This window comes from Exiguobacterium sp. s143, from assembly GCF_018618895.1.
GTDB lineage: Bacteria > Bacillota > Bacilli > Exiguobacteriales > Exiguobacteriaceae > Exiguobacterium_A > Exiguobacterium_A abrahamii.
Genome location: NZ_JACSMX010000001.1, coordinates 1,251,974 through 1,309,644 on the forward strand (window position 1 = coordinate 1,251,974; position 57,671 = coordinate 1,309,644).

Annotated in this window: 53 protein-coding genes (1 of these 53 cut by a window edge); 19 read left to right on the forward strand and 34 right to left on the reverse strand. The window is 47.8% G+C overall.

The genetic code is table 11. The features are described 5' to 3' along the window. Both secA2 and KNQ03_RS06680 read left to right on the forward strand, forming a co-directional pair. Positions 1-1,087: the end of an accessory Sec system translocase SecA2 gene (secA2, locus tag KNQ03_RS06675; protein WP_133207723.1), read on the forward strand. It extends 1,277 nt beyond the left edge of the window; only the last 1,087 of its 2,364 coding nucleotides appear in the window; its start codon lies off the left edge, out of view; the stop codon is at positions 1,085-1,087. Continuing rightward, a complete protein-coding gene (locus tag KNQ03_RS06680; protein WP_214723956.1) occupies positions 1,071-1,832 on the forward strand; it encodes an SLAP domain-containing protein in 762 nt (253 codons plus the stop codon). The genes secA2 and KNQ03_RS06680 overlap by 17 nt, the downstream gene beginning before the upstream one ends. A 38-nt stretch (positions 1,833-1,870) precedes the next feature. On the opposite strand, the gene KNQ03_RS06685 is transcribed toward KNQ03_RS06680, so the two are convergent. Both KNQ03_RS06685 and KNQ03_RS06690 read right to left on the reverse strand, forming a co-directional pair. Continuing rightward, a complete protein-coding gene (locus KNQ03_RS06685) occupies positions 1,871-2,203 on the reverse strand; it encodes an Asp23/Gls24 family envelope stress response protein (protein WP_029342549.1) in 333 nt (110 codons plus the stop codon). Between the two features lie 57 nt (positions 2,204-2,260). Continuing rightward, positions 2,261-3,322 carry an acyltransferase family protein gene (locus KNQ03_RS06690; protein ID WP_064299377.1) on the reverse strand — a complete coding sequence of 354 codons (1,062 nt, stop codon included), beginning with the start codon at positions 3,320-3,322 and terminating at the stop codon, positions 2,261-2,263. A 42-nt stretch (positions 3,323-3,364) separates the two neighbouring features. Here KNQ03_RS06690 and KNQ03_RS06695 point away from each other — a divergent pair, with 42 nt between their 5' ends. Beyond that, positions 3,365-4,105, forward strand: coding sequence for an SGNH/GDSL hydrolase family protein (locus KNQ03_RS06695; RefSeq protein WP_050678748.1), 741 nt, complete (start codon positions 3,365-3,367; stop codon positions 4,103-4,105). Between the two features lie 333 nt (positions 4,106-4,438). Then, on the forward strand, positions 4,439-4,906 hold the full coding sequence (locus tag KNQ03_RS06700; RefSeq protein ID WP_214723958.1) for a hypothetical protein: 468 nt from the start codon (positions 4,439-4,441) through the stop codon (positions 4,904-4,906). 60 nt (positions 4,907-4,966) lie between these two features. On the opposite strand, the gene KNQ03_RS06705 is transcribed toward KNQ03_RS06700, so the two are convergent. Together KNQ03_RS06705 and KNQ03_RS06710 are read right to left on the reverse strand one after the other, a co-directional pair. After that, positions 4,967-5,563: an alpha/beta hydrolase gene (locus KNQ03_RS06705; protein WP_214723960.1), complete on the reverse strand. Its 597-nt coding sequence runs from the start codon at positions 5,561-5,563 to the stop codon at positions 4,967-4,969. Beyond that, positions 5,560-6,498 carry a VOC family protein gene (locus KNQ03_RS06710; protein WP_133207727.1) on the reverse strand — a complete coding sequence of 313 codons (939 nt, stop codon included), beginning with the start codon at positions 6,496-6,498 and terminating at the stop codon, positions 5,560-5,562. Before KNQ03_RS06710 ends, KNQ03_RS06705 begins: the two co-directional genes overlap by 4 nt. Positions 6,499-6,675: 177 nt before the next feature. Between KNQ03_RS06710 and KNQ03_RS06715 the strand changes: the two genes are divergently transcribed. The 3 genes from KNQ03_RS06715 to KNQ03_RS06725 all read left to right on the forward strand — a co-directional run bounded on the left by KNQ03_RS06715 (position 6,676) and on the right by KNQ03_RS06725 (position 9,253). Continuing rightward, a complete protein-coding gene (locus KNQ03_RS06715) occupies positions 6,676-7,569 on the forward strand; it encodes an ABC transporter ATP-binding protein (RefSeq protein WP_214723962.1) in 894 nt (297 codons plus the stop codon). Beyond that, positions 7,559-8,758: an ABC transporter permease gene (locus KNQ03_RS06720; RefSeq protein WP_214723964.1), complete on the forward strand. Its 1,200-nt coding sequence runs from the start codon at positions 7,559-7,561 to the stop codon at positions 8,756-8,758. The genes KNQ03_RS06715 and KNQ03_RS06720 overlap by 11 nt, the downstream gene beginning before the upstream one ends. A 66-nt stretch (positions 8,759-8,824) precedes the next feature. Further along, positions 8,825-9,253: a hypothetical protein gene (locus tag KNQ03_RS06725; RefSeq protein WP_029342557.1), complete on the forward strand. Its 429-nt coding sequence runs from the start codon at positions 8,825-8,827 to the stop codon at positions 9,251-9,253. Positions 9,254-9,301: 48 nt separating this feature from the next. On the opposite strand, the gene KNQ03_RS06730 is transcribed toward KNQ03_RS06725, so the two are convergent. From KNQ03_RS06730 to KNQ03_RS06765, 8 genes are all read right to left on the reverse strand, one after another. Then, complete coding sequence (locus tag KNQ03_RS06730) at positions 9,302-9,931, reverse strand: helix-turn-helix domain-containing protein (protein WP_029342558.1); 630 nt, start codon at positions 9,929-9,931, stop codon at positions 9,302-9,304. Between the two features lie 30 nt (positions 9,932-9,961). After that, positions 9,962-11,893, reverse strand: coding sequence for an ABC transporter permease (locus KNQ03_RS06735; RefSeq protein WP_214723966.1), 1,932 nt, complete (start codon positions 11,891-11,893; stop codon positions 9,962-9,964). Then, complete coding sequence (locus KNQ03_RS06740; protein ID WP_064299373.1) at positions 11,859-12,623, reverse strand: ABC transporter ATP-binding protein; 765 nt, start codon at positions 12,621-12,623, stop codon at positions 11,859-11,861. The genes KNQ03_RS06735 and KNQ03_RS06740 overlap by 35 nt, the downstream gene beginning before the upstream one ends. After that, positions 12,616-13,608: a sensor histidine kinase gene (locus KNQ03_RS06745; RefSeq protein ID WP_214723968.1), complete on the reverse strand. Its 993-nt coding sequence runs from the start codon at positions 13,606-13,608 to the stop codon at positions 12,616-12,618. Before KNQ03_RS06745 ends, KNQ03_RS06740 begins: the two co-directional genes overlap by 8 nt. Beyond that, positions 13,605-14,291: a response regulator transcription factor gene (locus KNQ03_RS06750; RefSeq protein WP_047393119.1), complete on the reverse strand. Its 687-nt coding sequence runs from the start codon at positions 14,289-14,291 to the stop codon at positions 13,605-13,607. Before KNQ03_RS06750 ends, KNQ03_RS06745 begins: the two co-directional genes overlap by 4 nt. 97 nt (positions 14,292-14,388) lie before the next feature. Then, on the reverse strand, positions 14,389-16,305 hold the full coding sequence (locus tag KNQ03_RS06755; protein ID WP_214723970.1) for an ABC transporter permease: 1,917 nt from the start codon (positions 16,303-16,305) through the stop codon (positions 14,389-14,391). Then, on the reverse strand, positions 16,292-17,053 hold the full coding sequence (locus KNQ03_RS06760) for an ABC transporter ATP-binding protein (RefSeq protein ID WP_214723972.1): 762 nt from the start codon (positions 17,051-17,053) through the stop codon (positions 16,292-16,294). The genes KNQ03_RS06755 and KNQ03_RS06760 overlap by 14 nt, the downstream gene beginning before the upstream one ends. Positions 17,054-17,210: 157 nt before the next feature. Further along, positions 17,211-17,714, reverse strand: a complete 504-nt coding sequence (locus tag KNQ03_RS06765) for a PTS sugar transporter subunit IIA (RefSeq protein WP_035396161.1) — start codon at positions 17,712-17,714, stop codon at positions 17,211-17,213. Between the two features lie 175 nt (positions 17,715-17,889). On the opposite strand from KNQ03_RS06765, the gene KNQ03_RS06770 reads away from it, so the two are divergent. After that, positions 17,890-19,596, forward strand: a complete 1,707-nt coding sequence (locus tag KNQ03_RS06770) for a M3 family oligoendopeptidase (protein ID WP_214723974.1) — start codon at positions 17,890-17,892, stop codon at positions 19,594-19,596. Positions 19,597-19,892: 296 nt separating this feature from the next. Here KNQ03_RS06770 and KNQ03_RS06775 read toward each other — a convergent pair whose 3' ends face one another. After that, entirely contained in the window at positions 19,893-22,679 is a 2,787-nt protein-coding gene (locus KNQ03_RS06775) for a putative bifunctional diguanylate cyclase/phosphodiesterase (RefSeq protein WP_214723976.1), read from the reverse strand. Positions 22,680-22,817: 138 nt separating this feature from the next. Next, positions 22,818-23,240 carry a CBS domain-containing protein gene (locus KNQ03_RS06780; RefSeq protein ID WP_029342568.1) on the reverse strand — a complete coding sequence of 141 codons (423 nt, stop codon included), beginning with the start codon at positions 23,238-23,240 and terminating at the stop codon, positions 22,818-22,820. A 466-nt stretch (positions 23,241-23,706) separates the two neighbouring features. Between KNQ03_RS06780 and KNQ03_RS06785 the strand changes: the two genes are divergently transcribed. Beyond that, entirely contained in the window at positions 23,707-24,864 is a 1,158-nt protein-coding gene (locus tag KNQ03_RS06785) for a helix-turn-helix domain-containing protein (RefSeq protein ID WP_214723978.1), read from the forward strand. Between the two features lie 101 nt (positions 24,865-24,965). Next, positions 24,966-27,095 (forward strand): bifunctional glycosyltransferase/CDP-glycerol:glycerophosphate glycerophosphotransferase, encoded by a 2,130-nt coding sequence (locus tag KNQ03_RS06790; protein WP_214723980.1) that lies wholly within the window; start codon positions 24,966-24,968, stop codon positions 27,093-27,095. Between the two features lie 57 nt (positions 27,096-27,152). Here KNQ03_RS06790 and KNQ03_RS06795 read toward each other — a convergent pair whose 3' ends face one another. From KNQ03_RS06795 to KNQ03_RS06840, 10 genes are all read right to left on the reverse strand, one after another. Then, positions 27,153-28,076, reverse strand: coding sequence for a hypothetical protein (locus KNQ03_RS06795; RefSeq protein ID WP_214723982.1), 924 nt, complete (start codon positions 28,074-28,076; stop codon positions 27,153-27,155). Between the two features lie 346 nt (positions 28,077-28,422). Then, positions 28,423-29,781 (reverse strand): 23S rRNA (uracil(1939)-C(5))-methyltransferase RlmD, encoded by a 1,359-nt coding sequence (gene rlmD / locus KNQ03_RS06800; protein WP_035396153.1) that lies wholly within the window; start codon positions 29,779-29,781, stop codon positions 28,423-28,425. A 25-nt stretch (positions 29,782-29,806) separates the two neighbouring features. Further along, complete coding sequence (locus KNQ03_RS06805; RefSeq protein ID WP_029342573.1) at positions 29,807-30,769, reverse strand: diacylglycerol kinase; 963 nt, start codon at positions 30,767-30,769, stop codon at positions 29,807-29,809. A gap of 147 nt (positions 30,770-30,916) precedes the next feature. Continuing rightward, positions 30,917-32,350, reverse strand: a complete 1,434-nt coding sequence (gene gatB / locus KNQ03_RS06810; protein ID WP_035396151.1) for an Asp-tRNA(Asn)/Glu-tRNA(Gln) amidotransferase subunit GatB — start codon at positions 32,348-32,350, stop codon at positions 30,917-30,919. A gap of 14 nt (positions 32,351-32,364) precedes the next feature. After that, positions 32,365-33,807, reverse strand: a complete 1,443-nt coding sequence (gene gatA, locus KNQ03_RS06815) for an Asp-tRNA(Asn)/Glu-tRNA(Gln) amidotransferase subunit GatA (RefSeq protein WP_058264632.1) — start codon at positions 33,805-33,807, stop codon at positions 32,365-32,367. 15 nt (positions 33,808-33,822) lie between these two features. Further along, a complete protein-coding gene (gene gatC / locus KNQ03_RS06820; protein WP_023469336.1) occupies positions 33,823-34,113 on the reverse strand; it encodes an Asp-tRNA(Asn)/Glu-tRNA(Gln) amidotransferase subunit GatC in 291 nt (96 codons plus the stop codon). Between the two features lie 199 nt (positions 34,114-34,312). After that, complete coding sequence (locus KNQ03_RS06825) at positions 34,313-35,530, reverse strand: Nramp family divalent metal transporter (RefSeq protein WP_214723984.1); 1,218 nt, start codon at positions 35,528-35,530, stop codon at positions 34,313-34,315. A 137-nt stretch (positions 35,531-35,667) separates the two neighbouring features. Further along, positions 35,668-37,179 carry a sodium/proline symporter PutP gene (gene putP, locus KNQ03_RS06830; protein ID WP_305827686.1) on the reverse strand — a complete coding sequence of 504 codons (1,512 nt, stop codon included), beginning with the start codon at positions 37,177-37,179 and terminating at the stop codon, positions 35,668-35,670. 79 nt (positions 37,180-37,258) lie between these two features. Beyond that, positions 37,259-38,803, reverse strand: a complete 1,545-nt coding sequence (gene pruA, locus KNQ03_RS06835) for an L-glutamate gamma-semialdehyde dehydrogenase (RefSeq protein WP_214723986.1) — start codon at positions 38,801-38,803, stop codon at positions 37,259-37,261. A gap of 130 nt (positions 38,804-38,933) precedes the next feature. Beyond that, a complete protein-coding gene (locus KNQ03_RS06840; RefSeq protein WP_053454262.1) occupies positions 38,934-39,221 on the reverse strand; it encodes a HesB/YadR/YfhF family protein in 288 nt (95 codons plus the stop codon). Positions 39,222-39,343: 122 nt separating this feature from the next. Here KNQ03_RS06840 and KNQ03_RS06845 point away from each other — a divergent pair, with 122 nt between their 5' ends. The 4 genes from KNQ03_RS06845 to KNQ03_RS06860 all read left to right on the forward strand — a co-directional run bounded on the left by KNQ03_RS06845 (position 39,344) and on the right by KNQ03_RS06860 (position 43,546). Continuing rightward, positions 39,344-40,183: a hypothetical protein gene (locus tag KNQ03_RS06845; RefSeq protein WP_214723988.1), complete on the forward strand. Its 840-nt coding sequence runs from the start codon at positions 39,344-39,346 to the stop codon at positions 40,181-40,183. 13 nt (positions 40,184-40,196) lie between these two features. Continuing rightward, positions 40,197-40,646 (forward strand): thioredoxin-dependent thiol peroxidase, encoded by a 450-nt coding sequence (bcp, locus tag KNQ03_RS06850; RefSeq protein ID WP_149427820.1) that lies wholly within the window; start codon positions 40,197-40,199, stop codon positions 40,644-40,646. A 330-nt stretch (positions 40,647-40,976) separates the two neighbouring features. Further along, the gene (locus KNQ03_RS06855; protein WP_149427821.1) at positions 40,977-42,626 is read left to right on the forward strand and encodes a peptide ABC transporter substrate-binding protein; all 1,650 of its coding nucleotides are present in this window, start codon (positions 40,977-40,979) and stop codon (positions 42,624-42,626) included. Between the two features lie 269 nt (positions 42,627-42,895). Continuing rightward, entirely contained in the window at positions 42,896-43,546 is a 651-nt protein-coding gene (locus KNQ03_RS06860) for a homing endonuclease associated repeat-containing protein (protein ID WP_047393045.1), read from the forward strand. Between the two features lie 96 nt (positions 43,547-43,642). Here the strand turns inward: KNQ03_RS06860 and KNQ03_RS17265 are convergent, their stop codons facing one another. After that, a complete protein-coding gene (locus KNQ03_RS17265; protein WP_214723990.1) occupies positions 43,643-45,340 on the reverse strand; it encodes a GGDEF domain-containing protein in 1,698 nt (565 codons plus the stop codon). A 133-nt stretch (positions 45,341-45,473) separates the two neighbouring features. On the opposite strand from KNQ03_RS17265, the gene KNQ03_RS06870 reads away from it, so the two are divergent. Next, positions 45,474-46,082 (forward strand): YktB family protein, encoded by a 609-nt coding sequence (locus KNQ03_RS06870; RefSeq protein ID WP_214723992.1) that lies wholly within the window; start codon positions 45,474-45,476, stop codon positions 46,080-46,082. Positions 46,083-46,114: 32 nt separating this feature from the next. Here KNQ03_RS06870 and KNQ03_RS06875 read toward each other — a convergent pair whose 3' ends face one another. The 6 genes from KNQ03_RS06875 to KNQ03_RS06900 all read right to left on the reverse strand — a co-directional run bounded on the left by KNQ03_RS06875 (position 46,115) and on the right by KNQ03_RS06900 (position 51,123). Next, the gene (locus KNQ03_RS06875; RefSeq protein ID WP_058703798.1) at positions 46,115-46,624 is read right to left on the reverse strand and encodes a hypothetical protein; all 510 of its coding nucleotides are present in this window, start codon (positions 46,622-46,624) and stop codon (positions 46,115-46,117) included. A gap of 162 nt (positions 46,625-46,786) precedes the next feature. Continuing rightward, positions 46,787-47,860, reverse strand: coding sequence for an ABC transporter substrate-binding protein (locus tag KNQ03_RS06880; RefSeq protein WP_195864464.1), 1,074 nt, complete (start codon positions 47,858-47,860; stop codon positions 46,787-46,789). Positions 47,861-47,863: 3 nt separating this feature from the next. Beyond that, positions 47,864-48,664, reverse strand: a complete 801-nt coding sequence (locus KNQ03_RS06885; RefSeq protein WP_029342587.1) for an ABC transporter permease — start codon at positions 48,662-48,664, stop codon at positions 47,864-47,866. Continuing rightward, the gene (locus KNQ03_RS06890) at positions 48,664-49,473 is read right to left on the reverse strand and encodes an ABC transporter permease (protein WP_029342588.1); all 810 of its coding nucleotides are present in this window, start codon (positions 49,471-49,473) and stop codon (positions 48,664-48,666) included. Before KNQ03_RS06890 ends, KNQ03_RS06885 begins: the two co-directional genes overlap by 1 nt. Then, positions 49,470-50,564 carry an ABC transporter ATP-binding protein gene (locus tag KNQ03_RS06895; protein ID WP_023469351.1) on the reverse strand — a complete coding sequence of 365 codons (1,095 nt, stop codon included), beginning with the start codon at positions 50,562-50,564 and terminating at the stop codon, positions 49,470-49,472. The genes KNQ03_RS06890 and KNQ03_RS06895 overlap by 4 nt, the downstream gene beginning before the upstream one ends. A 13-nt stretch (positions 50,565-50,577) precedes the next feature. Next, on the reverse strand, positions 50,578-51,123 hold the full coding sequence (locus KNQ03_RS06900; RefSeq protein ID WP_064299356.1) for a helix-turn-helix domain-containing protein: 546 nt from the start codon (positions 51,121-51,123) through the stop codon (positions 50,578-50,580). A 187-nt stretch (positions 51,124-51,310) separates the two neighbouring features. On the opposite strand from KNQ03_RS06900, the gene KNQ03_RS06905 reads away from it, so the two are divergent. The 3 genes from KNQ03_RS06905 to KNQ03_RS06915 are packed head-to-tail and all read left to right on the forward strand — an operon-like array spanning position 51,311 to position 53,346. Beyond that, positions 51,311-52,156: a DegV family protein gene (locus KNQ03_RS06905; protein WP_023469353.1), complete on the forward strand. Its 846-nt coding sequence runs from the start codon at positions 51,311-51,313 to the stop codon at positions 52,154-52,156. A gap of 59 nt (positions 52,157-52,215) precedes the next feature. Further along, a complete protein-coding gene (locus KNQ03_RS06910) occupies positions 52,216-52,947 on the forward strand; it encodes a TspO/MBR family protein (protein WP_214723994.1) in 732 nt (243 codons plus the stop codon). A gap of 51 nt (positions 52,948-52,998) precedes the next feature. Then, entirely contained in the window at positions 52,999-53,346 is a 348-nt protein-coding gene (locus KNQ03_RS06915) for an iron-sulfur cluster biosynthesis family protein (RefSeq protein WP_214723996.1), read from the forward strand. Positions 53,347-53,578: 232 nt separating this feature from the next. On the opposite strand, the gene KNQ03_RS06920 is transcribed toward KNQ03_RS06915, so the two are convergent. From KNQ03_RS06920 to KNQ03_RS06930, 3 genes are all read right to left on the reverse strand, one after another. Continuing rightward, on the reverse strand, positions 53,579-55,621 hold the full coding sequence (locus KNQ03_RS06920) for a bifunctional diguanylate cyclase/phosphodiesterase (RefSeq protein WP_214723998.1): 2,043 nt from the start codon (positions 55,619-55,621) through the stop codon (positions 53,579-53,581). Positions 55,622-55,805: 184 nt separating this feature from the next. Beyond that, positions 55,806-56,543 carry an anti-sigma factor gene (locus KNQ03_RS06925; protein ID WP_149427824.1) on the reverse strand — a complete coding sequence of 246 codons (738 nt, stop codon included), beginning with the start codon at positions 56,541-56,543 and terminating at the stop codon, positions 55,806-55,808. Further along, positions 56,524-57,087, reverse strand: a complete 564-nt coding sequence (locus tag KNQ03_RS06930) for an RNA polymerase sigma factor (RefSeq protein ID WP_214724000.1) — start codon at positions 57,085-57,087, stop codon at positions 56,524-56,526. The genes KNQ03_RS06925 and KNQ03_RS06930 overlap by 20 nt, the downstream gene beginning before the upstream one ends. Positions 57,088-57,312: 225 nt before the next feature. Between KNQ03_RS06930 and KNQ03_RS06935 the strand changes: the two genes are divergently transcribed. Next, entirely contained in the window at positions 57,313-57,576 is a 264-nt protein-coding gene (locus KNQ03_RS06935; RefSeq protein ID WP_023469359.1) for a metal-sensitive transcriptional regulator, read from the forward strand. Positions 57,577-57,671 lie beyond the last annotated feature (95 nt).

Below are 57,671 nucleotides of genomic sequence, written 5' to 3' on the forward strand. Positions count from 1 at the left end.
CGTCACGGGACGACCGGTTCTGATCGGTACTTCATCGATTGAACAGTCCTTGCGCGTCGCGAAGACACTCGATGCACACGGACTTACCTACGAGATCCTGAATGCAAAAACCGTCGATCAGGAAGTCCGGATCATCGCTTCAGCCGGACAAGCCGGTCGAATCACGATCGCCACGAACATGGCTGGTCGCGGAACGGATATCTTACTTGATGAAACGGCACAACAACAAGGCGGTTTGTTCGTCATCGGAACGGAACGCCATGAATCGATCCGGATCGATAACCAACTCCGTGGTCGGGCAGGTCGCCAAGGCGATCCCGGATTGACGCAATTTTATCTCTCACTCGAAGATGAACTGCCTCGTCGTTTCGCGCGCGACCGTCTCGCACGCGTGCAACAAAAAGTACGGGATGCTTCCGGTCCATTGGCTTCACGTGACGTTCGGGATCTATTGCAGTTCGCTCAGTCGACGTGTGAATCCGTCAATCGGAGTGTTCGAGATGAACTCGTCCAGCTCGAAGAAGTCATCAGCGAACAACGGCAAGCAATCTATCATCTCCGCAACAGAATCGTTGATGCGACGTCACTCGAAAACATCGTCCAACCGTTTGCCGGACGTGTCTTGCCGTCGATCATCGACCAAACGCTTTCTGACGATCTCGTCCCGGAAGAATGGCCGCTGGCTCTCGTCACGACGGAACTCGAGCAACTGTTGCATCAACCGGTCACGTTGGAACGACTGGAAACAATCGACGAGATGAAACGCCAACTTGAGCCGCTGATTGCTGACACTGAAGCCTTACTCGTTGCCCATGTTGCGGCTGAAAAAGAGACCGTCAAACGCTTCATCCTCCTTGCACTGGATGAGCAATGGACGCGCCACTTAACAGCCATGAACAGCTTAAAAGAAGGAATCCACCTCCGGAGTTACGGACAAGAGCAACCAGTCCGCATCTTTGAGCGGGAAGGCATGGATTACTTCGAATATGCCATTGCGAGTTTCGAAAAGCAGGTCCTTTCTGGCATCTGCCGCGCCGAACAGACATACGATAGCGAAGGAGAACTGCATCATGCACACGTCGAATGAAGTGTTCCGTCCCCCGCTCTATTTCACGGAGGACATGCCGATCGTCAAGGAAGATGAATACGTCTTTCGTCACGTCGCGAAACAACTACCTGAGTTACAGATCAATCAGATGGCGATCCATCTGTTTCAAGTCTTATCGCGTCGTCCGCTTCATGTCATCGCCTTGTTCCAAAATACGTTGTCTCGGTCGTTCCATCTGAATGATCTCGTCGTCCTTGCGCTCTCCGGTGACGAACTCGTCGCTCGGAAAGTCCTCAGTATCGAAGAAGTTCCTGTCATACTTCCGATGGCGACGTTGCCGCTCTGGTTGACGTTTGAAGAAGACGAATGTTTCGTCGACCTCGAGCAGTTGACGGAGCCATTGCAGCTCGTCTTCTCAAATGAGACGCTGACCGAGCTGTTCATCGACGATGACTTCACGGAATCGGAACGACGCATCATCCGTCAAGTCGCTTATTCGCACCCGGCACCCCTAGCAGATGGCTGGTCTCTCTTACCGGTCTCGATCATGCGCGAGCCGGATACTGTGACCGCGACCGTCCTCGTCCGTAATGCCAGCGATCAGACACTGATGCTCGAGGCGCTGGCGTTCGAATTGATGAATGACGAGACGCCACTCGCAGACGTCATCCATCCTGGATTGTCTTTACCCGCTCATAGCCAACATGCGATTCGTCTCCGTTTCGCCTGCACCGCAACAGATGTTCCTGCATTCGGTCTCCGTTATCTTCCTCCCTCTTCCTAAAAAAACGTCTCGGCACACAAGATGCCGAGACGTTTTACTTATCCTTTTAAGAGTCCGATGACGCGGACGTTGATCGCTTTTGGTTGGAACGCAAGCATGTTTTCCATGTCTTGCGCAATCCGTTCTTGGACTTTTCCAGCTGTCTTGATGATCGACATGCCGTATTTGATATGCACGGACAGACTGACCGTGATGTCGCCACCGACATCTTCGACTTTTACGAGTTTGACCATCTGTTTTTCCTGCAGTTTCGAATCATCTGCTGTAAAGGCGATGCCTTCCGTTTCTTGAACAGCTACCCCTGCGATGACCTCGATGACTTGTTGCGAGACGTTCACGACACCGTCCGCATTATTTAAATTATATGACATACCTTCCACGCCCTTCGTCTAGTAATCCATCTATCTTAAAGTGTAATGCATTCCGCCTTATTTTGAAAGGTCTTCCCGTTTCTCGACGATCGGGCGAATGTCAATCTCAATCAAAGGACGGAGGACACGGACGACGAGTGGGTGTATGATGATACCAACGATCAACAAGGCGACGCCAATCATGATCAGTAAAGCGAGCCACGGTTGCGGTACGAATGCATCCGTCACATATTGACGCCACGCCATGACGAAGAAGACATGGAGTAGATAGACGTAGAGGCTGAGTTCCCCAGCTCGTGTGATGAGCGGAAGACGACGCATCGGGATCAACATCATGAAACCGAGCGAGGCCGCGATCGACAAGACATAGATGACGCTATGCTTGAGTACACCAATCCACGTGTCACTGTCATACTGTTCAGCGTACGGGAAACGATGCTTGAAGGCATTCGCGAAATCGACGATCTCTTGCGGTGTGTCACGCCACGCCTCGAACAATAAGAAGCCCATGACGGCTGCGAACGTCACACCACCAATCAAGCGGACGTTCATCCGGCGCTTGAAGTTCTTCGGCATCTCGAAGATGCGGATGAATTCGTGTTCCGATAGATAGTTCCCGAGCAAGAAATACGGATAGAACATGATCAGCTTCCGAAGTGCCAAGAATCCCGTGTTCTCGAGTTCGAATCCATACAGCAAGGCGAAGGCAAGACCGAACCAGACATATCCACGCAAGTGAACGACATACGGCGTCACGATATACCAGACGACCATGACGAACAGATACCAAAGTGCCCAGTAGGGACGTAGGAGATGCGTACCGATGTTTTCACCAGAAAAGAGCGGCAATCCTTCTCCAAGCGTCGCCCAAGATCCAATTAAGATTTGCCAGACACAGTAGACCGCAAATAGTTGGATGACACGTAAATACTTGTTTTCGCGGAAGAAATAACCGCTTAAAATAATGAATAATGGCATATGAAACGAGTAAATCAACAGATAAACCGTCTCAAGCAACTTTCCGTCATAATCAAACCGTAAATCCGTCAGCATGTGACCAATGACGACGAAAATGACAAGAAAACCTTTGATATTATCAAACCACGGATTCCGATTCATGTTACACTACCCCTTATACTCCCTCGAAAGGAACGAATGTTTATGAAAAAGACACTCCTGATTCTATCTGTCGTCTTGAACGTCGTTCTCCTTGCATTGTTACTGGGACGTAAACCGCTCGAACTATTCGAAAGCGTCTTACCTGCAACGAGTACGACTCCAGTCACGACCTTCCAATACGATAAGAACCCGAACTATGTCCGTCTGAATAGTCTATTCCATACTTATCAATACCCAAAATCAGCGAACGCTGTCATGTTAGGCGACTCGATGACGAATTTTGCCGATTGGCGTATCTTGATGGAAGACCCGACGATCGTGAATTTCGGGATTCCTGGTGATACGACAGAAGGCTTTTTGACCCGACTCGACTTGATCATCGAGATGAAACCAAAACGCGTCTTCTTGATGGGTGGTATCAATGATATTCGTCACTATACACCGATTCCGCAAATCACTGAGAACATGACGACGATTGTGACGACACTTCGAAAAAATAACATCGACGTCGTCATTCAGTCAACCGTTCCTGTCGCACCGAAATATTCGGACTCCGTCCGAATCAATCGGGACGTCGAAGCGTTGAACCGGAATTTACAAAACCTTGCTCAATCGGTGGATGTTCCATTCGTTGATCTGCGACCCGTCTTGACGAATAAACAGGGCTACCTGCAAAATCGGATGACGTACGATGGACTCCATCTCGTCGGTGGCGGTTACCTGCGCTGGAGTGATGCGCTGAAACCCTATGCGCTCAAAACCGATTTGACAGCAAATAACTAATAATCGAAAGCGGCTCATCCCGATTTCCGGGATGAGCCGCTTTCGATTATTAGTCTTCTTGGTTTTTGACACCCATGTACGCTGCGACGCTCGATGCTGAGAAAACTGCAACGGCAACGATACCGACAGCAATCCAAATCACTTGATCCATCATTTCTTTATATCCCCCTTTATGTAACCGCTCACTTCTACATTTAGCGTACACGAATTTCGTCAAGAAAGAAACACATTTTCCATGTCTAATGACTAGACGATTCGGGAAAAAGTAACTATAGTAGAAGGACAACTACAAATTGTCAGAAAATTCGATTATTTAACAAGGAGGTGTTTCTGATGGCCACTTCATTGCTTACGCCGAAAGTGACGTTACGACATCGAAGTACTCTCAACTTTGGATATTGGCTTGTCATCGGATGCATAGGATGGGTGATGCTTGCCCTCGTCACGAATGTTGGTACCGTTCTTGGTCGTCTTCCTTTATATGAAAGCATTCCCCTCGCCATCATTGTACTTGGTCTCACAGGTGTCGTACTAAAAATGGCGCGTGACGAGTGGTGGATTCGTTATCTTGAACGTCAGACCCAGTATTACATCGGACACGAAACCGTGACCGGTTGGTGTACCACGATTGATAGCATGTGGCTGATCCGTAAGACGATGCGCCGTGAACTTCGCCTGCTCTACCGACAACTTGCCAAGACGAAAGCATCGGAAGAAGTGAAACAGACGCTCGCCCTCCAGCTCGTCGAGCGTGGTGTGCTCATCGTCTATTCTCGACCAAAAAGTGATCATCCTGCTTGAAACGAAAAGAGGACTGCCCCATCATCTTCTATGAAAGAAGTAGATGGGACAGCCCTTTTTTTACTGTTTCAGCCAATCCGTTGCTGCTTCAATCGTTGGCATGACAAGTTGGTGACCATAATTCGACCACGTGACGTCGACTGATGCACCGGCTTGCTTCAAGAGTGCTGATAACTCTTCTGTTTCCTGAGCCGGACAAATCGGATCATTGCTTCCGGCGCCGATGAAGACGCGCACGTCTGATAAGTCAGGTAACGTCACACCACGACGTGGTACCATCGGATGCAACAGAATCGCTTGTTTGAACAAGGCTTCTTCGAACAACATATTCGCCGCGATGTTCGCACCGTTCGAATATCCGACTGGAATCAGACGATCGAGATCAAAACCACGCTCCGCTGCCTGGTCACGTAAAAACCGAATTAAACGTGCTGTCCGTAAAGCGAGGTCTTCTTCATCGAAGACGCCTTCTGCGAGTCGTTTGAAGAATCGTGGCATCCCGTTTTCCGAGACTTCCCCGCGGACGGACAAGTAGCCTGCTTCCGAATCGAGCAACGAGACGAGTCCGACGAGATCTTGTTCCGTTCCGCCTGTGCCATGTAAAAATAAAAAGATGGGTGCGTCTGCTGTTTTTGGTGCTTGGTATAAATGAATCATACGAGTCTCCCCTTCGGTACAGTAATAGGTGTTACATGATTTGTGATTGCACTGCGATGTGCTTCGAATTGTTCCGGTAACTTCAAGTCTTCTCCGAGCATCTCGAACGCTTCATCGATTGCGAATCCTGGATTGTCGGTCGCAATTTCATGGAGGATCCGACCGCGGTCATGGAAGTAGATCGATGTGAAGTAATTGCGGTCCTTCACTTCAGTCGTCAGCAAACCGAACGCGTTGATGGCGTTCATCCAGTCGAGTTGTTCCTTTTGATCCGTTGCCCGCCACGCGATATGGTGAACCGTTCCCGTTCCCGGACGACCGACTGGCATTTGACCATGAACGACGTCAACGACATTCCCGAACTCGCCTTCTGCGATGTACCGGTCAACGGTTTCCGTCCGTTTGCTGAGTGTCAGGCCGAATGTGTCTGTCAGTAATTTTGCTGTGTCTGATGGATTCCGTGACAGTAACGTCGCTCCCGCGAATCCTTTGATGGCGACCTCATGTGTGATGCCGTCGATTTCATAGCGACTGTCTCGTCCTGCCTCGCGTTCGACGAGTTCAATTTGAAGACCATGTGGATCTTCGAAGGCGATCTGTTGCTCTCCGAATCGAACCGTCTCTACAAACGAGACGTTTTTTTCTGTCAGCCGCGCTTTCCAAAAATCTGCTGCACCGACCGGAATCGCGTACGCTGTCGTTCCGACTTGTCCGGCACCGACTTTCCCTTTTGCCATGCCTTTAAACGGAAAGAACGTGATGATCGTTCCCGGTGCTCCGGATTCGTTTCCAAAATAGAAGTGGTATGTTCCTGGATCATCGAAGTTGACCGTTTTTTTGACGAATCGTAGTCCGAGAATGGTTCCGTAAAAATCGAGATTTTCTTGTGGATCGCCGACCATTGCTGAGATATGATGAATGCCTTGCGTTTTCATATGATGCGTTCCTCCTTCAGTCGTATCTATTAACACAATAATAGTAACTAATGTACAAAAAGTAAATCAATAAGCCTTTCCTCGTTTTTTCTGGAACCTTTATCCAATTTAAACCGTAGGACACTAGGTAACAATGGTACACTTGTCGTGCAACAGACGTCTTTAAAGGAGGTTCATATGTTAGAAATCAAACACATCACGAAGCGTTTCGGCGATTTTACGGCCGTAGATGCTCTGACGATTGAGGTGCCGCGCGGGCAAATCTTTGGTTTGCTTGGTGCGAACGGTGCCGGGAAGACGACGACGTTCCGGATGCTGCTCGGTCTACTGCAACCAACTGAAGGATCGATCACCTGGAACGGGGAGCGCATCCCGACTTCAAAGATCGGATACCTTCCGGAAGAACGAGGTCTGTATCCAAAAGTCCGCGTCGACGAACAACTTTTGTTCCTCGCAGAACTCCGCGATATGAAGCGGAAAGAGGCGAAACGAGCGTTGACGGAATGGCTCGAATATTTCCAAATTCCGCAGTATGAAAAAATGCGTGTCGAACAACTCTCAAAAGGAAATCAACAAAAGATTCAGTTGATATCTGCTGTCCTACATAAACCTGAACTGCTGATTTTAGATGAACCATTCAGCGGACTCGACCCGGTCAACGCTGAACAATTAAAACGTGCTGTCAAAAAGTTAACCGTCGACGGAACGACGATTGTCTTCTCAAGTCACCGGATGGATCATGTCGAAGAACTCTGCGAACACGTCGCGATCCTCGACCACGGAAAACCCGTCGTTGCTGGCTATCTCCCTGACATCAAGGCGGGATACGGAAAAACACGTGTCCTCTTGACGACAGATGCCCCGCCACTCCTGTGGGATAGCTTGCCAGGTGTTCTACAAGTCGAGTCAGACAATAATGGACATATCGTCCAAGTCTCTTCAAAAGAAACGGCTGATCAACTTCTTCAACATATCGTCAGCCATGGACACCATGTCGATCGTTTCGTCTGGGATCAGTTATCCCTGCAGGATATCTTCATCGAGGAGGTCGGCAAACGTTATGAACCGTAAATTCCTGACTTTATATCGCTTCAATCTACTACAAAAATTACGTGCTAAAAGCTTTTTGATTTCGACGGTCCTGATGGTCCTGTTCCTCGTCGGCTTCGGTAATATCGAACGGATTCTCGACTGGTTTTCGGGTGACGATCCGAAAGTTGCTCTCGTTAGTGAATTGTCGACCGATCTTCGTCCGGCCTTGAAGAAGGCTGGTGTCACTTCAGACATCACGACGAAGGACTATACGGTCGCACAAGCACGAAAGGCAGTCGACCGTGGTACATTCGATGCCGTGGCAATCGTTCAGGATTCATATGACGTGACACTCGTCAGTGCTAGTCCTGAGTCTGAGTTACAGACACAGGTCGCAACGGTCGTCAAACAAGTCCGTGACCAAGCCGTCATCACGGATGCTGAAATCGATCCGAACGTCCTTGCCTCGCTCGCTGAACCGGTTCCTGTTAAACAGGAGTTGACGTCGACGGGTGGGAAAAGTGAGGATGAACTCTTTGCTGCCTCGGCGCTCGTCTATGTGTTGCTGTTCTTGATGTACTTCACGATTGCGATTTACGGTGGGATGATTGTCACGGAAATCGCGAACGAAAAGTCATCACGCGTCATGGAATTGCTGATTTCAGCAGCGAGTCCGATTCAACATATGCTGGCGAAGATCCTCTCGATCGCGACGGTCAGTCTCGTACAATTGTCGATTCTCGTCGGTGTCGGCTACTACAGTGCTCAAAGCAGCAGTTTATTCGATCAGTTATCACTCGATTCCTTGAGTGCTCGGACGATCATTTATCTGTTCGTCTTCTTCCTGCTCGGATACTTCCTGTACGCGACGCTCCTCGCGGCACTCGGTTCGCTCGTCAGTCGGGTCGAGGACGCGCAGCAAGTGACGTTACCGGTCATCTTGTTGATCGTCGCTGCCTTCATGATTTCGATGTTTAGTCTGAATGCACCGACGAACCAAGCTGTCGTCGTCCTGTCATTCGTTCCGTTCTTTACACCGATGGTCATGTTCCTGCGCGTCATGTTGACCGATGTACCGCTATGGCAAGTGTCGATTTCGCTCATCTTGATGCTGATCAGCATCTCGCTTGCCTTGTTCGTCGGAACAAAATTCTACCGGGGTGGTGTTCTGTTCTATGGATCGAATCCACTCAAACAGTTGCGCCGGATTTTAAGCGGTCGCCGGTAACAGTTTACAAGACGAATCGTTTCCGCTATCGTTAGGTGAGAAAAAGCCTTTAGGAGGAACTACGTTATGCGGTCTCGTTTTTGGGCAGCGATCCTTTTCACAGCTGCTGCCATGGTCTCGTCACTTGTCATGTTCACGAAATTCCCGCAAGCGAGTGCGACATGGGAACTCGTCCTTGCCTATGGAGGCATGGCGTTCGTCTCTAGCCTCTTTTGCTGGTCCTTCGTTGCGGTGCGCCGCCACTCTTCTCGTTTATACGGAAGCTGGGTCGGTGTCTTCATCGCCGGACTGACTGTCTTACTCGTCTGTATCGCGCGATTCGTCTTGCGTGGTGATGTGATGATGATTTTCAAATGGCAAGCGATGCTCGGTAGCTTAACTCTCAATTTCGGCTATGTCGGTTGGGTACTCGTCATTGCAAATGCGATCATTGGTTTCATCATCGGTCGGATCCGTCAAAAGACGCGTCGTCCACGCCCGATGCCACAACGTTAATAAAAAGTCGCTGTCTTCTGAACGTCAATCAGAAGACAGCGACTTTTTTTATTTACGATGGTAGCGGGAACGACTTTTCCGGTCGCTGTAATCCGCATAATAGGTCGAACTGGATAAAGAAACACCGTCCGTCATGCGATCGAGATATTCATCGAGTTGCATCATCGATGGTAATTTATCCTCGAACAACTCATACGTCTCTTCCGCTTGATCGCGTTGCAATTCCCCTGCTTCCATCACGGCTTCGACGAGCTCATGGAAGATCCGTTGCTCGGTCGCACTCATCGTCTGCTCGATCCGTTTGACGTCCTCATCATACATTAAATCAAACAGGCGCATTCGCTCTTCGAGCTGTTCCTCGACCCACGTTCCGTCTTGTCCGAGCGTCTGTTCATAAGCAAGCTTCATCTCTTCGAGCGGTGTGTTCTGTTGCATGATGAATTTCAACGACTCCCCCGTCCAGATATGCCGTGCCAAATAACTAGCGTCGATGTTCAAGACGTCCGCCAATGCTTCGATGTAGGGTTTGGTTGGATAGACTTCGCTGAGCTCCGTCCGGCGGATGAAGTACGGCGCGACGCCGAGTCGTTCAGCCAACTGTTCGATCGTAATCCCGGCACGCTCCCGTAAAATACGAATCCGGTCACCGTAACCCCGATATGGTGAATGGTCTAGCATACGATTCCCTCCCTTATTCCTATGGTATCATCATACCCTTGAATCCGATGTCGGATACATCGAACTTTCGGATGAATTCCGAAACAGATGCCGTGGGTAACGCAACCAAATCGGTAGGACACTTAAGAAGTACCCGACCGTGACGATACTGATCCAAAATACAGCTAAGTTAAGAAATGATCCCGTCTGTAGTCCGGCTTGTGTGACGACGACTTGGAACAATAAAAAGGCATGAAAGACAGAAATCAGATATGGTATCAGCAAAACAGCGCCATACTTCATTAATAAGTAGCAGCGGATGTTTCCGGAACCGAACCCTAGCGCAAACAACGTCTTCATCCGCTTTTGTTCCTGTTCCGCCGTCATCTGCATCCACACATGCAAAAAACTGGCATTGATGACGAATAACCAGATCGTCAGGAGAACGACGACGAACGTGACGAGTCGCACGATTCGGATCCCGTCAATCTCATCTTCCGTCTCATTGATCAGTTGATAGGGCACCGGTTGCTTCTCATCTAGCTTTGCTGCCGACTGGATGTTGCGGACGATTTTCATCCACTGTTTCCAGTCCTTCGTTCCGTAATCATGGTAGGCTGGCGTATCGAAGACGACGATTTGCCGGACGGGTTGCTTGAGTGTCTGAAAGACGGCATCACTGACGACGAAGATCGTCTCTATTTGATAATTGTAACCAAATATTAAATCGTGAGAAGCAGCGGGAAGTAATTCAAAGTCTTCTTTCTCCATCGCCTGTTTCTCTTTTTTCATCGTCGGTGTATTCTCTTCGAGTTGTACCGGGCGTGCTGGTACAAAGAAACTTTGACGTCCCGTCGCTGTCCGCTCCTTAAGATCCAGTTGCCGCATCATCTTGTTGTACGACGAGATCGGTAAGAGGACGCGTGTTCCTTCTGCCTTCACTTGGATATCCTGCTGATAGCGATCCGGGAATGCCTCCGTCATCGTCTGCTTGATATCCTTCAATCGTTTCGTCGGTTGAGCGGATTCCTCGTAATAGACGAGCCCGAATTGGTTCTGTGATGATAAGTCGAGTCCAATCAATTGAAACAAGAAAACGAGTCCGACTGCTGTTAGCGCACACGATGTTAGAATCGTTCCGAGGGCAATGAGCGTACTATTCGTTCGCAATTGATTGGCGATTTCCGAGACGATCAGCTTCCGCAGTGACAAGCGACGTGGTCGATATAACTTGGTCAACCACGGTAAGACATATCGACAAATGAAAAACGATCCGATGAAGATGACAAGTGGGAAAAATATATAAAATCCTTCCGTCCGAACAAAGGCTAAGGCATAACCATAGATCAACAGGAGTAACGCTCCGATTTGCGTCAGAATCCAGGCTCGTTTTCGAAATAGCGAACGGGAACGTGTCGGTCGATCGGGACGAAAGCGGTAGATCGCAAGGACCGTTGCCGTCAGCAACACAAGGAAGGCACCACCAATCAAAGCAAGAATCGCATAAAAGGATAATTCGAATTCGATTGCTGGTAAGAACATGACTTTGACAACGGACAGCAACAGCATCTTCGTCAAGACATTACCTAGAATCATTCCTGCAGTGATCGCTAGACCACCAACAATCAAGACTTCAATTAAAAAATACTTTAAGAAGTGTGACAGTCCACTGCCAAGCGTCCGCATCGTCCGTAAATCGTTCTTACGGTGCTCAAGCATCGTATAGGTCGTCGAATAAATGAACAAGACACTAAAAAAAAGAATAATCAGCTCCGCGATGAAGACGAAGAAGATCGTCATCTCGATGACTTGGTTCAATTGACTGAGGATTTTGGCGACGTTTTGGAATGATCCATTCGTCAACAAGTTCCAATAACTCGTCACGATCGTCATTGCGATGATGATCGTCAAGGCATAGCCGTAATACAAGCGCTGATAGCGCCGGATGTTACGTAGGGCGTATTGCAGATAATTGATGCTCATCCCCTCCTAACAACGATAGCGATTCGATGACCCGTTGGAAAAAGACACGGCGTGGTTCATCGCGGAACAACTCCGTTTGAATACTACCGTCTTTTAGGAATAAGACATGATTACAATACGACGCGACTTGCGGATCGTGTGTCACGATGACCATCGTCATGCCCGTCGCATTCAACTCGGCTAGGACATCCATGACGTGTTTCGTCGCTTGGAAGTCGAGTGCCCCCGTCGGTTCGTCCGCAAGCATCAGACGTGGTGTATGGATCAGGGCGCGACCGATCGCTGTTCGTTGTCGTTGTCCACCACTGACCTCATCGACCTGTTTGTCGAGCAGATCATCAATCTGTAGACGGCGTGCCAACTCCTCCATCTCTTCCCGCGCGAGCTTTGCTTTTTTCCCTGACAGCATCAACGGCACGAGCATGTTCTCACCGAGCGTCAACGAATCGAGTAAATTGAATTCCTGAAAGATGATGCCGAGCGTCTCACGCCGGAAACGTGTCATCTCTTTTCGTTTGAACGTCGCTGTGTCGACGCCGTCAATCAGAATTGATCCCCAACTTGGTTCGTCGAGAGTCGCAAGCAAGTTGATCAGCGTCGATTTCCCACTACCGGACGGTCCCATGACCGCGACCATCTCACCTTCTTCGACTCGGAAATTCACATCCGTCAACGGTTGTTCCGTCACCTTTCCGGGATAGACCTTCCCTAATTGTTTGACCTCAATCATGTGCGCGACCTCCTACTAATCGAATCCGGCATGTCGTGCCGACCCCTTCCTCACTCTCGAGTTCAATCTCATGCCCAAGCTTCAAGCAAACTTGCTGGACGAAATACAATCCCATTCCGGTCGATTCCCCGTAACGTCGTCCGTTTTCGCCAGTGAAGAACGCATTAAAAACACGTGGGACGTCTCGTTTTGGAATCCCGACGCCGTCGTCTTGAACAGAAAGGACGACTTGCCCCTTTGTCACTTCTGCCGTCAGAGCGACTTCACGACCATGTCCCGTCGTGTATTTGATGGCGTTCGTCACGAGCTGTAGGACGAGGAAACGAAACCACTTTGCATCCGTGTAGACGTACACGTCTTCAGCGATATCGAGTTTCGGAAAGACCTGATTTTTGACGAATAATCGTTTTTCTTGATTGATGATGCTCGTGACGAGCGGCTTCAGTGCCAATCGTTCTGCCTTCAAATCTGTCTCGATTGCTTCTAAACGTGACGAATAGAGCATCTGGTCGAGTCCACTGCGCAATCGATCGACCTCTTGCCGTAAATCAGCCTGATACTGTTCTCCTGGATGTTCGAGGATCAGCTCGATGACGGACAATGGTGTCTTCATCTGGTGAATCCATTGATCGACATACCGATGACGTTCCTTTTCCTTTCGTCGCTCAGCAAACAGACTGTTTCGAAATAAGGTCTGTTGTCGTTCTAAAAATTGTTCGACGGCAACGGAAATCGGTTCTTCACTATCACTGCGAATCGGTTCTGCGACCGACTGGACCGGCTGTTGCATCCGTCGTAGCAATGGAAGCATGCTGAAGAAACGATAACTGAGATAAATCAAGAGACCGATACTGTTCAAGAGCACGATATAAAAGAAGGCTGCTGGGCGATAAAGATCATAGAGCCATAAAACGGCATATAAAATGAGCATTTGTCCAGTAAAGAAGATGATGCCTGGTATCGCGTGCCGTAAAAAGAGCTTCATGGTTCAAGGACCAGTTTATAACCGACGCCTCGCACCGTCTCAAGTCCAGCGACACCGATCTCGGCAAGCCGTTTGCGGACACGCGTGATATTGACGTTCAATGTATTCTCATCGACGAATGCTTCGTCATCCCAAATCCGTTCGAGTAAATCGCCCCGACTGACGATTCGTGGACTTGCCGTCAGCAACATCTCAAGGATCAGTCCCTCTTTTTTTGACAGCTCGATCGACTGTTCCCCGTACTCGACGATATAACGGTCCAAGTACAGCGTGACACCTTCTTTTGTCACCGTCCGCTCATCCGTTTCGTTCGACAGCGTGCCATAGGCTCGGCGAATCTGACTTTTAATCTTCGCGATGACGACCGCTCCTTGGAACGGTTTGACGATGTAATCATCCGCTCCGTATTCGAGCGCCATGACTTGATCCATCTCCCCGACCCGTGCCGAGATGAAGAGGATCGGCGCCCGTGTCTTCATCCGCAATTGTCGACACCAATAGAAACCGTCAAACTTCGGTAAATTGACATCTAATAGAATGACGTCCGGATTCGTCTCTTCATAGACCGCGACGACATCCCCTCGCCCATCTTCAACGACGACTCTAAAATCATAGCGCTCGAGTAGTTCTTTCAATAATGTAGCAATCTTCATGTCATCTTCGACTAATAAAATCGTATGCATCGTTCCTATCAACTCCTTCTCCCTTTATCATAACGAACTCAAAAAGGACTGGAAACGATTATTCCGTTTCCAGTTCGGTGTACCCCTATTTAGTTCATCACGTGACGATGCGGCGGTAAGCACGGACCGTGACGATATAGTAGATCAAATAGACGATCGTATAACAAACAATCGCAAGTAATGTCGGACGAACGATGTTGTAGTTCAATAGTTTCTGCAAGACTTGCATCGCCACTAAACTATGAACGAGTCCGAGCACGTACGGTAAGGAGAAGACGAATCCGACAAGGCGCCGAATGATGCCTGTCTGTTCCTTCTCATCCACACCGATCTTCTGGATGATGGCAAACCGTTGTTTCGATTCTTCTGCTTCCGCAAGCATCTTGAAGTAGATGATCGAACCCGTCGCAAGCAAGAAGACGAGACCGAGGAAGCCGGCAGCAAACGCGAGTAAGCCGGTCGTTGCCGTCGTCATCGCATAGACAGGATAGTACGCCGCCATCTCCGTATCCGCTTGTTTTCCATATAGTTGCGTCAACTGTTTCATCAATCCATCGTCATGACGTTCATCCGAGAACTGATAATTCGTCAGCGTGAAGCCTTTTTCCGGCATCTTCGCGAACGCATCATCGTTTACGACGAAGGCGAGCCGCTGTTTCTCATAAAGTTGAGCGATTGGTAGATTCGTCGCAGCGGTGATGCGAAAGGACTCATGAACGTCCTTGATTTCAACACCGACTGGCGATTTGACTTTCATCTTCAACAAATCGTTTCCTTTGAATGTCTCAAGGACGATCGCTTCGCCTTGTTTTGGTTCTTTGATGACCGTTTTCCCGTTCGCTTTCGCGAGCTTGACGTAGTCCGAATAGTTGACGTAGCTGAATTGTCCCGGCTGGTCTTCATACGCATACGTCGCGTAGTAGCGTGTGAACGTCAGCGGGTTCGGCAGATCGGTCATCTGATGGTCGACGTTCTTGACGTTAACCATCGTCCGGCTGTCGATTTTCTGGTCAGACTTTGCAATCAGCTGTTCCGCTTCTGCTTGTTTACTCGCAATCGATAGACTATACGGAACTTGCTCCTCGACGGTCTGATCGATGAAATAATAAATCGATGTCGCTGTACCGACCGTCGTCAATGTGACGGCAGTGATGACCGTGATCGTCGACAGCATGACGGCATTCGATTTGATTCGTGACAACAATTGCCCGTGCAGAATCAAATTCGTTCCTTTGAAGTGCCGCGCTTGATTACTTAAGACGCGCAATAAGAAGATCGTAAAGTAACTCATCGTTCCGAACGTCCCAAGAATGACGCAGAGCATCAAGAGCGGGGCAACGATTGTAAAGTGATCCATCAACGGTTGTCCGGTCAAATAGTAACCGACACCGATCAAGATGACGGAAAGGACAGCTAAGATCGGATGGACTTTCGGAAGCGATTCCGCTTGTTGTTCTGCCTTGAACAGTTCAATTAATGTAAAACGATAAATCGTCCGAGCAGAACGTAAAGCAATGATCAAGAAAATCAACAGGAAGACACCAATCGTCTGCATGACGGAAGTTCCGCTGATCGTAAAGGTCGCATCGACTTGCATCGCCATGACGGAAGCAAGGAGCTGCACGAAGTATTTCGAAGCGACGGTACCAATCGCAATTCCGAGAATTAGACCAATTACTCCGTACCCCATCGTCTCAAGGAAGATCAGGCGGGCGATCTGCCCTCGCTCTAGACCGAGCAACGCGTAGAGCCCGATTTCCTTCTTACGACGACGTAAGAAGAAGTCACTTGAATACCAGATGAAGATGGCAGAAAAAAGCGCTAGAATGACACTTGCTCCGGTAAAGACCGTTCCCAGTTTTCCGTACAATTCGTTCGCCTGAAGCATCGCTTCATTCGATCGAATCGCGAGAAACGTATAGTAAATCAGAATCGCAAACGTGACGGCACCGAGGTACATCACGTTTTGACGGATGTTCTTCAAATTTTGAAACGCCAGTTTAGACAAGCTCACGGACGGCACCTCCGAGTTCGCGTTGGACTTCCATGATCTGCTCGAAGAATTCCTTCTGCGAACCGAAGCGATGGACTTCCTTAAACAGCTCTCCATCCTTGACGAACAGAATCCGTTCCGCATAAGACGCTGTCATCGGGTCATGCGTTACCATTAAAATCGTCGCGCCTTCGTCGTTGAGCGCTTGCATCGCTTCGAGCAATCCTGTTGCCGACTTCGAGTCAAGCGCACCGGTCGGCTCGTCGGCTAAAATGAGCGACGGATCATGAATGATGGCGCGAGCGGCAGCCGTCCGTTGTTTTTGTCCACCTGATAGTTCAACGGGACGTTTATCGAGTAAGTCGTGGATACCAAGTTGACGCGCCACACGATCAACACGTTCTAAGATCATCTTTTTATCGACGTTCGCGAGTGATAGCGGTAAGGCGATATTTTCTCGAACCGTCATCGTATCGAGGAGATTGAAGTCCTGGAAGATAAAGCCGAGTTGCTCCCGGCGGAAACGGGCTAATTGTTTTTCCTTCATCGCTGTCACGTCTGCTCCGTTGATTAAAATCGAGCCGTCCGTCGGCTGATCGATCGTCGACAGCAGATTGAGTAATGTCGATTTCCCGGCACCGGATGGACCCATGATACTGACAAATTCTCCTTCGTGAACACGGAGCGTCGTCGGACGCAGTGCTTCGTGGCGCGCTGTTTTCGTTTGATACGTTTTTGAAATCTGTTCTGCTTGTAAGATTGCTTTCATCTGTAATGCCTCCTGTGTTTGATTCGTTACACTCAGTCTAGTCCTTCCATACTTTTCTCAAAATGGACTTTGCTTTCACTTCTCTTACAAAACGGTAAGACACGGGATGAGACGACAAAAAAGCCCCCATCCGCAAGGAATGGAGGCGTATCGTATCTTATTTGTGTGTTGCTTTGAAGAGCTCTGTGTCGCCTGCGACAACAGAAGTTCCTTCAGCTGGTACAGCTGAAAGCGTGAATTGATCGTGGTTCGTCACGATGATCGGTGTGATCGTCGATGGTGCGTTCGCACGGATGTAGTCAAGGTCGAACTCGACGAGGACGTCTCCTGCTTTGACTTTGTCACCTGACTGGACGTGAGCCGTGAAGCCTTCACCTTTAAGGTTAACTGTATCAAGACCAACGTGGATCAACAGTTCAAGACCATCTTCACCTTTTAGACCGATTGCGTGTTTTGTTGGGAAGATCGTTTCAACCGTTGCGTTGATCGGCGAGACGACTTTACCTTCAGTTGGTTCGATCGCGACACCGTCGCCCATCATTTTTTGAGAGAAAACTTGATCGGGTACGTTCTCGATGTTGACGATTTTACCTGTAAGTGCAGAAGCGATTTTCGCGTTTCCTGCGTCGTTACCACCAAACAATTTTTTTAAGAATCCCATGATACTATCCCTCTACTTTCTCGATCGTTTTTCTTCCGAATGGAAGTTTCGATTTTTTATAGGAGTAAGCTGTCAGACAGCTCGCTCACGTTCTCACAAAAAGCATACGTTTGTCCCTCTGGTTTTGCAAGTATTTTTGTGTGATAATAGTTAGAAATCATAAGGAGGCGCTTACATGTTACCATTTTCAGAAATTACATATGTCCGTCCTGACCTTGCCTTGCTTGAAACATCCATGAATCAAGCGATCGCTCGACTGACGGAAGCCACACAGGTAGATGAAGCAAACGCAGCCATCACTGAGATTAATACCCTCAGAAATCAATTTGAAACGGCAAGCCAGCTCGTCGAGATCCGTCACACGATCGATACGCGCGATACGTTCTATGAGACGGAACAAGGATTCTTTGATGAAGCGAGTGCGATTTATCAAGGATATGTCTCAAGCTATTATCAAGCGTTGACGACGCATCCACTCCGCAGTGAACTCGAACAGACGCACGGCAAACAGTTATTCCTGATTGCGGAAGCGAGCCTGAAGACGTTCTCGGAAGAGATCATTCCGAAACTCCAAGAAGAGAATCGTCTCTCGAGTGAATATACGAAACTGATGTCTTCTGCTCAAATCGAGTTCGATGGCAAGACGCTTAACTTATCGCAGTTCGGTCCATATCTTCAATCACCTGATCGTGATGTCCGTAAAGCAGCTTCTGAAGCACGCTATGGCTACTTAAACGAGCATGGTGAAGCAATCGATACGATCTACGACAAACTCGTTCGCATCCGGACAGACATCGCGAAGACACTTGGTTTCCCATCGTTCGTCGAGCTCGGATACGCACGTATGCTCCGCGTCGATTATAACCAATCGATGGTCGAACAGTACCGCGAACAAATCCGTGAGACGATCGTTCCGCTCGCGACACAACTTAAAGAACGCCAGCAACGACGCATCGGTGTCGATCACTTGTACTACTACGATGAAGGATTTGCCTTCAAGTCTGGTAACGCGACACCTAAAGGCGAAGAGTCGTTCATCATTGAAGGTGGCAAAAAGATGTACGCAGAGATGTCACCGGAGACGAACGAGTTCTTCAACTACATGCTCGACCGGGAAGCACTCGATTTAACAGCGAAGCCTGGGAAAGCCGGCGGTGGGTATTGTACCTACATCGCAGACGAAAAACTCCCATTCATCTTCTCGAACTTCAATGGAACAGCAGGCGACATCGATGTCCTGACGCACGAAGTCGGTCATGCGTTCCAAGTCTATGAGAGCCGTCACCTGACAGCTCCAGAGAGTGCTTTCCCAACGTATGAAGCGTGTGAGATTCACTCGATGTCGATGGAATTCTTCGCTTATCCGTGGATGGAAGAGTTCTTCGGTGAAGAGACAGCGAAATACAAGTTCAATCACCTCGCAGGAAGCGTCACATTCCTTCCGTACGGCGTTGCGATTGACGAGTTCCAACACGTCATCTACAACCAACCTGAACTGACACCAGCAGAACGTCGTCAGACATGGCGAACGATCGAGAAGAAATACCTGCCGCATCGTGATTACGAAGCGAACGATTATCTCGATTCAGGTGCATGGTGGCATCAACAAGGACACGTCTTCGGTAGTCCGTTCTACTATATCGATTACACGCTCGCTCAAGTCTGTGCCTTCCAGTTCTATGCTTGGATGGAACAAGACCGGGAAGCGGCTTGGAAGTCGTATCTCGATCTCTGTCGTGCCGGCGGATCGGAAAGCTTCCTCATGCTCGTCGAACGTGCTGGATTGAAGTCTCCGTTCGCACCAGGTACGGTCGAGGCAGCGGTCGCACCGGTCAAAGCCTATCTTGAACAAGCAGACGACCTCGTGCTCGATCGCGTTTAATTCTTTGCGTGCAAGGTCGTACTGACTAAAAGTCAGAACATCTCGAGCAACATCAATAAAAGAAGAGGCGTTTTCCAGAATATCATCTGGAAAACGCCTCTTCTTTTTTGCTACATGATTATAGAACGTATATGTTCATCCTTGACTCCTACAGGAAAAGAAAGCATGACTTCCGCTTTCGTCAGGGTTAGGTAAGACCTGGCACACCGCATGGAGTGCGTGGTGCCGCGGCTTACCCCCCGCCTGTGGAAAGCAAGGATGACAAAAACGTTCGTAAAACGACCACAGGGCTCATTTCATTCAGATAGAAGCTTTTCATGGTACCTCCCGTACCAGACCCGAAACTCGTCAGCTGGAATCGGTCTTGAATAATAGAATCCTTGCGCATACTCACAGTCAAGCACTCGTAAATGATCCGCTTGTTCAAGTTCCTCGATTCCTTCAGCGACGACGTCATACTTCAACGTATGAGCAAGCTTGATGATCGTCTCGATGAGCGGTGCGTTCGAACACGCATCCGGACCACTGATGAACGAACGATCAATTTTCAGTCGCTGGATCGGTAATCGACTTAAGTACGACAAGGAAGAATACCCCGTACCAAAGTCATCGATCGCAAGACGATATCCCATCTGGTGCAACGTCTGTAAGGCGTCAAATACGCGTGTGTCTGAAAAGACACCAAACGATTCCGTGATTTCAAGTTCCATCCGTTGTTCAATCCCCGGATGAATCTCTCGAACATCGGTCAGGTAATCGACGATCCGACCAGAGACGAGCTCTTTGACGGATAAGTTCGCCGAGACACGCAGTACCCCGAGTTCCGTGTCCTTCCACTCCTCGACTTGCCGGACCGTTTCGGCAACGACCCACATCCCGATTTCTTCAATCAACATCGATCGTTCGGCAATCGGAATGAAAATTGCTGGACTGATCATCCCACGTTCAGGATGGAACCAGCGCAGGAGAGCTTCACAGCCATCGACTTGACCTGTCGCAAGATTGATTTGTGGTTGATAGAACAGTTGAAGCTCGTTCTTTTCAATCGCTTCTCGTAATTCACCTTCGAGGACGACCGATTCAAGATACTCGGCACTCATCCAGGACTCGAACCAGACTGGTCCACCCTCTGTCTGTTGTTTCGCATGCTGCATCGCGATATCAACCGAGGACAACAAGGAAGTAACGGCTACTGCATCATCGGGATAGCGGACCATACTCATACTGATGCTGACATTGACGTATTCTCCGTTGATCTCATAGACATGTTCGATGACTTGCTTTAATTTTTGGTAATCGACGATATCCTGTTGTGCGACTAATACGGCGAATTCATCTCCACCGATTCGCGCCGCTTGTCCTGTTCCGATGAAATGATGCTTGAGGCGATTCGCGAGATCTTTTAGAATCTGATCCCCTGCACCATGTCCATAGATGTCATTGATCCGCCGGAATTGCCGGACGCTGATGGTGACGAGCTCTCCCGGTTGAGGTGCTTTTAACGCGTCTGCCATCTTTTGCTCGAAACCATTCCGGTTCAACAAACCCGTCAACATATCGAAGAGTGCGAGTTGTGTAATCCGTTCTTCCCGCCGGAACTGATCCGTTTCATCATGACAAGATAAGTAGAGCGCAACACCTGTATCGTCCTCTTTATTGGTAACGTGGATGATGTTGACGAACATATTCAAAATTTCTTCATTGAAGAGCATCTTACAGCGAATCGTTTGACTATGTCCTTCAAGCGATCGTCTCAATGCTCGCCGCATCCGATTCAAATCAGCCGGATGGATCAATTCTTCAATCGTCCATCCTGCCGTTGCCTCCGTCAATTGTCGAAAGCGTTCGTTTCCGTTTAATATCGTATAGTCGGATGATAAGGCAAGGATCGGGTCGGTATTCTGCGAAAAGAGTGACTCGATTTCTGCTTTCTTTTGTTTGATTTCTTTTGTCTTCGCATCGCTATGGTCTAATAAACCAGCAATGATAGCTGTCATCGTTCGAAACGCTTGAACGACGGGTTGAAAATCATTTCGCTCCGGTACGTCATAACCAGATTGCCGACGGTCTTCAGCAAAGGTATTCGCTTCTCCCTTCAATAAAGAAAGATCTTGGCGGAACGCACGTAATAACGATAAGGTCAACATCAGTAATCCAAGAATCAAGATGCTGGTTGCGCCAAAGAGGAGCCAGGCATTACGAATGATTTGATTTCCCCGATCCTGCATTTCTTGTGCGACTTGGTTGAGTTCTTGATCATACAGACGATACATGCTGGATTCATACCGTTCAGCTTGGTTTGCTAACGCAGCATACGTCCAGCTTTCTGGAGCGCGCAATAGGTCATCGAGCGTTTGTGTATAAGCATCCATCTGTTCCCGCATGATTGCGATATCCTGACGTCCTGAATCGTTGTGAAGCGGAATCACATCATACAGGGATTTAATGAGCGATTCCTGTCGCAATGGCAAATCAATCCGCATCTGTTGAATCCGTAACCGATCAATTGAGCTAGGTTCTTCTTTTTGTCGAGCATCCTTCAATATTTCAGCGGACTTTCCAAGCTGTTCTTCCATCAGAATCAGATTGGAGAACACATTATAATAAGACCCCGTCTCTTTACTCAATACGAGCTGATTAAAGATGATTTCACTTTTGAAGTTCGTCATCGTCGTGAAAAAGCGATGATTCGATTCGTATCCTTGTCGTTGTAGTTTCTTAATCTCTGTTAGGACTTCTTCGCGTGTCGACTCGGTCGCTTTCATATTCGGAAGTCGATCCGTTAGTTGTTCTAGTGCTTGGTCGGCCCGCTTTGAAGCTTGCGTCAAATCGGCGTCGTCATTCAAAGATGAAAAATAATAGCGCGTCACTTCTTGTTCGGCATGATTAAAAGGTGTCACTTCAGCAATTGTTTTGCCCGATGCCTTGAAGCGATACCCTTCATCCAATGTTTTCGTCAAATGCTGACACGCGACGATCAATGCTAACAGACCGATGATCGCAATCATCCATGAGAACGTTTTATAGTAGGAGCGTCTTCGAAAAGCTTCTACGATGAAGACTGGTGATAAACGTCGCAACACATCGTCCTCCCTAAATTGTCATTATGCTTCTATATCGTCGCCTCCTCCCATTTCCTGAAGTCGTTTTGGGTCAATAAAAAGCACTTCTTTCCACATTTCTGTGAAAATCAGTGCTTTTTTTACTAGTTTTATTTTTTTTTAATAACTGACGTTCTCACGCGCTACTTTTTTAGCAAAATAATCGATAATATCACGTCGACGGATGATCCCGATAAAATGTCTACCATCATCAATGACGGGCACGAAATTTTGATCCGTGATGACTTCAATCATCTCTTCCATTTGTGCTGTAATCGAAACTGGTTTATAACGGACACGTTGTTTAATATCAGTTAATCGTGTCTGCAAGACGTGGTCGTAATCGGCATGCTCGAGATTTGCTTCGAGCGCCCACAAGATATCACCTTCTGTCAGCGTTCCTGCGTATTTCCCTTTATTGTCAACGAGTGGGACCGACGTAAAACGATGATGTTTCATCTTTTCTAGTGCTTGTCTGACCGTTGACTCAGGATCTAAATATTTCACCTCATCTTTAGGTAATAAGAAAAAAGCAATATTCATTTCTGTTCCTCCCTAGCCACTCTGTGACACCCTTTTCATTTTATCATGAACTTTGCGTTGATTCATTTCTCAAATGATGAAAATCTCCACATAATTCTTTCATATTTAGTTATACTATATCCCAATATTCCAAGTAGACAGGAAAAACTGACCAGTGACGTTTAGGCACTGATCCAACACATGAAAGAAACCTCTGACACCGTAAAAACGATTTTCGCTTTGACGAATGAACTCATTGCAGAAATCATCTGTCCAAAACAATCATTTTTGCCTAAAGAAGCAACTAACACGTTACTGGATGTTGAACGACACGATTCAGATTCAAAAGACTCCTCAGTTCCATCCGATCGACTTGATAGTGAAGCCTTTTTCGGAAGGCTTCGTTTTTTCTTGGTTCGTTCTCGACTATCCGCGAAAGAGGACATACACTAGAAGCAATCCACTTTATTTCGAAAGGAGTCGTGTCATGAATCGCTTGTCGACATCCGACTTGACGCAAATCGCAGAGCACCTTTACGGAATGACCGGTTTTTTCGTCACGTACCGAGATCGTAATGGTACTCCGCTTGCTCTACGTCCAGAAGCTCCACCTCATCCGGGAACCTTGCCGATTGAGAATGAATGGCCCGTCCTTAAAAAGACTCCTTTACTCTATACCCTGAAAGACGGTACAGCCTACCTCTTTTTGGACGTTCCGGAACAAGGTATGTATCGAATCGGTCCTGTTCTATTACAATCTGCTCTCTTTCGGGCGCATATCCAAGATGAAGCCTATCACCAGTTTTATAAGGTCTTGCCGCGTACGACGGAGAACCGATTGATTGACTGTGCTCACCTGATGTATCGCTTGTTGCACGGGGAACCATTGCCGAAGCGAGAAATCGAACAACTATCTGATATTCAGGAAGCTGAAATCCCACTCGTTGCGGATGCACCGTCCCATACAGGGGTGACCGCATACCGAAAAGCATGGCAACGGGAGCAGCAAATCATCGACTGGATCGCGACGGGTCAAAGTGAGCGACTCGCAACGACCTACTCTTTACCTGCATACGGTGAGTTCGGCACACTCGCACGGCATCAACCGTTACGCGCAGAAAAGAATCTGTTGCTCGGAACCGTCCTATTGAGCGCACGCGCCGCGATTCGCGGTGGATTAGAACCGGACGAAGCCTTCTCTCTAAGCGACCGGATGATCGAGACGATCGAAGCAGCGACGAGCATTGCCGAACTCCGTAATCGTCATGTCCGCATCACGGTCTCGTTCGCGGAGGCCGTCAAGGAACTCCAAGCGCTGCGGCACTCGCCTCATGTACTCGCTGCGATTCGCTATATTCAGCAACACCTGTATGAACCGTTGTCCGTCTCATCAATCAGCCAAGCCATTCATGTCTCGTCCAATTACTTGTCCGTTCTGTTTAAAGATGAGACTGGTTTACCACTCGCCCGGTATGTCATCCGGGAACGCATCCGGGAAGCAAAGCGTCTCCTACGCTCGTCAGACGACTCGCTACTAGAGATCTCAAACAAGTTGCACTTCTCAAGCCAAAGCCATTTCAGTCAAGCCTTCAAACAGACGACTGGTGAGACGCCAACGCATTACCGGCAACGAAGTGAATTTTAAGAGAGTCGTGCCTTTTTTTCGTTTTGTGATATCCTATTCAACAGGAACTATTTTCGTGAATCCGTTTTTGGCGGATTCTTTCATCAAAAAGGAGAATCAACATGAACTCAATTAGTGTCATCATTCCTGTCTATCAAACTGAATCACAAACGAAGACAGCCATTCAATCCGTTCTCGACCAGAAGGTATCTATCCCGGTGGAAATCGTCGTCGTCTTTGACGGTCCGAGCACATACATCGATGAGCTCCGTTCCCTCTATCCAACATGTACGATCGTTGAACAGGCGCATCAAGGAACTTACGCTGCACGTCGACGTGGTCTTGAAGTCGCGACAGGTGACTACGTTACCTTCCTCGATAGTGATGATATCCTCGCACCACGTGCACTCTATACGTATATCAAAGCCTATGAGAAATCACGCGGTGAAGTCATCATCGGTAAGGTCTCACCCGTCTACAACAAGAAAAAATGGCTCATGCCAATCGATGATGATCGTTATTTCTTCTATACCCGTACGAAGTTCAATTCGCGTCATTTGACGACGATTCACGGCTGGATGATTAAAAAGGACTTGCTCAATGATCTACCTGTTCTTGAGACACGATGGTTCGCCGATACGATCATCGCCCATACAATCATCTCGAAACTGACGAACCTGACATCGGTCAGTTATGTCGTCTATGGTCGAAACTCACGTAGTACGCCACTTGAAGGACAATCGCTCTACCAAGCGCGTGATATCACGACATTGTCCGATATCTCACGGATTTACGGTATGTTATCCGCCCATACGAAGGATAACGACGTTCAAAAGTTCTTAAATACATGGTACAAACGTTTCATCTCAAAACGTGGTCGAGCATTGCTTGAGCGCAGCACGTCAAAAAGTCAGCAGACCGACGTCTTCCGTCATGTCGCTTACGACTTGAGACGGGCGAAGACACGAAGCAAGTATCTGCAGGCATGGTCGACGGGTTCGTATATCATGTTCCGTTCATATATCACTGCTGTTAAGACAAAGCAGACGTTACGGACGGCACGACGTAAAAAAATCAAGAACGGTCTCATGCTCTATCGTTTGTTCCAAAAGATGCCGGTCAAAGAGAACCTCGTCTTATTCGAGAGTTTCCTCGGACGAAGCTATTCCGATAATCCAAAGGCCCTTTATCTGAAATTAAAAGAACAACGCCCGGAACTTGAGCTCGTCTGGATTTTCGCGAATGAGCCTTCAGATGACGTCAAGGAAGCTTGCCCAAACTGGGTGCTCAAAAACAGCTTCGCGTATTACCAAGCGATGGCACGTGCGAAGTACTGGATTTTCAATACACGTCAACCGCTCAGCTTAACGAAACGCGAAGAAACGATCTACCTTCAAACATGGCACGGCACACCATTAAAACGACTAGGTCTCGATATGGAAGAAGTCCACATGGCAGGAACGAACGCGACGCGCTACAAACGGAACTTCTACAATCAAGCGCAGGAATGGAATTACTTGATTTCTCCGAATGCCTATTCGAGCGAAATCTTCAAGAGTGCGTTCGGGTTCCAAAACACGATGCTTGAGACAGGTTATCCGCGAAACGATCTCTTGTATGCGGACGATCAAGCTGGTCTCATCAGCGAAATCAAAGCACGTCTTGATATCCCAGCTGACAAGAAAGTCGTCTTGTACGCACCGACATGGCGAGATGATGAGTTCATCGCGCGCGGAAAATACCGCTTCGATCTCCAACTCGACTTGAACGAGATGCAGGCCCGACTCGGTGACGATTATGTCGTCTTGCTCCGGATGCATTACTTGATTGCGCAAAACATGGATATCAGTGGACACGAAGGCTTCGCCTACGACGTCTCTTCGTACGGCGATATCGCAGAGTTGTATTTGATCAGTGATGTCTTGATCACTGACTACTCGTCTGTCTTCTTCGATTACGCCCACTTACAACGTCCGATGATCTTCTTTACGTACGACTTGGAGAAATATGCGTCGACGTTACGTGGATTCTATTTCGATTTCGAAGAAGTCGTTCCAGGACCACTCTTGAAGGAAACGGATCAAGTCATCGATTATATCGAACAGATCGATACGAAATCCGTCGCTTACCAAGAAAAGTATGATCGCTTCCTCGAGCGGTTCTGCAGTCTTGACGATGGTACGGCAAGTGAACGTGTTCTTGCTGAGTTGTTCCCGAACGCAAGCTCAGCAGATGCTGAAGATGCTGAATAAGGAGACACAATGAAAAAGGAGAAAGATGCGCTTTTGCGCTCTTTCTCCTTTTTCGTATCATCGTCTACGATACGGTGCAATCCGCTCTTCAAATTCAGGGTGAACGAAACTAGGACGTAACGATAAGACGACCTCACCGAGGAGATGTTCTACCACGTCGTCCCATCGTTCGACGATCTCAGAAGAGGTCTTCGCAGATACATCCCCCTCTTCGAGCAATGCTGTCTCATCCGTCGTTCTCATGAAGACCCACGTATCATCAGATCGTTTGCGCCCCATTAAGGTGATACGTCCACCTTCCATCCGGTACAGAAGGATTCGCTCCCATTGACGCTTCCGACTCGGCACCATGACTTCACGATGTCGCGCGATGATTTGCTCTTTGATCGTTTCCCGGCTAGCAACGAGATTCGGACACAGATGATAAAAATCATCTGTTCTTGGATGCTTGATACCAAAGTGCGGAATACCCGACGCTTCAAGACGCTTCAACCATTCTACTTTCGCTTGTCGCAGATGTGTCCAGCGAATAAGATGACTCCGGACGCCCCATCCTGTGATCACGAAAGGATGTCGACGCAATTCTTCGACTGACGCAAACAACGTCTGCTTTTCAAAAGAGGTTTCCTGACAGAGTTCTTCGAAACGATTGATCGATGTGACATCATTTCCATGTTGCATCGGGAATAAATTGTATAGATGAAAGCGTCCCGATAAGGCTTGTCCTTCGTAGATACCTTCTACGATCCGGATGATTTGTCGCATCGTCTCATCCAATCGACCAATTTGACCCGTCGCTTGCCCTGCCGTATCAATTTGCTGACGTAATGTAGGATCCACTGTCGCAGAACCTGGATTCAACATCAGGCACGCACCAAGCGACGTTTCACTCTCTCCCCACTGGATATATGTATGATAGCGATACAATACGTCTTGCTCTAGCCGGAATGTTGCATACACTTGAACATCGTTAGTCGTCATCATGAACCCTCCTATACTTTTATATATAACTTGATTATTTTACCATATAGAGGTTCTTATTTACTTTCGTTTATACATCAGGTCAATCAAAAAATGAAGCTGACCCACAAGTCAGTCTCTACAAAGATAAGGGTGGCAGAATGATGATCTGCCACCCTTATCTCGTAATAAAAAGAATGACGCGTCACACGCCACTCCTACAGGAAAAGCGCATTTATGCGCTGTCAGAGACGAACAAGACCCGCTTTCCTGCTTGAAATGAAGCAGGAAAACTGGCTTGTGTCTCGCCTGAGGAAAGGGCGTGAAAAGACGCGTCATTCTTTTTTAAGTCAGTCATATGAACGTTTTAGTTACGGACGAACAAGGCAACGCTCTCGACGTGTGTCGTATGTGGGAACATATCGACTGGTGTCACTTCGACGAGTGTATAACCGAGCTCTGTCAACAACTTCGCGTCACGCGCTTGAGTCGACGCGTTACAAGAGACGTAAACGATCCGCTTCGGTGCAACATCCGCAGCAGCACGCAAGAATTCTTCGTCACAGCCTTTACGTGGTGGGTCGACGACGATGACGTCCGGTTGAATACCGGCTTTAACGAGATCCGGCATGACCTTCTCAGCTGCACCGTACTCGAATGTCACGTTCTCGATCCCGTTCGCTTGTGCATTCCGGCGTGCATCATCGATTGCTTGCGGTACGATTTCGATGCCGTAGACGTGCTTCGCTTGTTTCGCGAGTGACAAGGAAATCGAACCGATACCACAGTAAGCATCGACGACAGTCTCATCGCCTGTCAACTGAGCGTACTCGAGCGCTTTCGCGTAGAGTTTCTCTGTTTGCAACGGGTTGACTTGGAAGAACGAATGCGGTGAGATCTCATACGTCAATCCAGCGATTTGATCGCGGATGACGGACGGTCCGTACAAGACGACGTTCTTTTTCCCGAGAATAACGTTCGTATCATCCGGGTTGATGTTGTGCTGGATCGACGTGACATTTGGTAACGCCTTTAAGATCCCTTCAACGATTTTATCGATCCCACGCAGTTGTTTGACCTTCGTGACGAGAACGACCATCAACTCGTTCGTGTGGTACCCATGACGTGCCATGATATGACGAATGACGCCTGCTTTTTTCTTCTCGTCGTACGCTGGGACTTTTAAATCAGCGAGGACTTTGCGCACCGCTTGGACGGCTTCGTCGTTTTCTTTGTTTTGGATCAAGCAGTAGTCCATATCGATGATCCGGTGACTTCGTTTTTGATAGAAGCCAGCCATCAATTTGTTCGATTGGAAGGCGACCGGTACTTGTGCTTTGTTGCGGTAACCCCAAGGATCTTCCATCCCGATCGTCTCGTGGACGGGAATTTCAAGACCTGCCAGGCGCGCGAAAGCGTCACGGACACGGTTGTGCTTGAACTTGAGTTCTGCGTCGTATGACAAGTGTTGCAATTGGCAACCGCCACACTGGTTGTAAACCGGACAAGGCGGCTCGACACGATCGACACTTTTCGTCTTTTGACGGATGATACGACCGAACCCGTAAGACTTCGTCGTTTTCGTGATCTTGATCTTGACCTGCTCCGTCGGCAATGCGCCCGGGATGAAGACCGTATATCCATCGATGCGCGCGACCCCTGATCCTTCATGTGTCAGGTCGACGATCTCGACGACGTGTTCATCGTTCTTTTGTACTGGAATCATGAATATCCTCCTTAAAAACCTCGCTTCACGCGAGGTTCGTTTCTGCTTCTTGTAGTTGTGTATTGATTTGTTCCATCTCTTCGATCCGGAACTTTGGTGTCATGACTTCGAAATGAGAGCGAAGATTCGTCATCTCGCCTTCGCAAATGCCGCCAAACTCACCATCGATGTTCAAGCTCATCTCTGATGTATTCTTCATGCGGACGAATGAGGTCGTGACATGCTCGATGCAAGGGTCCGAGAAATGATCCCCTTTTAAGGCAAGACGCATGACACGAATTAATTCGACGAGGTTACATTTCTTGAGAATGAAGAGATCGAACCGACCGTCATTGAGTGACGCGTTCGGTGACAATTTCTCGAATCCGCCGACGGAGTTCGTATTGGATGTCAAGAACAGCATGACTTCTCCTTTGAATATACCCTTTTCATGCTCCAGTTCGACATATGTCGGTCGGATTTGCGGAAGTTTCTCCATCCCTTTGACGTAGTACGCGAGCTGTCCGAGTGCCGTCTTCAGCTTCGAAGGCACTTCGTACGACAGTTCTGTCATGATGCCACCACCAGCGATGTTGATGAAGTAATGGACGCCTGCCGATCCTTCGATCTTACCGATATCGACCGGCATCGTATGTCCTGTGCAAATGACATCCATCGCTCCTTCGATCGTCAATGGAATACGCATCGCCCGACCAAAGTCATTCGTCGTTCCAACAGGTAGTACACCAAGCTTCGGACGTTTGTTGTAGGCAGCCATTCCGCTGATCACTTCGTTCAACGTACCATCGCCGCCTGCTGCGACGACGAGATCAAATTCTGCTTCGCATGCTCGTGCTGCTTCATACGTCGCATCGCCGACCGCTTTCGTCGAGTAGACAGATGTCTCATAACCCGCTGCTTCGAGTCGGTCGAGGATATACGGTAAATTTCGTTTAACCATCTCTTTCCCGGAAGTCGGGTTATAAATCACGCGCGCTCTAGGTCTCATAAGATTTTCTCCTTTTTGACTCAACCGTTCATTTGATACATAACTGTTTTATTTTACATGAACTCTCGAGACATTACAAAGCCAAAAAAGACAGCGTCCGTTTCCTCGCAGAAGTAAAGGAGGAACGGACGCTGTTCGATCAGCGACTTATTTTAATTTTTCAAGCTCTTCATAGAAGAGTTGATCCAGGAGGGCAGGGTTCGCCATTCCTTTTGTTTTCTTCATGATTTGACCGATGACGAAGCCTTTCTTCCGGTCACGTCCACCGAGTAATTCCTCGACGACGGCTGGGTTCGCTTCGAACATCTCGACAATCAGACCACGTAGCAATCCTTCGTCTGAAATTTGTGCAAGACCGTTTGCTTCGACGTATGCACGTGGCTCGACACCTTCTTCGATGACGGCCGTGAAGACTTGTTTGGCGATTTTAGAAGAAATCGTACCGCTTGCGATCAAGTCGATCATCTCTGCCAGACGAGCTGGTGTCATCTTGACTGTTTCGAACGTTTCCGTCGATTTATTCAAATGACCTTGGATCTCACCGATTGTCCAGTTGGCTGCTGCTTTCGGCTCTGCGCCTGCTGCCAGTGTCGCTTCGAAGTACTCTGCCATCTCACGTGTGACCGTCAGTTGTTTCGCATCATACGCTGAAAGACCAAGTTCTTCTTGGTAACGAACGCGACGGGCATCTGGAAGTTCCGGAATACCGGCACGGATCGCTTCTTTCCAATCGTGATCCAGCACGAGCTTGACTAGGTCAGGCTCTGGGAAGTAACGGTAATCCGACGCCCCTTCTTTGACACGCATGAGGACCGTTTGTTTTTTCGTCTCATCGAAACGGAGTGTTTCTTGGCGCATTACACCACCCGCAAGCAACAACTTACGGTGACGATCTTCTTCGAACTCAAGACCTTTTAAGACGTTTCCGAATGAGTTCAAGTTTTTAAGTTCTGTTTTCGTACCGAACTTCTCTTGTCCGTATGGGCGGACGGAGATATTACAGTCACAACGAAGTGATCCTTCTTCCATCTTGACGTCCGAGACGCCTGCATATTGCAAGACTTCCTTGAGACGTTCGAGGTAGGCGACTGCATCTTTTGGTGAACGCATGTCCGCTTCACTGACGATTTCGATGAGCGGTGCACCTGTCCGGTTGAAGTCGACGACTGAGTGATTCGCACCCGTGTGGTTCATCTTACCAGCATCTTCTTCCAGATGGACACGTTCGATTCGGAAGCGTTTCGTTTCACCATCAACTTCCGCATCAATGTAGCCATCGAAGCCAATCGGTTGATCGAACTGTGAGATTTGATACGCTTTTGGCGTATCTGGGTAGAAATAGTTCTTTCGGTCGAATTTCGTTTGATCGGCAACTTGGCAGTTGAGTGCCATTGCTGCACGCACAGCGAGCTCAACGGCTTTTTCGTTGATTTTCGGCAAGACGCCCGGATGTCCAAGACAAATCGGACACGTTTTCGTGTTCGTCTCCGCGCCGTATTCCCGCGCACAACCACAGAACATCTTCGTGTTCGTGCTCAATTCGGCGTGGACCTCGATCCCGATGATCGTTTCAAAGTTCATGATACATTCGCTCCTTATAACTTCGGAAGCGCGAATCCACCTGTCGCAAGCTCAAACGCATGCGCAGCGCGATAGATCGTCGCCTCATCGAAATGTTTTCCAATGATTTGTAAGCCGACCGGAAGACCGTCGACGAATCCAGCTGGAACCGAGATTGCTGGGACACCCGCTAAGTTGATTGGAATCGTCAAGATGTCATTCGCATACATCGTGACGGGATCATCCAGTTGTGCACCGAGTTCGAATGCTGGTGTCGGTGCTGTTGGTCCGATGATGACGTCATAGTTCGCAAGGACATCGTCGAAGTCTTTTTTGATCAACGTCCGAGCTTGTTGAGCTTTTTTATAGTAGGCATCGTAGTAACCTGAGCTGAGCGCGTACGTTCCGAGCATGATCCGGCGTTTAACTTCGTCTCCGAATCCTTGTGAGCGGGAATACTTGAAGACATCTTCAAGTGCGTCCGCTTCAGCACGGACACCATAACGAATGCCGTCAAAGCGTGCGAGGTTCGATGATGCTTCCGATGAAGCAAGTAAGTAGTACGTCGCAAGAGCATATTTCGAGTTCGGGAGTGACACCTCGTCGACTGTCGCACCGAGTGCTTCGAGTTTTTTGATTGCTTCACGGATGTTAGCTTTGACACCTTCACTGACACCTTCACCGAAGTATTCTTTCGGAACAGCAATCTTCAGACCTTTGATATCACCTGTCAACGCTTGTGTGTAATCCGTTGCGGCGACGTTCGCAGACGTCGAATCCATTTCACAGTGTCCTGCGATCGCGCTCAAGAGATACGCGTTGTCTTCGACTGTTCGTGTCAACGGACCGATTTGGTCAAGCGACGATGCGAACGCCACAAGACCGAAGCGTGAGACGAGACCGTATGTCGGTTTCAACCCGACGACACCACAATAGGCAGCCGGTTGACGAATCGAACCACCTGTATCCGAACCAAGGCTGAATAAGACTTCGCCTGCTGCGACAGCTGCTGCTGAACCACCTGAAGAACCACCTGGAACGTGTTTCGTATTCCATGGGTTGCGAACCGGTTTGTAGGCTGAGTTCTCGTTTGAAGAACCCATCGCGAACTCATCCATGTTCAATTTCCCGATCGTGATCGCCCCTGCTTCATGCAGACGCTCGACGACCGTCGCGTCATGCGCTGGTACGAAGTTCTCGAGGAATTTCGAACCACATGTCGTCGTCATCCCTTTCGTGACGATGTTATCCTTGACGCCGATTGGAAGACCAAACAATGGATTCGCTTCGTGTTTCGCGACATCATCCATTCGTTTTGCTTGCTCGAATGCTTCTTCGTTCAATGAAAGAAACGCACCGATTTTTCCATCGACGCGGTCGATTTGATCAAAGGATTCTTGGACGAGTTCAGAAACTTTGACTTCGCCATCCTGAATGAGTGTGTGTAGTGTTTTGACACCATGTTCAAAAAGTGACATCGGGTCATTTCCTCCTTATTCGAACACCGCTGGGACGCGGACTTGTCCGTCTTCCCAATCGGGTGCGAGTCGTTCTACTTCCGTACGAGGAAGTGATGGACGTACTTCGTCCTTACGTAGGACGTTCTTTAAGTCGAGGACATGAGTCGTCGGTTCGACGCCTGTCGTATCGAGTTCATTTAATTGTTCAGCGAACCCAAGAATCTTCTCGAGTTGTCCTGTGAATTGTGCTACTTCTTCATCTGTCACGGCAAGGCGTGCCAAATGCGCCACGTGGCGGACTTGCTCCTCATTAATCTTTGCCATGTCATTCCACCTCCGGAACTTTTGCGATATATTTTACACTATTTCTAATCATAGCACTTTTCGTCCAGACAAAAAAGACGATGGTGCATCGGGGGGAGGTCCGCACCATCGTCCTATAGGGGTAGCAAAGCTTCCGGGCGGAAAGCTTCTAGTTATGAAATACCCGCTTTAAATCAGACGAAACAAAAATACTGAATATTCATACTAAGACATCGATGAGCAGATAGATATTGAAGACGATGACGATCGAGACGATCACCCATGCCAACGCGTTCATGAACCGACTGTTCCGATGTTCTCCCATGTACCGCTCACTCGCAGTCGCCCGAATCAAGGGAATCAAGGCGAACGGAATCCCGAACGATAAGGCGACCTGACTAAGGACAAGTGCCCGTGTCGGATCAAAACCGGAGAACAGCAACACAATCGCCGGCAACATCGTCACGGTCCGTCGAACGAACAATGGCAGTTGAAGATGAAGAAAGCCGCGCATGATCGCGTCACCTGACATCGTCCCGACGCTTGAAGAAGCGAGACCCGAGACGAGTAAAGCAATCGCAAACAGATACGGTGCGCTACCACCGAGCGTGACATGAAGCCCCTCGTAAATTGCTTCAAGCGAACCCGCTTGGTATGACGTGCCATAAAAAACACTTGCTGCGATGACGAGCATCGCTCCATTGACCGCTCCGGCAATCAACATCGCTCCCCAAATATCGAAACGCTGAATCCGTAACATCGACAATTTATTTGCAACGTGCCCCATCCGTCGTTTCGTTAAATCGGAATGGAGATAGATCGCATGCGGCATGACGGTCGCTCCGAGCATCCCGGCAGCAAGGACGATGCTCGACGTACCTTCAAATCCCGGTAACAATCCTGCCGATAGATCACGAAAGACCGGATGAACTTCAAATACTTCAATCGCAAAAGCAGCGGCGATGATTAAAACAAGAACGGCGATGACAGCTTCAAAATGCCGGAGTCCTTTTTGCTCAAAGCCAAGGATGACGAACGACAAGACCGCCGTCAATAATGCCGCCATCCGTAAATCGATTGCAAACAATAAATGAAATCCGAGTGCGGCTCCGACGAACTCTGCGAGATCGGTCGCCATCGCGACAAGTTCCGCTTGTATCCAGTAGAAGAAGCGCGTGACTGGCGATAACTCTTCCCGGATCACTTCCGCTAAACTGAGATTGCTGACGATTCCGAGCTTAGCTGATAGGAACTGAATGACGACGGCCATCAAGTTCGAGGCGACGATGACCCAGAGCAGTAAGTAGCCATACTGGGCACCTGCCGTCATGTTCGTCGCGAAGTTTCCCGGATCGAGATACGCGACGGCAGCGACGAACGCTGGTCCAAGATATGTCCGTTTTCTTGGTAAATCTTGTGTAAGTGGCTGTGTCGCCATCTCGTTCACCTCACTTTTGGTTTTTATTATACGCTTATATTGCCCAAGTGCAACAAATATGTTTATGGTAAATAACAACGTATGAAGTGAATTAAAAAGGGATGTTTCCTGTAATCAGGAAACATCCCTTTTGTTAGTTAGACGATCTTCCGCTCTGGTTCTGCACCTTTTAGCTGTGCTTGCACTTGATCGAATTCATCATAGATCGCTTGACTCGGTTCCTTCGTCACGAGACTACCGACGACGAGCGCAACAGTCGAAGCGAAGAAGGCTGGAATCATCTCGTACATCTCAGAAATGTAGAATGGCAACCCTTCGACATTTTGTTTGATGAGAATCCAGGCGATGACGACGACAGATCCCGTAATCATCGAAGCAAGTGCTCCTGTCTTGTTCATCCGGCGCCAAAGCAAGCTGAACAGAACGACTGGTCCGAACGCGGCACCGAAACCAGCCCACGCATAACCAACGAGAGTCAAGATCGACTTCTGTGCACCGAACGATAAGAGAATCGCTAGAGCAGCGACGACAAGGACCATCACGCGCCCCATGACCATCAATTCACGATCCGAAGCATTACGCTTGAAGAAACGTTGATAGAAATCATTCGTTGCCGCACTCGAAGAGACGAGTAGCTGTGTCGAGATCGTCGACATGATGGCAGCAAGTAAGGCTGCAAGCAACAGTCCCGTAATGAAACCAGGGAAGAGATCGCGTGATAATTGAATGAAGACATTCTCTGGTTCTCCTAAAGGACTATTTTGTTGCGTGAAGTAGGCATATCCGATCAAACCTGTCACCATCGCTCCAACGATTGAGAACGTCATCCAGATCATCCCAACGCGACGTGCTGACTTCATCTCGTGTAAGTTCCGAATCGCCATGAAACGAACGATGATATGCGGCTGACCAAAGTAGCCGAGTCCCCATGCGAGTAGCGAGACGATCCCAATGACCGTCGTACCTTTGAATAACTCGAGCTTTGAACCGTCCGTCGACCGGATCGTTTCAAGCGTCTCGTTGATCCCACCGCTTAAAGCGAGGGCAACGCCTGGTACGATCAGCAACGCGATGACCATGATCATCCCTTGGACGACGTCCGTCCAACTGACAGCAAGGAAACCACCGAGGAAGACATAAGCGATGACGACGCCCGCAAGAATCCAAAGACCCGTCGTGTACTCGAGACCAAAGACAGCTTCGAACAAACGACCACCCGCGACAAAACCACTTGATGCGTACATTATAAAGAATATTAAGATAACTCCAGCTGAAACAGTACGCAAGACGCCACTTTTATCGTGGAATCGTTTTTCAAAATAATCGGGAATCGTGATCGCATCCCCTGCATGTGCCGTATACGCACGCAGACGCGGCGCGACGAGTAACCAGTTGGCATAAGCGCCAAGTAATAAACCAACGACAATCCATCCACTGGACAGACCAGTTGCATACATTGCACCCGGTAATCCCATCAACAGCCAGCCACTCATGTCACTTGCTCCAGCAGAGAGCGCCGTGACGACGGGACCAATCGTACGTCCCCCAAGCATGTAGTCATTCATGTTCTTCGTCCGATAATACGCAATGACGCCTAGTGCGACCATCAGTCCGAGATACAGCAAAATCGCAAACCACATTCCGTTCATCCTTGCTCCCCCTTTTTTTCGTGATATAAGAAAAACGGGCATGCAGGTCGCACACCCGTTTCATCTATTAAACACCATTTCAGAACATTTCTGAAGTTGTTTTTGCTTGAAGATGTAAAGTCAAGTAATCCGGTCCGCCTGCTTTCGAATCCGTTCCAGACATGTTGAATCCACCGAATGGTTGGTAGCCAACGATTGCGCCTGTGCACCCACGGTTGAAGTAGAGGTTACCGACGTGGAAGTTCGCACGCGCGTACTCTTGGTTCGTCCGGTCTTGCGTGATGACAGCACCTGTCAATCCGTATTCCGTGTTGTTCGCGATGTCGATTGCTTCTTTGAAATCTTTCGCTTTCGTGAACGCGACGACTGGTCCGAAGATCTCTTCTTGCATCAAACGATCCGTTGGTTGAACGTCCGCGACGACTGTCGGTGAGACGAAGAATCCTGTTGAATCATCTGCCGTACCACCTGCGACGATACGTCCTTCTTCTTTTGCGACGTCGAAGTACGACGTGATTTTCTTGAATGCTGCTGCGTCGATGACTGGTCCGACGTTGTTTGAGACATCCGTCGGGTTACCGATGCTGAGTTTGTTCGTGTTCGCGACGACTTTTTCGAGCAACTCGTCATAGACAGAGTCGAGTGCGACGACACGTGAACAAGCTGAACATTTTTGACCCGAGAATCCGAATGCCGCTTTCGTGATCATGTCCGCTGCGTAATCGAGGTCGGCCGACTCATCGATGACCATCGTATCTTTTCCGCCCATTTCCGCGATGACGCGTTTGAGCCAGATTTGACCTTCGTTTAGTTTCGATGCCCGCTCGTTGATGCGAAGACCGACATCACGTGATCCCGTGAAGCTGATGAAACGTGTTTTCGGGTGATCGACGAGGTAGTCACCGACTTCTGCCCCTGAACCTGGTACGAAGTTCAAGACGCCTGCCGGAAGACCAGCCTGCTCCATCACTTCGACGAATTTCGCTGCGACGACCGGTGTCGTTGATGCGGGTTTCAAGAGGATCGGGTTCCCTGCCACGATTGCTGCAACAGCTGTTCCAGCCATGATCGCGAGTGGGAAGTTCCATGGTGAGATGATGACACCAACACCGAGTGGAATGTAATCGTAACGGTTGTATTCGCCTGGACGACTCTCGACTTTTTTGCCGTCTTTTAAGACGAGCATCTGACGTGCGTAGTACTCGAGGAAGTCGATCGCTTCTGCTGTATCGGCATCTGCTTCGTTCCAAGGCTTCCCTGCTTCTTTGACGAGGTAGGCAGAGAACTCATGCTTCCGCTTACGGATGATGTTCGCTGATTTGAATAGGACGTCCGCACGTACAGACGGATTGACGAATTTCCATGTTTCGAAGGCTGTGACCGCTGCTTGCATCGCTTCTTCTGCATGTTCCTGTGTCGCTTTCGAGACACGTCCGACGATCTCTTCTTTGTTAGCCGGATTGACGGAGACGATTTTATCTTCCGTCGTCACATGTTTTCCACCGATGACGAGCGGATAATCTTTGCCGAGTTCTTGCGTGACGAGTGCAAGTGCCTCTTCGAACGCTTTCTTGTTTGCTTCTTGTGAGAAGTCCGTGAATGGTTCGTGTTTGTACGGAATCATCTCTATTCCCCCTTTAATCTCTACTTTAAATCGCTTACATTCTCCATTGTACAGAAGCATGAGTCCGCTTACAATTATTCTAGTCAAAAAAATAGAGGAGCGACCGATTTGGTCGCTCCTCCGTTCTCAATTATTCCTTCGCTTGTGAAAAGACGATCTCTTCGTGTTCAATTGAAACTTTGACGTCTTGCCCTTGGAATAACCAATCATCTTGATCCGAGACGACGAAGTGAATGCCATCGACGACTTCTTCGACTGCTACCCGTTCGACTTCTTCCATATGAACACCAACCGAGAAACCTTGTGTTAAATCCGTTGAGCCACCATATTTTGCGAAGAAGCGAATCGTATCGCCTGATTTTGCTTCCATCTCATCTTTAAAGTATTGCAATGCCTCATCTGTAATATGAATTTTCATATCTATCACTCCCCTTTCGTTTAGTGTACCGATATCCTACTCAAAAAAGCGAATTTCCTGTATGGTAGAGACAAGATTAGCTATGGAAGCACCATGAAACATTCATCTTAGGAGGAATTCGAATGAAACGATCGCTCGTAGTGCTGCTTGCGACCAGTCTCGTACTCGTCGGTTGCGGAAACGATTCCCCGTCTTCTACAGATACCAAATCCCCGAAGACGACGGAAACGAAACAACAGAAGGCTGAACAAGCCGTTCTTGACGTCTATCAAACATATGAAAAAACGCTTGGTCAATCCGGACGAGCAGATGCGAAGGATCTCGCATCGATTGAATATACGGGTGACGAAAAACAACTTGAACCGCTCGCCATCGGTGCGAAAAACTTGAATGTCGTTCCCGGTAAGGTCGTCAAGTCGTTCCAAAAGGGCGACGTCGCCTATATCATCCACGAATTCAAGGATGCGAAAGGATCGATTCTCCCGAACCGAGGATCGAAGCTGTTATTGAAGAAAGACGACGAGTGGAAAATCGTCCTGACACCGACGACATTCGATCCGTCCGTCTTCTCGACACTTGGTGACATATTCACTGGATTTAACGCTGATGAGTATGGTGTCAATGCGAAGGCGGCTGATGAGATCGGAAAAACCGATGAAAAAGAGCAAGATGCCGTCTTTTCTCGCGTCAATGCGCAAACCGATTATATGGCGCTCGAGATGAACAGTAACATTCTGATGATTTATGGTGAGGCGCTCAAGAACGAAGGAAACCCTGAGACGCTCGTTGATTACTATCAAGACTACGCAGACTGGTATGAAGAAGAACAGCCACTCCTCATGAAGACGGCGAAAGCCGGGACGGATTATGAGAAGTACTTGATCGCACTCGATCCATTAAAAGAGAGTCTTCAAAAGAAGCTTGAGAAATATGCGGATCAATTAAACATGGAATTAGGATAAGGAGGAATTTTTCATGCAAGCACCTACATTCACCCTTCCGAATGCACAAGGAGAACCGATTTCCCTCGAGGATTATCGTGGAAAAAAAGTCGTACTCTATTTCTATCCGAAGGATTCAACGCCTGGCTGTACGACCGAGGCATGTGATTTCCGCGATGCGACGCAAGCGTTCGAAGAGAACAACACCGTCATTCTCGGTGTTTCTGCCGATAGTCAGAAACGGCATCAAAACTTTATCGCAAAATATGAATTACCGTTCCAATTGTTATCAGATGTCGATCACGAAGTGTGTGAGCAATATGGTGTCTGGCAACTGAAAAAGAACTATGGAAAGGAATATTTTGGAATTGTTCGTTCAACGTTTTTAATTGATGAATCTGGTGAAATCGTCAAAGAATGGCGCAGTGTGAAAGTAAAAGATCACGTCGCAGAAGCACTTCAGTACGTCCAAAAGCAGAAATGAGATTATGAACCAGTTGTTTCATACAACTGGTTCTTTTTGTATTCAATAATTTTAAAAACTCCTAATTTTATCCTTACATAAAAATAATTTTTCGTAAAAAAACGTTGGTATTACACATAAATTTAATAATTTTGAAATAATCTGAAAATATTCTATTGATTTTTCTGAATATTGTATTTATTATTGATAACAAGTTGATCCGGTGCTTTCCACAGCTTAAGAATAAAAGGCGATGACCCCTCTTATTTTTAGTCGGACACCGGATCGCTATCCTATCGGTTCTTATCGTTTCACCAGATATATCTATTTCTTTTGGGAGGGATTTACTTTATGGAAAAGAAAAAGGCACTTGCACTCGTTGGAGCACTGACAATCGCTGGCTCAAGTCTTGCAGCATGCTCGACGACAGATGAAGGTTCAAAAGAAGGCGGTTCGACATCTGGAGAAAAATCTTCAGACAAACAAGTCTTGAATATCATCAGCGGTTCGGATATTCCAGCACTTAGCCCAACCGTCGCAACAGACTCTGTATCCTTCACAGTCTTGAACAACGTTCAAGAAGGTCTGTTCCGTCTAGACGAGAATCAAGAAGCAACACCGGGTGTCGCAGAAAGTGTTGATGTTTCTGAAGATGGACTTACATACACGTTCAAACTTCGTGATTCGAAATGGTCGGATGGCAGCGATGTCACAGCAAAAGACTTCGAATACGCATGGAAACGCGTCCTTGATCCGAAGAGTGGTTCACAGTATGCGTATATCATGTATATCATCGATGGCGCTGAAGCATACAACACAAGTAAAGGAAAAGCAGACGATGTCGCAGTCAAAGCGGTCGATGACAAAACGCTTGAAGTCAAGTTGACTCAACCGGCTGAATACTTCAAATCGTTGACTGGTTTCGGTTCATTCATGCCACTGAAACAAGAATTCGTTGAGAAACAAGGTAAAAACTTTGCTTCGAAGCCGGACACATTCCTTTACAACGGACCATTCGTCCTCTCGGATTGGAAGACGGATGTTGGCTGGAGCTATAAGAAAAACGATCAGTACTGGGATAAAGATAATGTCAAACTTGAAGAAATCAACACGAAAATCGTTAAGGAAGTCTCGACAGGCGTCAACTTGTACGAAAAAGGTGACATCGATCTAGCTGGTTTAACAAGTGAGTTCGTTGATCAATACAAAGACAAAGAAGACTTTGATACACGTCTTGATGCAGCAATGTACTATATCCAAATGAACTTCAAGAATGACCTCTTGAAGAACAAGGATATCCGTAAAGCGATCGATTCAGGATACGACAAGAAGCAGATGGCTGATGTTCTCTTGAACAACGGTTCAATCCCTGCTTATTACTACGTACCAAAAGACTTCGCGAAAGGTCCAGACGGTAAAGATTTCCGTGATGGCAACGAAGGTTTCGGTTCATATGACGCATCATCTGCAAAAGCATCATTCGAAAAAGGACTGAAAGCCGTCGGCAAGAAGTCTCTCAAACTCGAACTTCTTTCATACGATGATGACAACTCGAAAAAAATCTCGGAGTACCTCAAAGGCGAGTGGGAGAAAAACCTTCCAGGTCTTGAAGTTACAATCAAACAACAACCATTCAAGAACAAGTTGGATCTCGAGTCTAAAGGTGAGTTCGAGCTATCGTTCGCAGGATGGGGACCTGACTACCAGGATCCGATGACATTCCTCGATATGTGGGTAACTGGTGGACCATACAACCGTGGTAAGTACACGAGCGATAAGTATGATTCACTCATCAAGTCAGCTCAAAAAGAAGTAGATGCTGAGAAACGTTGGCAGGCCCTCAAAGATGCTGAGAAAACACTCCTTGAAGAGGATCAAGCGATCTCAGTTATGTACCAAAAAGGTGTTTCGCTTCTTCGTAAACCGTACGTCAAAGGAATCGTCAACCACAAAGTCGGTGCCGATACTTCGTACAAATGGGCTTACATCGAAGGAAAATAAGTCATACCCCAAGACCAGATTCGCTGAGGAGCGTGTCTGGTCTTTTTTTCCATATGAGCCGTTTGTCCTATTTTTCTGAATAGAATTAAAATTTCGTGTCATTCTGTTTTCATTTCCATGACTTCCATTTATACTAAGCAAAGAATCCGATTCACTTTATTTACAATATTTTGCGGGAATTATTCATAATTAATGGAAATGTACCGATATATCTAATACAGAGGACTTTTGCCTCAATACTACATCGAACTAGGAAGGAGGACTCACTCATGAAGCAACGTGTACTTACGAGTCAACAGAGTTATACAGAAGAGCAGCTTGAGATGATTGAAGCCATCCGTGCGGTCGGTGAACTCATCCAGGACCGTCCACGCCGTACTGTCTATCGCCGTTATGCTTTAGTTAATGACTGGCCTCAGCCAGAAAACATCATCCGTCAATTTGGTTCGTGGCCAGAAGCCTTGTCTGCTGCTGGATACGAGTGGAATGTCGATCAACAGCCGGAGGAGCTTGAGCGGGCACCGAAATACACGAAAGACGAAATCTTAAAGTCGTTCGAACGGTACGCACAAGACGTCGGCTCTACGATCACACTCAAGAAGTACCAGATGTGGCGTAAATCCGTCCATCATGCACCGAGTCACTATCACATCGTTAAGATGTTCGGTTCGTGGCACGATGCTTGTACCGCTGCAGGACTCGAAGCGAGCGTCACCTATTCAAAAGCTGAACTTGCTGCTTCTCTGCGTCAAGCAATCGAGGAAGTCGGCTTTGCCCTCTCTTTTGAAGCATACCGGGAATGGGCAAAACGAAACAACAAACCATCGACGAAAGCCTTACTTCATCGTTACGGCTCTTGGTCAGCCGCGATTCATGCGATTGAAAACGAGATTCGCCTCAGCAAACAACAAGCTCAATGAACTTATTCTTTTTTGATCCTTCTCGTTCATCCGAACTGGGAGGATTTTTTACATCAAAAAAGAAGATAGCGTCTCTGCTACCTTCTTCTACTTGATTTAAATGACCTTCTCTTTCCACTCTTGATACGATGCGACACGGTCGCGTCCTTGGAACTTCGCTCCGACGTACATCGCACGGTCGGCATTTCGAATCAAACTCGCGAGATCACCAAGTTCTTTTAATGTATCGATGCCGATACTGGCCGTGATTCGGAGCGTATGCCCTTCGACTAAGATTGGATTTGCATGCAACGTCTCGCGGATTCGCTCTGCGACGATTTGGGCAGAATCAAGATCCGTATTCGGTAGTAAGATGACAAACTCCTCTCCCCCGTAGCGCGCGACAAGATCTGTGATACGTGTTGCCTGCATCAATAACTTCGCAACTTCAAATAGGACGACGTCTCCGACTTCATGACCATACGTATCATTGATTTGTTTGAAGTGATCTAAATCGATCATTAAGGCCGAGAACGGATAAAGGTCGCGTTGTTTAATTCGACGATCGCCCCACTCTTGCAAGGCACGATAGTTCGGTAATTTCGTCATCGCATCTGTCCGGCTGTCAGTCAACAAGCGTTCTCGCTCGTGTGCCCGTTCCACTGCCCACGACAGGACACGAAGGGCACGGTATAGCTCATATCCAAAATCCTGCGTGAATTCACCACTTGCGTTCGAGGCAAGGAGCAACGAGCAGTTGATCGTCTCCGTCGCTTCCGGTTGAATGAAGAGGACCGACTGTGTCTCTTCCGGCAAGCTATCGTAAAGACGAATATCCCACTCCTGTTGCATCCCGTAAAGAAGGACTTCTTCTTTTTCGATGATGTCTTCAATGATTCGTCCTTCGACATGATCGGCTTTTAACTTTCGTCCGTCCTTCAACGAATAGTACACGCTTTGCTTTCCTTCTTTGAAATCAAACTTAATCCAAGCGATATCCGGTTTGACGAATTGATTGAGCTGTCGTAAATACCGCTCGATGATGAACTGGGCATCACCGTCTTTCCAAGCCGCCTCTTTCAATCGCTCGATCTGCTCCCAATGTTCGATCCGGTCTGTCGCTTCAACCGAACTTCCCAGTGCGCGCTTGATGATGAATAAGGCAAACGCCGCCATGACGAGTCCGCTATTTCCGTTCCCTTGAACGACAAGTGTACTGAAGATTCCGTATAACAATTCTGCTGTGATGACGACCGCTTCGAAACGTAGCAGTTGGAACATGACGTCACTTGGAATGTTTTCTCCAAGAAGAAATCGGGATAACTGGTATTGCAATAAGAGGACGATCCAGAGAATCGCAACCATCGCCAGTAACGGTACGATGTTTTCTGTCAGCACGAATGCTTCGCCATGTGTTCCGCCGAGTGCATTATAGGCAAGACCTGCTGGAACGATTAAAAACAATTCGAGTGCGACGTTGAACGGATAGTTATGTAACATCCGCCGACGTCCGATTGGTGTATGAATCGTTCGCAACTGATAGATGAGCATCGTCAATTGCCCAACACAAATCGCTGATAATAATCCATACGTCAAGAATGTAAAGAGGACGAATCCAAAATGGAAAGTAAAACTCATATGGCGACGACGGACAGGATCGACGACAAAAATCGTCGATAAGGCGGCAATCAATAAGAACGTAAACAAATCGACGCTGAGACTATAATCTCTCGACTTCGCAAAAAGATCGATGCCTATGACGATTATGAAAAAAACGACCCAGCTTCGAAGGAGATATTGTTGAAAACGACGCACAAAACATTCCCCTTCCTTTAAGTTATGTAGTTGTATATTACTGGAAATCGATATGTCCATTATTCTACTTTTCGAGCAAAAAGTCGAACTTCGATAGTCTCCTTTGATACAATTGACGCGAGGTGATTTTTTTATGACAAATACATTCACGCGACACGCATTTGATACATTTCAGATTGATGGACTAGAACCACGGATGGAAGCGATTCGCGAACGCATCCAGCCGGTCTTTCGAGACATCGGTCAGGAAGTCGCACCTGACTTAACGGTCGCAACAGCAGAAGATGTCCATGTTCACATCGCGCAACATGCACGTCGGAAGGTCAACCCTCCGAAGGATACATGGATGGCATTCTCCCCCGATAAACGTGGATACAAAAAACATCCGCATTTCCAAGTCGGCCTGTTTGATGATCATCTGTTTATTTGGCTCGCCTACATCTACGAGTTACCGAATAAACAACAATACGCATCGAAACTGTTACAGCATACAGAACTGCTGACATCCCTTCCGGATGATTTCGTCGTCTCATACGATCATATGAAAAAAGACGCCGTCTCCGTTCATGAGACGGATATCGAAAAAGGATTACAACGTTTCCACGACGTCAAAAAGGCAGAATTCCTTGTTGGTCGTCATATTCCGGCAGAACAAGTGCATCACCTGTCACGCGAAGAATTACTGGAAATGATTCGAAATACCTATTCGCATCTCGTACCACTCTACAAAACGATTAAATAAAAAGGATGGCCGAATCGGTCATCCTTTTTACATTAGTTATATTTTACTAGAATTGACATGACTTGTGTACGGTCGGAATTCAAATTTAGATAAATGTTGACCTGTTTTGAGGAAACGGTCATGACGTTGAATGTTTTATCGAGTTTCGCCGTCGGATACGCTTTTTTGACTTCCTTAACCGTCACAGTCCGCTTGACCTGCTTCGGATCATAGACGATGGCACTAACTTTCGCTTTTGTATCCTTCACCCCATACGTGGAGCAGTAATGAAGGGCACGATCCGCTGAGGCAAGACCATTTCCGCTTTGACACCAATTCGAGTTCTTTTCCCCCTTATAGGATTTATGTACTTGGGCGAGTGTTGTTTTTTCAAGAACGACTTTTCCATCGAGTGAACGTGCTTGTTTCGCTTGTGTTTGAATTTCTTGCAACCATTTGACGTCTGTCTGTTTTGTTGCTTCGACCGGTTGGTTATATGAAGTGCCTGACACGATGCTGACAGTGAGTGCGGCAGTTAAGATGATTCCTAAGACTTGTTTCATGATGATGTCCTCCTCGGCGCCTATGAAAGGCGTTGATAATAAACTGATTCCCCTATTTCAAAAAATTATTCAGTTTTTATAGTTTTTTTCTGGGAACTTATATTTATTTTTTTGATGAGAAATAAAAAAAGAACCTAGTGTCGCATGACACTAGGTTCTACCTCATTTCTTATGCATCTTAAACTCTAGGAACAACTCATTGTAATGCGCGAGCATTTTCTTTCCGAGGTTCTCATAGACTTCAAGCGTATCGGTAACTTGTTTATCAGGATAGAATCGCTCATCGGTCCGAACCGATTTGTCGAGCAGTTTCAAGCCTTCTTTGTTTGGTGTCGAATAGCCAACGTAGTCTGCGTTCTTCGCTGAAATATCAGGACGCAACATGAAATTGATGAACTCGTGTGCCCCCTCGACGTTTTTCGCAGTCTTCGGAATGACGACATTATCGAACCAGACGTTTGATCCTTCTTTTGGAATGACGTAGTCGAGATTTTCGTTTTCGCTCATGATCTCGTTTGCATCACCAGACCAGACGACACCGAGTCCTGCTTCTTCGTTCGCGAGCAATAACTTGATCTCGTCCCCGACGATTGCCTTGACGTTTGGCGTCAGGCGCATCAAGTTCGCTTTTGCTTCCTGTAGTTTCGACTCATCCGTTTCATTCAACGAATAACCGAGACTATTCAAGCTCATCCCCATGACTTCACGGGCACCGTCAGCGAGTAGAATCTGATTCTTTAGCTTCGGATCCCAAAGATCCTTCCAGCTCGTCGGTTTCTTCCCATCAATCAAGTCTTTATTGTAGACGATACCGACCGTTCCCCAGAAATATGGAATCGAGTACTTGTTGTTCGGATCGAATGATAAATCTAAAAAGCGTGAATCGATGTTTTTGAGATTCGGAATTTTTTGATGATCAATCGGAACGACGAGCTTCTCATCGATCATCTTCGCAATCGCATAGTCGGACGGAACAGCGATATCGTATGTCGTTCCTCCCTGTTCGATTTTCGTCAGCATCGCTTCGTTTGAATCGAACGTTTGATAGACGACCTTGATGCCGCTCTCTTTTTCAAACTGTTTGATCAGTGCTGGGTCGATGTAATCGCCCCAGTTGTAGATGTTCAGGACATTTTTACCCGAATACCCTTGTGTCTCATTCAACTGATTCAAGGTGAATAGGATAACACCTGAAATCAAGAAAATCGCGGCGAACAATTGAATCAATTTTTTCAACGGTCATTTCACCTCCGGTCGCGAAAGCTTCGTAGCAGCACGTTGGTTCAAGAAGTAGTAGCCGATGACGAGCAGGAACGTAAACAAGAAGATGACAGTCGACAGGGCGTTGATCTTCATCGAAATCCCTTGACGGGCAAGTGAGTAGATCTCAACGGACAATGTCGTAAAACCGTTTCCTGTCACGAAGAACGTCACCGCAAAGTCATCCAGTGAGTACGTCAATGCCGTGAAGAATCCAGCAAAGATACCTGGTGTGATGTACGGCAAGATGACTTTCGTCAAAACATCCCAACGGCTTGCGCCTAAGTCACGCGCTGCATCAACGAGCGTCGGACTCATCTCCTGCAACTTCGGCAGGACAAGAATGACGACGATTGGTACCGAAAACGCGATGTGGGACAGTAAGACCGACGTAAAGCCGAGCTGGATGCCGAGTAGCGTAAAGAAGATCAAGAACGATGCCCCGATGATGACATCCGGACTGACGATCAAGATACTGTTTAGCGTCAACAACGACGTCTCGACCCGTTTTTTGCGAACGGCTTGAATCCCGATTGCTCCGAATACGCCAAGGATCGTCGAGATTGCGGCAGATAACAAGGCAATGACGAGTGTGTTCAAGACGATGATCAACAAGCGTGAATCTTGGAAGACTTCCTTGTACCAATCCCACGTGAACGAATCGAAGTTCGTCATATTGTCTGCGCTGTTGAACGAATAGAATGCCAAGTAGAATATCGGAGCATACAAAATGATGAAGACTCCGATCAGATAAAGATTTGCTAGTTTCAGACGTTTCATCAAGTCGTCGCTCCTTTCTTCCGTTTCGTACTCGTCAAGGCAAGGATGATCGCCATTGCGATGATGAGGAAGACGGCAATCGTCGCTCCCATGCCCCAGTTTTGTGTCACGAGGAACTGCTGTTCAATCGCTGTACCGAGCGTGATGACGCGGTTTCCGGCAATCAGACGCGTAATCATGAACAGCGATAATGCCGGAATGAAGACGAGCTGACAGCCTGACTTCACACCATCGAGCGTCAACGGGAAGACGACACGCCGGAACGTCGTGAAGTTCGACGCCCCAAGATCACGTGCAGCGAAGACGAGTGACGGGCTCAGTTTTTCAATCGCGTTGAAGATCGGCAGGATCATGAACGGAATGAAGATGTACACCGAGACGAAGACAAAACTGAAATCGGTAAAGAGAATCTGTTGTCGTCCAATCCCAATCGCTTCAAGCGTTTGGTTCGCAAGACCATACGTACTGAACAACCCGATGAAGGCATAAGCTTTCAACAATAAGTTGATCCATGTCGGTAAGATGATCAAAAGTAGCCACAGCTGTTTATGCTTCGTTTTCGTCAACAAATAAGCGGTCGGATAACCGATCAAGAGCGAAAACACCGTAATCAAAAACGCATACCAGAACGAGCTGAGTGTCATCGTCAAATACGTCGACGTAAAGAAGTTCTGGTAGTTCTCAAATGAGAAGTTACCGTCCAAATCAAGGAATGAATAGTAGACGACGAGTACGATCGGTGCGATGACGAACAAGGCAATCCAGAATAGATACGGGATGAGATACCAGTTACGTGATTTTTGCATCATAACACCCCGTCGTAGGATTCCAGACGCTTATCGAATTCTTCTTCCGTCTCGTTCAGTCGCATGACGTGAATCGCTTCCGGATCAAATGTCAGTCCGATCTGCTCACCAACCGTCGCCTTTTTCGTACTGTGGACGAGCCATTCGTTACCGACTTCATCCATACAAGCGATTTCGTAGTGCACGCCACGGAAGAGTTGCGAATCGACGGTGACTTGTAGTTTCCCCTGTGTCACGTTCGTGATTTCAAGATCCTCCGGACGGATGACGATCTCGACCGGTTCGTTCAATTCAAGACCACGGTCGACACATTCGAATTCCTTTTCTGCGAACCAGACCCGGTAGTCTTCCACCATGCGCCCTGGAATGATGTTCGACTCACCGATGAAGTCAGCGACGAAGCGGTTGATCGGTTCATCATAGATATCCGTCGGTGTGCCCGATTGTTGAATGACACCGTGATTGAGGACGAAGATTTCATCTGACATCGCCAGTGCTTCTTCTTGGTCGTGCGTGACGAAGATGAACGTGATGCCAAGACGACGTTGCAAGTCGCGGAGCTCATACTGCATCTCTGTCCGTAATTTCAAGTCGAGCGCTGATAATGGCTCATCGAGCAAGATGACTTCCGGCTCATTGACGATTGCCCGGGCAATCGCGACACGTTGCCGTTGTCCACCTGACATCTCGGTGATTTCTCGTTTCTCATAACCGGACAAGTTGACGAACTTCAATGCGTCCGTTACACGTTTTGCGATTTCTGCTTCTTTCACCTTCTTGATGCGAAGACCGAAGGCGATGTTTTCGAAAACGTTCAAGTGCGGGAAGAGTGCATAGTCTTGGAAAACAGTATTGACTTGACGTTTGTTCGCCGGTACATCGTTGATTCGTTTTCCGTTGAAGATGATGTCTCCTTCTGTTGCTTCCGAAAAGCCAGCAATCAGTCGTAAGATCGTCGTTTTCCCACAACCCGATGGTCCGAGTAACGTATAGAACTTCCCGCGTTCGATTTCAAAGCTGACTTGGTCGAGGACGGTCTGATCGTCATATCGTTTCGTAACGTCCTTGAATTGAATGATCGTAGTATCTGCCAATCTAGTTCCTCCTTTATAAGTATGAGTCAGTCGCGGTCACGAGGACCTTCGTCTCTTGTGTTGACTCATTGCGTAGTTGATGGATTTCTGAAGCCTTATAGTAAAGTGTCTCTCCTTGTTTCGCTACAAAAGACTGACGACCAAGCGTCAGCGTGACGTTTCCGGCGAGCACATAGACGAACGTCTCGGCACCTGATGGCTCATACGTCTTGAATGCTCCCCCTGGCGCGAGTGTCAATAGGACCGGCTCCATCTCTTTCTCGTTCGATTCCGGAATGAGCCACGTGACATGATATCCTTGTTCCTCATCGGCATACGTCGTGACATCCTCTTCCCCGTAGATGACTTTTTGATTGAGTGTATCCTCATCAAAGAAATCCTTCGGTGAGATGCCAAGAACTTCGAGGAGATGAAACAGCGTCTCGATCGACGGTGAACTGAGTTCCCGTTCGAGTTGCGAGATGTACCCTTTACTCAGGTCTGTTCTTTCCCCTAGTTCCTCTTGCGTCAATCCCTTTTGAAGACGGAGGTTCTTGATTTTTTGTCCGATTGAGTACAATCGACGTCCTCCTCTCAGCGGCTTAGTTTAGTATAAGATGACTAAAAGTTTACTAATCACGTACCGATTATAGCGTATTTCATTATTTAATCAACTAAAACGTTCAATATTTTTTAATGTTCATTTGACAGCGAGAACGCTTACACCTACAATTAATATCAGGTACTAATTTAAGGAGGAACTTGTTATGCGGATCGCTTGGATCACTGATAGTACAACGATTTTACCGGATACGATCGCTCAGCGCGATGATCTTTCGGTCGTCCCTTTACTTGTCATGAAGGATGGCGAAAGTTTCGTCGATGGTGTCGACGTTGATGCGGAGACCGTCTATAGCTGGATTGACTCAAAACACAAGGTAACGACGAGCCAACCTTCGATCGGGAGCTTCACCGAGCATTATGAACGGTTGAAAGAGGATTACGACGTCGGCTTCGCTGTTCACTTATCGAGTGAACTGAGCGGAACGTACAACGCTTCCGTTCAAGGGGCAGAGATTGCTGGCTTTCGTCTGATTGCGATTGATTCCCGTTGTGGGATTTATCCGGCTGGTCAACTTCTAGCAGAAGCGATTGAACTCGTCGAGGCGGGACACTCGATCGAATCCGTCGAACAGATCATTCTCGAGCGTCGTTTCGACCATCACATTGAATTCACGGTCGCGAACCTCGATCAATTACAAGCAGGTGGACGCATCTCTTCGACGAAGGCATTCGTCGGTAACTTGTTGCAACTTCGCCCGTTGTTCCACTTCGAAGAAGGAAAAATCGTGCCTTACCAAACCGTCCGGACGTTTAAAAAAGCGCATTCAAAGATTTTTGATCATCTTGTCGCAATCATTGAACGGGGGCAGGTCACGGATATTTCACTATTCCACGCGACAGCGTATGACCTTGCACTCGAGTGGAAACAACGACTGGAATCGCAATACGATGTGCGTGTCCGCATCGATGACTTAACACCGGTTCTCGGTTCGCATACAGGGAATCCAGCAATCGGTATGTCCTTTTTGAACCCGACACGCCGACCGTGATGAATAATGAAAATGATTTTTGGGTAAACCTTCTTTAGAGAATAAAGGAGGTTTTTTGTTTGAAAAATAATAAATGGATTTGGCTCAACTGGGTCGGCTTCATCTTCACGATTGCCGTGAACGCTCTCGATGGTGGAAAGACAGGACGAATCTCTGATTCGATCATCACATTGTTCAAACCTGCTGGGTATGCATTCTCGATTTGGGGATTGATTTATGCGGTATTACTCATCTGGTTGATTTTACAATCGATTCCGAAATTCAAGGAACACGAACTAGCGAAGAAAATCGGACCGTGGTTCTTGATCAGCTGTTTGTTCAACGCAGGTTGGATCGTCTCCTTCACGTTTGAACTGTTCATCGTCTCCGTCGTCGTCATCGTTGGTCTCTTACTATCATTGATCGTCATCTACTCAAAAATTGATCGTGAGACGAAAGGGTTACGCTTTAAATTGCCATTTTCGCTGTATCTCGGCTGGGTGTCGGTCGCAACGATTGCTGACATCTTCCTGACGATCAACGCAGAAGGTGTGACATCTTGGCTCGGAATCGGAGATGCGGGTTGGACGATGATTATACTCGTCGTCGGAGTCGTCATCGCTCTTCTCTTCATGTTTGCGAACCGTGATCCGATTTATCCGCTCGTCTTCGTCTGGGCGTATATCGCGATCAATTTCGAGTCCGATAACGGTCTCGTCGATACGACGGTTCTTGGTAGCGTCGTCTTATTGTTAGCCGGTTATATCTTCCTTCTCGTCCGGATGCGCCGCCAAGTCAGCGTGAGCAAGTGACGTTCCTTTCTTGTTCAAACGGCGTATACTAAAGGAAAGGAGTGAATGACCATGAATATCACATTTACACCGTCTTCTCAGGAGCGGATCCGCCAATTACGCGGTGAAGTATCCGGTCAACTGCACCTCTATTACGATACAGAGGGTTGTGGTTGCGGAAACTCTGGTATTTTCAGTATTCGCATCGTCGATGAAGCGACACCGGAAGACATGACGATTGATTCAAACGTCGGTCCCGTTCTCGTCAAGCGGTGGTCGAGTCATTTCCTCGATCAAGAAATGACACTCGATTACAACGCGGAGAAAAAAGCGCTCATCCTAAAAAGTGATGGACAATACTTTAATACGAATGTGCTCGTGACGGATCAAACAGGCTGCGTCCTAACGGTTCGTTCATAAGCGAAAATGAAAAAGGCAACTTCCACCGTGGAAGTTGCCTTTGTTTGTGTTCGAACAGACAGGTGCTGCGTCGAAAGCTGAGTTGATCGAGTATAGTCGAATGTACTGGATGTCTGTCTGCATCGTGCACGAGCTGGTGAAAACCTCCAGCGCTTTGCGTCCCCCCAGACGTCGCATGCACAATCCTCGCATGCTTATCTAGTATACGAACGGAAGTCACGTTTGGATTGCCTTATCCGACATTTAGAACCGTTTCTTCGATCGTCCGCTGGTTTAGATCCTTTACGTGCATCGGCTTACTGTAATAGTAACCTTGACCATAATCGCAACCGAGACGCTTTAAGAAAAGATGCTGTTCGAGTGTCTCGACACCTTCCGCGACGACTTCGATTCCAAGACTCTTCGCAAGCTGAATGATCATTTCTGTGATCGCTGTTCCCCGTTCGTCATGTGGGACTTCATCGATGAACGACTTGTCGATCTTCAGGATATCAATCGGAAGATGCTTTAAGTGTGTCAGTGAAGATAGACCCGTTCCGAAGTCATCGAGTGCAATCGTCAGACTGAGTTGCTTCAGTTCACCGAGCATCATCATCGCTCGGTCGAGATTCTCCATGACGGATGTTTCTGTGATTTCGAGCTGTAGTTGTAACTCGCTTCCACTCTTTAAGGAATGGTGAACGATCTCTTTAATCATCACGTTATGTGACTCGGATCGGAAGTGCATCGCGGATAAATTGACAGAGACTTGGCGAATGAAATAATCTTCCTTCTTCCAAATCTCCATCTGTGCGACGGTCTCCTTCAACACCCACTCGGTTAAACGATGAATCAGACTGTATTTTTCAGCAAGCGGGATGAACTCCGCCGGTGAGATGAAACCGAACTTCGGATGATTCCAGCGAATCAGAACTTCCGCCTGATCCACCTTTCCTGTCGCGAGTGCGATCTTCGGTTGATAGACGAGAGCGAACTCCTTGAAATCCGTCATCGCCCGGCGTAAGGAGCCGACGATCAATTGCTCTCTGCGATCAGAGTGTAGCGCATCATCATATATGATGAAACGATCGCGTCCCTCGTTCTTACCAGCACGCAGCGCACTCTCCATCTGACCGATTCGCATTTCAAGCGATTCCTTCGTATCCGGTAAGATGACGCCCATCGTCGCTGTCAGATGGACTGCCTGATCTTCGAGGTCGATCGGTTGACGCACGTCCTCTAAAATCTGTTCGAAGACCTCCGTCATATCTTCCTGCGAGACACGTTTGATCAGGAAGAACTGCGTACCATTGTAACGGATACATGCTTCATCTTCCTTTAGCGTCCGTAGCATCCGTTCTGCGAACTGCCGAATGACCGCATCGCCCTTATCAAAACCGAATGTGTCATTGACCCACTTGTATCCATCCAGATCAAGCAAGGCCATCGCCATCTCCTGTTTCGCTCGACCGTAATGGGCATCGACCTTCGTCATATGATGGTCAAGCCATCTCCGATTATGCAGTCCGGTCAAATGATCCGTATACGCCATCATTTGTAGAGCACGTCGCTCCAAATGAATATAGAGTCCAGCAATCAAGATGACAATCAAGAAGACGGGAATTGCGACTTCGTTTAAGATGTTCGACGTGATGGGAGCGTCACCGATGATTTCGGCATTGGAAGCTGGGATACAAAACGATGTACCGAGCATTCCGACATAATGCATCGACGAGATGGCAAACCCCATCACGACCGCGATGGGAATCAAGATCCGTTTCTGATTGACATGTCTTAAGCGATGGAGCAGTAGCAAAGCGATATACGCGACGGTAACGGCAATCAGAACCGATAAGAGGAATAATCCTGTCTCATACCGGACGGTTCCACCGAACTGCATCGCCATCATCCCGAGATAGTGCATCGTGGCGATTCCGCCTCCCATCAGTGCCCCCGCTAAAATCACCTTATTTCTCGTAATCGTCGACGAGTATAAGAGATGAAAGGCAATGAAGGCAGCCAAAATGGCAGGAATGACGGATAAGAACATTAAAAACCAATCATAGCGAACCGTAACCGACAGGGCGAATGCCCCCATCCCGACGAAATGCATTCCCCAGATTGATAATCCCATCGTCAATGATGAGAGGAACAAGGCACGCTTCTTCAAGGAAGTCGCCTTCGCGAGACGCCGATTTAACTCTAATGAACCATATGATCCGATGATGGCAACGAGCACTGACACTACGACGAGTGTCACTTCATAATGTTTCGTTAAGATAATCCATTCATTCATTGTATGAGGCCTCTCCTTAATAGACTGTCATTCTCCTAACTATCGTCTGCTCGGTCTCATTTCTTCAGTAAAAATTAGAAATTCATTCGATTTCTTATCATTTCAACGCGCATTTACTTATTCCATTGAGCACCTTGCACAAAAAAAGCGAATCCGTACGAGACGGATCCGCTAAACTTCGTTCTTATAATGCGACCGATGCGACGATTTCGCCCGTCGGTTTTTCTAAATCTGGTTCTGGTTCGACCGTGATGGCGACCGCGTCCACCTTGCCGTCTCCTTTAAGTGGGAAGACAGCTGCTGCCTCTCCATCTTTTTCGATGACACCGTTCGCAGTAGGTGTTTCGCCTTCGATCGTCCATAATTGATAAAGCTGCCCTTCTTGAAGCGGCGGTAAATCTTTCAACTGGACCAGCATGTACGATTTATCGTTTTGCGTGAAAATCATGCTTGATCCTTTAATGGACTCGGTGCTTTCGAAGTTCCCCATCCCTTTGATCTCATCCATCGCTAACGTCTCTGGTGTATCCGTATTTTCTTCCTGCGAGAGGAAGTAGGCATTCGCACCAAGTGAGAGAATCAAGGCGGCGGCGATACTCATCAACCAGCCGAGTGGGACACTCTTTTTCTTCGTTTGTTGCTGACGTGCTTGTTTGATGTCTACCGGAGTAGTCATCGGTGCTTCCTTCGGAGACGCCGTCTCTGCTGAACCAAGGACTTCTCCAAGAATTCGTGCTTTCATACCTGCAGGAACGGGTCGCTCCGGAAGCGATTCAGCGATGGGAAGCATGAGTTCTTCCATTTCTAAAAGCGCTTCGCGACATTCTTCACACGTCGCAAGATGCGCTTCGAACGCGTCGCGATCTGCTGCGGATAATGTTCCATTGAAATAATCGATTAAGTCATGACAACGTTCTTCCATCTCGTTCCCTCCCATCCATTCGTTTTCGTAATGCTTGAATCGCGCTCCTGATTCGCGTCTTGACCGTTCCAAGAGGTAAATCGAGTAGCTCTGAAATCTGTTGCTGCGTCATACCCTGGAAGTAAACGAGTTCAATCAGCTCTTGCTGTTCGGGTTTCAATTCACTAACCGCCCCGCGCACTTCAGCAGCTGTTTCCCGCTGCATGACCGTCCGCTCGACCGGCTCGTCGTATCCACCATCTCGTTCTTCGACCTCGATTGTCGGCTGTCGTTTTTCACGACGGAGACAATCAAGTGCCGCGTTACGTGTAATCGTTAAAATCCACGATGAAAACTTTCCTTTTTGTGTATCAAAATCAACACGACCATTCCAAATCTTCATCCACACTTCTTGTATGACTTCTTCGGACAACCGGTCATTATTCGTAAAGCGATGGGCGAATGAGAACAACAGCCGCTCGTACTTATCGTACAACGTCTCGAGGGCTTGCTCATCACCGCTACGCATCAGGTGATAAAGCGATTCATCGGATTGAGTGTGCATCCTTCTCCTCCTTCTGATGTCAGCCTTATCATATAGTATACGCAAGCTGACACCAAATCGTTTTCTATTTTATTCATTTTCTAAGTAAAAACTTCACCACATCCATATTCCCTAATTCTAATAAAAGTATAGCTTAAAATTCTGTTGAATTGACAGTTATACCGTAATGGGCATAGCATAAAGATACTACATGACGTCAGGTCAACGGGAATCGGAGGAATACAAATGGATTATGATCGGAAGATGAAGAACCGTGTTAGTCGGATCGAAGGACAGCTACGAGGCATTTTACGGATGATGGAAGAAGGGCAAGATTGCCGCGATGTCATCACCCAGCTCTCCGCTGCCCGTTCTGCGATTGACCGGACGATCGGCGTCGTCGTCAGTTCGAATCTAATTGAGTGCGTCAAGGACGCAGAACAAAACGGCGACGGACAAACTGAAGAACTCGTCAAGGAAGCGGTCAACTTGCTCGTTAAGAGCCGCTGATATAACGCTCGTACGGATAGCCTGCTTGGATAGCAGGCTATTTTTTTAGACGTTTATTTAGTATACCAGCCGTTTGATCCAGGTTTGAGTGCACG

Coding starts and splice junctions, on each gene's coding strand:
- KNQ03_RS06680 (WP_214723956.1), top strand. CDS start 1,071: ATGCACACGTCGAATGAAGTGTTCCGTCCCCCGCTCTATTTCACGGAG.
- KNQ03_RS06685 (WP_029342549.1), bottom strand. CDS start 2,203: ATGTCATATAATTTAAATAATGCGGACGGTGTCGTGAACGTCTCGCAA.
- KNQ03_RS06690 (WP_064299377.1), bottom strand. CDS start 3,322: ATGAATCGGAATCCGTGGTTTGATAATATCAAAGGTTTTCTTGTCATT.
- KNQ03_RS06695 (WP_050678748.1), top strand. CDS start 3,365: ATGAAAAAGACACTCCTGATTCTATCTGTCGTCTTGAACGTCGTTCTC.
- KNQ03_RS06700 (WP_214723958.1), top strand. CDS start 4,439: ATGGCCACTTCATTGCTTACGCCGAAAGTGACGTTACGACATCGAAGT.
- KNQ03_RS06705 (WP_214723960.1), bottom strand. CDS start 5,563: ATGATTCATTTATACCAAGCACCAAAAACAGCAGACGCACCCATCTTT.
- KNQ03_RS06710 (WP_133207727.1), bottom strand. CDS start 6,498: ATGAAAACGCAAGGCATTCATCATATCTCAGCAATGGTCGGCGATCCA.
- KNQ03_RS06715 (WP_214723962.1), top strand. CDS start 6,676: ATGTTAGAAATCAAACACATCACGAAGCGTTTCGGCGATTTTACGGCC.
- KNQ03_RS06720 (WP_214723964.1), top strand. CDS start 7,559: ATGAACCGTAAATTCCTGACTTTATATCGCTTCAATCTACTACAAAAA.
- KNQ03_RS06725 (WP_029342557.1), top strand. CDS start 8,825: ATGCGGTCTCGTTTTTGGGCAGCGATCCTTTTCACAGCTGCTGCCATG.
- KNQ03_RS06730 (WP_029342558.1), bottom strand. CDS start 9,931: ATGCTAGACCATTCACCATATCGGGGTTACGGTGACCGGATTCGTATT.
- KNQ03_RS06735 (WP_214723966.1), bottom strand. CDS start 11,893: ATGAGCATCAATTATCTGCAATACGCCCTACGTAACATCCGGCGCTAT.
- KNQ03_RS06740 (WP_064299373.1), bottom strand. CDS start 12,623: ATGATTGAGGTCAAACAATTAGGGAAGGTCTATCCCGGAAAGGTGACG.
- KNQ03_RS06745 (WP_214723968.1), bottom strand. CDS start 13,608: ATGAAGCTCTTTTTACGGCACGCGATACCAGGCATCATCTTCTTTACT.
- KNQ03_RS06750 (WP_047393119.1), bottom strand. CDS start 14,291: ATGCATACGATTTTATTAGTCGAAGATGACATGAAGATTGCTACATTA.
- KNQ03_RS06760 (WP_214723972.1), bottom strand. CDS start 17,053: ATGAAAGCAATCTTACAAGCAGAACAGATTTCAAAAACGTATCAAACG.
- KNQ03_RS06765 (WP_035396161.1), bottom strand. CDS start 17,714: ATGGGATTCTTAAAAAAATTGTTTGGTGGTAACGACGCAGGAAACGCG.
- KNQ03_RS06770 (WP_214723974.1), top strand. CDS start 17,890: ATGTTACCATTTTCAGAAATTACATATGTCCGTCCTGACCTTGCCTTG.
- KNQ03_RS06780 (WP_029342568.1), bottom strand. CDS start 23,240: ATGAATATTGCTTTTTTCTTATTACCTAAAGATGAGGTGAAATATTTA.
- KNQ03_RS06785 (WP_214723978.1), top strand. CDS start 23,707: ATGAATCGCTTGTCGACATCCGACTTGACGCAAATCGCAGAGCACCTT.
- KNQ03_RS06790 (WP_214723980.1), top strand. CDS start 24,966: ATGAACTCAATTAGTGTCATCATTCCTGTCTATCAAACTGAATCACAA.
- KNQ03_RS06795 (WP_214723982.1), bottom strand. CDS start 28,076: ATGACGACTAACGATGTTCAAGTGTATGCAACATTCCGGCTAGAGCAA.
- rlmD (WP_035396153.1), bottom strand. CDS start 29,781: ATGATTCCAGTACAAAAGAACGATGAACACGTCGTCGAGATCGTCGAC.
- KNQ03_RS06805 (WP_029342573.1), bottom strand. CDS start 30,769: ATGAGACCTAGAGCGCGCGTGATTTATAACCCGACTTCCGGGAAAGAG.
- gatB (WP_035396151.1), bottom strand. CDS start 32,350: ATGAACTTTGAAACGATCATCGGGATCGAGGTCCACGCCGAATTGAGC.
- gatA (WP_058264632.1), bottom strand. CDS start 33,807: ATGTCACTTTTTGAACATGGTGTCAAAACACTACACACACTCATTCAG.
- gatC (WP_023469336.1), bottom strand. CDS start 34,113: ATGGCAAAGATTAATGAGGAGCAAGTCCGCCACGTGGCGCATTTGGCA.
- KNQ03_RS06825 (WP_214723984.1), bottom strand. CDS start 35,530: ATGGCGACACAGCCACTTACACAAGATTTACCAAGAAAACGGACATAT.
- putP (WP_305827686.1), bottom strand. CDS start 37,179: ATGAACGGAATGTGGTTTGCGATTTTGCTGTATCTCGGACTGATGGTC.
- pruA (WP_214723986.1), bottom strand. CDS start 38,803: ATGATTCCGTACAAACACGAACCATTCACGGACTTCTCACAAGAAGCA.
- KNQ03_RS06840 (WP_053454262.1), bottom strand. CDS start 39,221: ATGAAAATTCATATTACAGATGAGGCATTGCAATACTTTAAAGATGAG.
- KNQ03_RS06845 (WP_214723988.1), top strand. CDS start 39,344: ATGAAACGATCGCTCGTAGTGCTGCTTGCGACCAGTCTCGTACTCGTC.
- bcp (WP_149427820.1), top strand. CDS start 40,197: ATGCAAGCACCTACATTCACCCTTCCGAATGCACAAGGAGAACCGATT.
- KNQ03_RS06855 (WP_149427821.1), top strand. CDS start 40,977: ATGGAAAAGAAAAAGGCACTTGCACTCGTTGGAGCACTGACAATCGCT.
- KNQ03_RS06860 (WP_047393045.1), top strand. CDS start 42,896: ATGAAGCAACGTGTACTTACGAGTCAACAGAGTTATACAGAAGAGCAG.
- KNQ03_RS06870 (WP_214723992.1), top strand. CDS start 45,474: ATGACAAATACATTCACGCGACACGCATTTGATACATTTCAGATTGAT.
- KNQ03_RS06875 (WP_058703798.1), bottom strand. CDS start 46,624: ATGAAACAAGTCTTAGGAATCATCTTAACTGCCGCACTCACTGTCAGC.
- KNQ03_RS06885 (WP_029342587.1), bottom strand. CDS start 48,664: ATGAAACGTCTGAAACTAGCAAATCTTTATCTGATCGGAGTCTTCATC.
- KNQ03_RS06890 (WP_029342588.1), bottom strand. CDS start 49,473: ATGATGCAAAAATCACGTAACTGGTATCTCATCCCGTATCTATTCTGG.
- KNQ03_RS06905 (WP_023469353.1), top strand. CDS start 51,311: ATGCGGATCGCTTGGATCACTGATAGTACAACGATTTTACCGGATACG.
- KNQ03_RS06915 (WP_214723996.1), top strand. CDS start 52,999: ATGAATATCACATTTACACCGTCTTCTCAGGAGCGGATCCGCCAATTA.
- KNQ03_RS06920 (WP_214723998.1), bottom strand. CDS start 55,621: ATGAATGAATGGATTATCTTAACGAAACATTATGAAGTGACACTCGTC.
- KNQ03_RS06925 (WP_149427824.1), bottom strand. CDS start 56,543: ATGGAAGAACGTTGTCATGACTTAATCGATTATTTCAATGGAACATTA.
- KNQ03_RS06930 (WP_214724000.1), bottom strand. CDS start 57,087: ATGCACACTCAATCCGATGAATCGCTTTATCACCTGATGCGTAGCGGT.
- KNQ03_RS06935 (WP_023469359.1), top strand. CDS start 57,313: ATGGATTATGATCGGAAGATGAAGAACCGTGTTAGTCGGATCGAAGGA.